This window comes from Streptomyces sp. NPDC048434 (assembly GCF_043200375.1).
Taxonomy (GTDB): Bacteria; Actinomycetota; Actinomycetes; order Streptomycetales; family Streptomycetaceae; genus Streptomyces.
Genome location: NZ_JBICXQ010000001.1, coordinates 189,593 through 244,952, shown reverse-complemented (window position 1 = coordinate 244,952; position 55,360 = coordinate 189,593). Strand labels below are relative to the sequence as shown.

Sequence of the window (55,360 nt, the reverse complement as noted above, 5' to 3'; positions counted from 1 at the left end):
CGAGGACCGTGTACGAGTCCGCGAAGCTCATAGCGCGGCCGATCTCGTGCGGCTCCAGCATGCGGAACAGCACGTCCTCGATCGCCGGCTTGCCGTGGATGAGGGCGTATCGGTCCTTCGTCGTCAGCGCGCCCATCGGCTGCGTCACCTGGCGGACGGTGCCGTTGCCGTAGTACGGCACCAGCAGGTGCTCCCAGGTGATGAGGGACTGGTGGCCGGCCGTCGTCATCGTGCGGAACTGCTCGGCGGCCGGGGTGCAGTGCTCGCCGCCGTCACCCTTGGACCCGTTGTTCCGCATGACGAACGCCGGAACGTCGGGGGTGACGAGCCCGTGGTGGTTGCCCGATGCGGTGACGGTCGCCAGGGACTCGCCGACGGAGCGGGCCACCGACCCGCCGCCGCGGAGCTCGGCGATGAACGGCAGCCACGCCAACCCGGTCTCGTTGCGCGCGGTCTGGGCCCGCAGCGGTCGGTGTGCGGAGGCTGCGGTCTTCCCGTCGCGGCCTTCGACCGGCACCAGCAGCGGCGGCACGGCCAGCGCGTCGTTCTCGCGGGTGGTGCGGGCCGGCATCGGGTCGAGGACGCTCGTCGCGTCGTTTCGCCAGGTGCCGCCTGCGGGAACCATCATCGGCACCGGCCGGGCGAACTTGGTGATGCCGGCTTCGATGCGGCCGAGGGTCTTGGGCGCGAGCGGGTGGAAACCGAGGGACTTCGTCTTGGCCTTGTCCGAGAAGAACTCCTTGAGCGGCTTGTCGCCGATGCGCTGCCCGGGGATGGACCAGTCGATCGCCGCCACGGCCGGAAGCGCCTCGGGCTCGACGATGGTGTTGCGGCAGGCCGTGTTGGGGCAGCGGTAGACGTACTGCTGGCGGTAGCGGCCCATGTCGATGCCGGGCCGCTTCCACGACTGCACGGCCTGCACTGGTCCGCACGTGTCGCACACCGCCCGCGGGCGGAGCCACTTGTCCCAGTCGGGGGTGCGGCCAAGGGACTCGTGCCAGTAGCCGACGTAGAGCCGGTCACGGGACTGCGGGGCGGCGTGCACCGTGCGTGGGTTCGCGTGCATGCTGTTGAGCGCGATGACCCGCGTGCGGTAGCCGAGTTTGTGGATCTCGCCGAGCCAGCGGTCCCAGTCCGTCCACGCGCGGACGTCCGTCACGTTCTCGACGACGCCGGCTTTGACGAGGCCGCCGCGCTCGATGACGCCGCGCAGGTACAGCGGCACCTCCTCCATCAGCGCGCGGGACTCCTCCTCGGCGGTCGGCTCGTCCTCGTCGTCCTGGGCGGCGAGGAGCGAGAACAGGTCGCCCTGCATGGCGTTGTCGAACGAGCGCTTCCTGCCCTTTGCCACCGACCAGTTCGTGCACTCCGGGGACGCCCAGAAGATGTCGGTCACCGGCCAGTCCCAGACGGGGGCCTTGCGGATGTCGCCCTGATAGTGGTCGGTGGTGGGGAAGTTCGCGGCGTGCGACTCGATCGCGCGGACCCAGTGGTTCGCCGCGCGCTCGACGCGGACGCCGGGGACGGCGTGTGCGCCCTGGCTGCTGCCTCCGGCGCCGCAGAACCAGTCCATGACGGACAGTTCGCTGTCGTGGCGGTACATCACTGGTCCCCCTTGGTGTGGCCGCATCCGAAGCAGCGGTAGGCGCCGCCGGGCTGCGGGGTGTGGATGGTGGTCATGTGGCCGCAGGTGGTGGTGTCGCAGGCGAGCCAGCGGGCGCCGGCCGGGTGCTTGGTGAAAGCCGCGTACGGCGGGACGGCGGTGGGCTGGTGGCGGCGGAGGAGCGGCCCGAGCCGGGCGGCGACGGCCACCGCGACGATCACCCAGACGGTGATGACGAGGCCGGTCTCGGTGGGGCTCATGACGTGGCCCCCGCCCGGGACTTCGCGGCGGAGTAGGCGCGGCGCCGGAGGATGTTGCGGCGCTCCGCCTCGGACAGACCACCCCAAACGCCGTCCGGCTCACGGGTGGTCAGCGCCCATTCCTGGCAGAGGAGCATCACCGGGCAGCGACGGCACACGGCCTTGGCTTCATCGATCTGGAGCAGCGCCGGGCCCGTGTCGCCCGCGGGAAAGAAGAGTTCTGCGTCCACGCCCTTGGCGCGGCACGCGGAGTGCTTCCGCCAGTCCTCGGTGGATGCCCGGCGGGGCATGCTGATCGTCCTCATGACGTCACCTCTCCCGGCTCCCGGCCGGCGGCAGTACGGGCGGGCACGTCGAGGCGCTTGAGCGCGGCGTCGGTGTAGCCCATGGCGCCCATCAGTTGGTTGGCCAGGCGGTCGTTGACGCGCTTCTGCGCGGTCAGCTCCCGGCGGAGGCGCACAATCACGCGCGCCATGCGGGCCAGGCGGGCGGCGTACCTGCGGGCCCGCCCTTCCTGGGCCTCCCGCTCCTCCCTCTCCCAAGCCACGGCCCGGCTGAGGTCCGTGACCCGGTCCGTCAGGGCGGCGATACGGCGGCTCCGGCGCGTCATGACCGCACCTCGCCCTCGGCGTCGACGGTCTCGACGGGGTAGGCGCCGTCCTCGTCGGGCCCCTGCTCGCCCGGCGTGGCGTTCTCGGCGTCCTTGCGTGCTGCGATGGCCGTCAGCTTCTGGGAGAGCTCGTCGCGGCCCTTGGGGTCGACGTGGCCGGCGGCCTGTGCCTGCATCCAGATGTCGCGGACGTCGTCGGAGGTGAGCGCGCCCTCGGCATCGGCGAGGTAGTCCGGCCGGGGCGCGTCGATCGCGGCGACCGCCCGGCTGCCTGCGGGGTCGAGGGCCACCGCGGTGGGCAGCGGGCCGGTGAGCGCCTGCCGCGGGGTGATGTCGCGGATCTCGACCACGACCACGGGGAAATGCTTGGTCGTGCCGCCCGCGACGCGGGTCCTGGGCTCGATGCGGAGCCGGACCGGGACCAGGCCGCGGCCACCGGTGCCGGACAGGACCATGTCGACGGTGCCCGCCATCTCGTTGGCGGCGTAGAACGAGTGGGTCTCGGCCCGCCAGACACCAACGTCGGGCATGTCCGGGAGGACCACGTTCAGGCGGGACGTGGCAGCGCAGACCTTGTCCTTCTTGTACTGGTCCTGCCGCAGCAGGTGCCAGTCCTCGCCGTACTCGGCGAGGCACAGGCACGGGCGGCGGCTGATCCGTTCGGTCTCGCCGTCGCACCGCCGGACGCATCCGCCTTTGTTCCACATCTCGTTGAACTGCGCGAGCGGGTCGCCCGAGGGCAGCAGCGCGTCGATGCTCTCGGCCTTGGTGATGACGCGGAACTGCTCGGCGCCGGCGCCCTGCGGCTGCCAGCGTTCAACGGTCCCGCCCCATGCGGCTGCCGCTGCGGCGACGTAGTGCTCGGCGTGGGAGCTGAGGACCCACGTCTTGGACTTGACCGGCCGGGGCCGCTTCTTCGGGTCGTCGTTCGGGACGCTCCAGCCGGTACGGAGCCGGCCGAGTTCGCGGGCTTGCCGCTGGTGCGTGAGGATGCGCGATCCCATTTCACGCCGCCTTTCGGTTCTTGCGCTCGACCGCGCGGGGCGGGAGCAGCGCGGGGTACGTGGTGGGTGTGGCGTGCAGCCACTTAGTGGTTTCGAGGGCGCCGCGGAACGCCCGGAATGCGCGCCGGTTGCCCGGCATCGGCACGAGCGCGTGGGAGCGCTGGCGGAGGTTGAGGACGCCGGTCCGCTCGATGCGGGGTACGTCGCCGTCGGTGTCGTCCGGCAGCAGCACGGCCTCGCAGAAGCGCAGAGCGGCCAGCTGCAGGGAGTTCTCCGGGTAGACGGAGGACGCCGGCCGGGTGGCGCTGGTCTTGTAGTCGATCAGCCAGAGTTCCCAGCGGCCACGGGGGCCGGTCGGGAGCCAGAGCATGCAGTCGCCGGTCCCGGCGTAGCCGAGGCGCCGGTGTACGAAGGTGATCTCTGCGGCGACGATGTGCTGGTCGAGGTCGATGCCCCACCGCTGCCAGAACAGGGTGAGCTGCCGTGCGTACGGGTCAACCTGGGTGTCTGCCTCAAACGGGGCCCGGAGCGCCATGCGTTCGGCGCGGTGATGGATGCGGGTGCCGAGGTCGGCGGCCCGGTCGCGGGCGTCTCGGTGGACGCGCTTGATGTCCTTGAGCAGGTTCTCGCGGTCGGTGATGGCGCGTCGGGCGACTTCGATGCGGTGGGCTAGGACCCATTCCGCGGTGAGCTTCACCGCCCAGGGGACGATCGCCTGCTTTGCGACGGCGGTGCCGATCACGTTGGTGACTGACACCAGGTCCGGGCCCCCGGCGGGGTCGCGGTAGTAGCGACCCCGCTCGGTGTCCTGCGCGTGGCGAGGGTTGGTCATCCGAGCGTCACCCCCAGCGCGGTGGCGATGGTGGCCACCAGCAGGGCGAGCATGATGAGGCAGCCGGCCGCCGCGGGGGCGGCTGCTTGGTCGTAGGTGGCGGCGTCGAGCGCCTCGCGCCGGGTGCGGGCGCGGCCGGTGTCGGTGCGGCGCTGGTGGTAGCCGTCGAAGGTGCCGCTCATCGGGCATCACCGCCTTCGGCCTCGGCTTCGTCTCGTGACGCGTCAGCGATGACCTGCAGCTGGGCGATCAGGCCGGGCAGGTCGGTGAGCGGAACGGACGAACCGTTGGGGTCGGTCCGGAAGTAGATGCCGGGCGTCCCGTCATCGAAGAGTGCTGTGCTGATCAGCAGGCGGTCGCCGTCCACGTCGGTGTGGGTGTATCGGCTGGGGTGCGGGACCGCGCCCGCTGGCTGCAGGATCGTCACGATCTCGGTGCGTTCGCTCATGCCGTCACCGCCTTGCGGGCGGGCATCGGGCGGGCAGCGAAGACGCGGGAGGCACCCCGGCCGGTCGGCCACTGTCGCCATTCGATCTGCCCGTGGCATCGGCGGTACGGGTCGTGGTAGGCCTCGCGGGTGAACGACAGCCCCCGGCAATCCGGGCACTGCAACTCGGGTCCGACCTTCCGCCCGTGGTGCCGGTGCTGCAGAGCGTCCTGCCGCTGCCACTCGTCCGGCCGCTGGAACTCCAGGTCGCCGTCAACTACGTCGGAGGACTTCAGATCAAGGTCGGAGTAGTCGTCCTCCCAGTAGGCCAGCGCCTCGTCCTCGGACTCGGCATCCACCCACACGATGCGGGTGATGGTCTCCACCACGACGACCGGGTAACTCCGCTTGTCCACGCCCCACGTACGAGGCGGCTGGGAACGCTCCAGCAGGTCAGCAACATCGAGGTCGGGCTCGGCCGGCTCCGGGCGGGACCACTTGGTGCCGAGGTAGTCGTGTTGGCCACCGTGTCCCAGGTCGCGCTGGCACTCCTCGTAGGAGCCCTGCGGGTACGGCTCTTCACACTTCATCGGGCATCGTCCTTGCAGGTGTAGAAGCGGCGGCCAGGCGTCTCGTGGCAGAGCAGGAGGCCGCGGCGCTGGAGGACTGAGAGGTCACGGCGGGCCGTGTGGGTGCTGCGGGGAATCGGGTAGCCGGCGGCGTTCCACAGGCGCAGCACCCGGCGCTTCGTCCACTCGCCGCCCTGGCGCCGGATCGCCGCGGCGAGCGCCTGCCGCCGGTCGTGGTCGGTGGGGTTCACTGGTCGCTCCCGTCGTTGAGGCCGAGCGCGTCGAGGAGCGTGCGGAGGTCGTCGGCGTTGGTGGCGCGGCTGGCCGCGTACAGCCGGGCCCGGTCCCGCTCCTCCTCCGAGGCCCGGCCCGGAAGCGGGACGGCGCGGCCCCGCGGCTCCACCTCTGACTCGGGCTCCGGCCGGCCGATTCCGGAAGTACGGCGGATCACGCGCCCACCTCCCGGGCCCGGCACGACGGGCACAGGTCCCGGCCCCGCGTCGACCAGCCGTGCACCCGGTACGCGATGGCCCGCAAAGCGGCGATCTTGTTGACGCCGTCCGGGGCGTGCAGCTCCCGCGCGCACCGGTGACCACGTTCCACGCCGTCGCAGCGCAGCTTGATCAGGACGATCGCGGTCATCGGCCACCGCCCTTCGGGAGCTCCCGGGTGGAGGCCAGGCCCTCGATGAAGCCGGCCAGCATCGCGGGCGAGGTGCGTGCGCTCGCCTTCAGCAGCAGCCAGTCAGCCTCGACGTCACAGCCCTGCCGGACTCGGCTACGGCCGCTGGAGTAGGCGAGGAGGAATGAGGACTGGTCCTGACTCTCGGCAGAGTGATCAGCAGCCAGATCGAACGAGATGTCATCGCACCTCATGCGGCACCTCGCACGCTCTGTACCGGGTGCGGGCTGGCCGCCGCGGTGAGTTCGCGGGCCAGGGCTACGGCGTCCTGCCGTGCCAGTTCGGCGACCACCGGCCGCATGCCGTCCGCGTGCACGGCGGCCATGCGGGCCACCAGTTCGTCCCGGGCGGCGTCGGCCTGCGCCGCGGCGAGCGTGGCGCGGGTGTCGTCGTCCTCCTGCCGCGACCGGTCTCGGAACGCCAGCGCCGAGCCGAGCGCGCCGAGCAGGTCATCGACGATGGTCGGGTCAGTGCCGTGCAGTTCGGCGAGCCGGTCGAGCAGCGCCTCGGCATCCCGGGTCAGGTCGAGCTCGACCATCCCGTACGGGGTCCGGCGGACCGTGATGTGCCTCATCACCCACCCGCCTTCGGGCTGGGCGCGAGGATGCCGCGCAGCTTGTCGACGGACGGACCAGCGAGCGCACTGGTGGCCTGAGTCGTCAGCGCGTACGGCACGGGGCCAGCGCAGGCGCAGCCCGGGGACGCGGGCCACCGGCACGGCGCGGGGTGCTCCGGCTCCTGAGTGTCCGGGCCAGGTGCGGTGTTGTGCGCGTGCTGGGCCTCGGCGATTGCCCGCCACCGGCCGCAGGTGTCCTCGACCTCAGCCAGAGCCGTCTTACTGTCCGCGTTCGTGATGGAGGAGGCAGCAAGCTCGTCCAGGAAGTCCGCGCGGTCCTCGTCGTCCATGAGCTCGGCCCACGGCAGCGCGGACGGGTATTCGGCCGGCGGTGCCGGGTTCTCAAGCTCGGCGACCCGCGCCCGCAGCCGCTCAAGCTCGGCGGCGGTCTCCGGCGACTGGAGCATCCCCGCCGCGTCCAGAGCAGCGGCGATGCCCGCCGGCGTCACGCGGGTTTTCATCGTCCGGCAGATCAGGTCCGACGCCTGGGACACCATCCGCGCGTTCACGCCGTCACCTCGGCGTCCGCCGCCGCGGCCAGGCATCCGTACGGCGCGCAGCCCGGGACCACGTGCGCCGAGTCCGCGTTCAGGTCGTACATGTCGTGCGCCTGCGCAGCCAGTTCCCCGGCCTTGTCCTGCTGCCGCTGCACCCACGCGGCATCCGTGTGGAGAACCCAGGCGCGGAACGGGCAGCCGTGCCACACTCCGGTCGCTGCGGCCTCGAACGGATACTTGCCCTCAGGATGCGCAATGTTGACCACGTGGGCGCCGATCCAGCGGGCGAACACGGCCACGTCGGACGGGCTCGCCAGGTGCAGCATCAGGCCGTATTTGCCGTCCCATTCGCCGTAGCGGCTGGCGGTGACGGAGTTGGGCATGACCGGCGAGGCGCTGATGATCTGCTCGGCGACGCTCAGCGCGACGAGGTACGAGGACCGCGGGTCAGCGCTCGCGCTGGCCGGTTGGGTAAGGTTGATGCTCACGGGGAGCCTCATTTCTCTGGGAACTGGAGTGGTGAGGCGAGCCGTTCAGGGGTCGCGCCGGGTACCAGCCGGTTGCGGCCCCGACTCGCGTCAGGGGTGCGGAAGTTCAGGCGGCGAGGGCCGTGCGCCGACGCTTCGCGGCATCGGCGTGGAGGGCCTTGCGGTCGTCGCGGCTGACCGAAAGCCGCCGTCCCGGGCCGCCGCCCCGCTTGAGGACGCGGAGCCGTCGGCGGACCGTGTTCACGCTGCATCGCATGACGTAGGCCGTCTCCTGGACGGTCAGGTATTCCGCGTTGGGATCCGCCGGCTTGGCGGGCTTGTGGTAAATCGCCTTATCGATCACGTCACTGCTCCTGTGCGTGGTCCTCGGGTGGGGCCGGGGTCAAGAGCCGTCTGTCGCTGGCCGGGAGGCCGAGCGCCTTACGGAGTGCGGCGTATCGCCCCGGTCCCATGCGGTCGCGGTAGCCCGTTTCGAGGTGCCGGAGATAGCAGTCACTGATGCCTGCGCGTCTGGCCGTCTCGGCCGTGCTGAGCCCTGCGTCCAAGCGGGTTGTGCGTATCGCCGCCCCGTTCACCGGGATGGTGGGGTGGGGTCTGTGCATGAGTAGAAGTTAACCCTAGTTGACCCGTCACGCAAGCCCTAGTTGACCCTACATGGTTCAACGCTCAAGGACATCTCGGTGCAACACAGGTCAACAGAATGCGACTCGCGTACCAATTTCGGTCTACCTGACCCCCCGTGCTGGTCGGTCCTGGCCGGTCCTGGGAAGATGTCGACATGGCCACCCCCCCCAAGGACCGCGACCTAGATCGCCTAGCCAGCTACGTGACGGCCCGCCGCCATGACCTCGGTATGGGCAGAGAGGCCATCGCGCGCACCGTCGGGCTGGCCAAGGGCACCTGGACGCGCCTCGAACAAGGCGCGGCGATCCGGGACGTCAACTACGCCAAGATTGATAAGGCTCTGTCGTGGGCGGCCGGCAGTTGCATGTCCGTCGCCGCAGGGCGCGATCCGGTCGTGCTTCATCCAAAAGAGCTCGCCCCGGGCGTCGTGGCCGCCACCGTGCCCGTGGAGGACATGGGCGACGCGGTGCGACAGTCGGTCGAGTCCGCATCGATCGCCGTCACGAACAACCTCACAGCTCAGGAGATCCGCGAACTGGGGGCAAAGGTCGTCGACATCCTTAAGGCGCGGGGCCTGATCTAAAAGATCAAGGTGCCGCCGCACAACCTTTCCCGGTTATCGACACGCAACGTACACAAGCGGAATCAGTGAGCTGCGAAGCGGTCACAGAAGCTGTTGAATATGCGACAGTGGGTGAACGCCTTGGGGGGTTCCCATCGATCCAGGGAGCCAATGGTGCGGCACGGCAAGCTCGTGATAGCCGACCTCGGTAGGTCGTTCACCGGGGCGATCAGCAAGCCTGCGGGGAGGGACACAGCACTCTGTGTAGCGTCGCCCAAGGTCCAGTTCGACGGCCGTGCCCGACAAGCACTCCAAGAACTGGCCCGGCGAGAGGGATTGGACTGCGTTACGTGCGGCGGCTGCGTCTTCCACACGGCACACTAGGCAGTCAGCGCGAAGGCCGGCGGATTCTTCCGCCGGCCTCGCTGTCGTAAGAGGGGAGGGGTCATGGCCCGGCCCGACGAACACATCCACATCGAGTGGCGCGGCGGCACCTGCCGCGTGAAGTGGTGGACCGGCGAGTATCTGCCCAATGGGCGCAAACGGTACGAGTCCAAGGGCGGGTTCCTCGACGAGGAGACCGCCATGGATCACGGCCGGGACCAGCTGTACGAGATCCGGCACGGCACCCACGTCAGCAACCGCGACGGCGCCACCCTCATGACCGACTGGCTGGACGACTGGCTGGCCGGCATGGACCACGCACCGCTCACCGAGCGGAATTACAAGTCCAGCGTAGAAAACCACATCCGCCCGTACTTCATTCGGAAGACCGTCGCCGAGATCGACGTGCTCGCATACCGCGCCTTCCGGAAGCACGTCAACCGGGCCGTCGGCGCAGGCAGCGCAAAGAACGTGATGATGGTCTTCGGCATGGTTCTCGACGACGCCGTGCCTCGGCTCATCAAGACGTCGCCCGTCGAACGCACGCGACGACGAGGGAAGTTCACGAAGAAGAAGAAGGAACGCAAGAAGGATGTGGGCGCGCTCGTCGTCGAGCAGCTTGCCCGCAACGCAGAAGCGTTCTTCGGGTTCCCCGGTTACGTGTTCATCTGGACGATGGCGATGACCGGGATGCGGCCGGGGGAGCTGTACGGGCTCACGCGTGAGTACTGCTACCCGAATTGGCCGGGCGCCGACCTGCGGACGGACCCGGACGATGAGGAGCGGTACGAGGAGGACATGGAGCGGTACGGCAAGGGCGAGGGCCTGATGCCGGCGATCCGTGTTGAACGCCAAGTTCAGTACTCAGAGGGGACGTTGCAGTTCTTCCCCCCGAAGTACGACTCTCACCGCACGCTCGTGGTGCCGGTCTTGCTGGCGGAGATGCTGGACAAGCTGCTGGCGAGCCATGACAGCAAGTGGGTGTTCCCTGCGATCCAGGGCGGGAGCCTGGGCGCGGTGAACTTCGACTACAAGTACTGGCGTCCGATCGCGGACGGCGCCGATGAGCGCTCAGGGCCGCGCGTGCGGAAGCCGCGGCCGGCTATCCCGGCCGTGCCGACGTTCAAGGGCAAGCGGCTATATCTGCTGCGGCACGGGCACAAGGCGTGGCTGGACGAGGACGGGCACTCGAAGTTCGCCGTGGAGTCGCGGATGGGGCATGAGGTGCCGGGTGTCGAGGGGATCTACTCCAGCGTGACGGTGCCGATGGAGCGTGCCATCATGAAGGCGTTGCAGGGGCGTTGGGAGGAGCTGCAGAAGCAGCTTCGGGAAACCGATTCCTAGATCATCTCCCAGTCGTTTCCCATCCCGGATCATTTGATCAAGGGAACCGCAGGTCAGGGCGATTCAAGACCCCAATGGATCGACTCCCAGATGAAGTTGAGCGCGGTGACGGAGAGCGCGATGGGCCGGAGAGCGGGCCAGGTGACGGTACGGAAGCGGCGCCAGGCGCCCGCGCCGTCCATGGCCGCGGCCTCGTGCAGTTCGCGTGGCACATGCTGCAGACCGGCCAGAAGGGTCACGGTGGTCTGCGGCATCCCGGCCCAGATGCCGACGACGATGACCGCGGGCAGGGCGGTGGCCAGGCCGCTCAACCAGTCCCGGCCATCGCCGGCTCCGGACAGGCCGAGGCCGCGCAGCGTCTCGTTCAGGATGCCGGCGTCCGGGTGGTAGACCAGCCGCCACATGATGCCGACGACGATCTCCGGCATCGCCCACGGAATGATCGCCAGCGCCCGGGCCAGCCAGCGCAGCCGCAGGGGGAGATGGAGCAGCAGGGCAAGACCGAGGGCGAGGAAGAACTGCGGGACGGTGACCCCGAACGCCCAGACCAGGCCGATCCGGAAGGAGTCCCAGAACAGGGAGTCCTGGAACAGATCGGAGAAGTTCAGCAGCCCCACGAAGCGGGTGGCCTGGGTCCGGCCCGACTGGGCGTCGGTGAACGCGAGTCCGATGCCGTAGAGCAGCGGCCCCACGCTCAGTACCAGGATCGGGATCAGCGCAGGCAGCACGAGGAACCAGGCGCCGTGATCGCGCCGGGTTCGGGTGGCACGGTCAGCGGCAGCTGCGTTTGACCGCTGTGGCGCGGTCGCCAACGTCACGGCAGGGACTCCTCAGGGCACGGCTCGGTCGGTCTTCCGCCGTGAACCCCCGCCGTCGGCACTGCTGCCATCGCTCCCCCTCTCCCCCGTCGGCCGCTCCCGGCCGCCGTCATCGTCGTGACGGCGGCCACATCCGTCAAGGTCCTGGCCGGATTCCCCGGAGGATCTCCCCACCTGGGAGGTCTCCCTGGGGGCTCCGACGGACCTGCGACACTGGTCGCGTTCACGCACCGCAGGAGGCATTCCGATGACCGAACCGAGCCCCGCCGCCTTCACGGAAGCGCGCGCCCGGGACGTGCTGGCCGCGGCCGGACGCCCCGATGCGGCAGCCGACGCCGCGTTGCTCTCGCTCGGCGAGAACGCCGTCTTCGCCCTCGGCGACAACGGGCCGGTCGTACGGGTGGGCCGCAGCGCCGAACTCCTGGAGCGGGCCGAGCGGGAACTGGGGGTGGCGCGGTGGCTGGCGGCCGAGGGGGTGCCGGCCGTACGGGCCGCGGAGTCCGTGGCCGCCTTGGTCGACGGACACCCCGTCACGTACTGGCAGCGGCTGCCGGAGGCCGTCCGCCCCGCCGGGCCGGACGATCTCGCCGCCCTGCTGAAGCTGGTCCATGCCCTGCCGGAGCCGCCGTTCGCGCTGCCCCGGCGCGAACTGCTCGGTGGCGTCGAGCGCTGGCTGCGGCTGGCCGGCGACGCCGTGTCGGCGCCGGACGCGGAGTATCTGCGCGGGCGGCGGGATGCGTTCGCGGCGGCCGCCACGGCCCTGGAGCCGCATCTGCCCCGCGGCCCCATCCACGGCGACGCGCTGACCCGCAACGTTCATGTCGGGCCCGACGGACCGGTGCTGGTCGACCTGGAAACCTTCTCCTCCGATCTGCGGGAACACGACCTGGTCGTGATGGCGTTGAGCCGGGACCGCTACGGCCTGTCCCCGGACGCGTACGACACCTTTGTGTCCGTATACGGCTGGGACGTACGGGTCTGGGAGGGCTGCGCCGTGTTGCGCGGGTCCCGGGAGACGGCGAGCTGCGCCTGGGTGTCCCAGCACGCGCCCGGAAACCCGGCGGCACTCAAGGAGTTCCGGCGCCGGATCGCCTCACTGCGCGACAAGGACGCGACGGTGCGGTGGTACCCCTTCTGAGCGGGGCGGCCGGAGCCCGGGGCCGGGCCTGCTGAGCGGAGACAGGACCCTGTTTGTGCCGGGAGGGCCCTGGTGTGGCGGGAGTTCGCGGGGTCCGGCCCGCCGCACGGCCGTGCCGGCGCACTGCCGCTCCGGCTCAGGCCTTGGCCTGGTACGGGATCAGGGGCCAGGCCTGCTCGACTATCGCCTGTGGGTCGCCGGATCGCCGCAAATACGCCTGGAACGAGGCGGCCTGTTCGGCGGCCACCTGCTCCTGGAGGGCGTGCAGGGCACGGGGCGACGGGATGGCGACGGCCGGGAACGTCTCCCCGATGCGCCGGGCGACCCCGGCCGCGGCCGCCGCGTCGGCGCCCGCCTCGTGGGCGCCGTCGAGCCGGACGCCGTAGTGACCGCAGAGCGCCTGCAGCGCGCGCTTCCCCTTGCGGTAGCGGTCCACATGCTTGTCCAGGACGAGGGGGTCGATGACCGGCGCGGGGGCGTGTCCGAGTCGTTCGGTCAGTGTCCGCAGGCCGTGGCGCCGGCACTCGCGGTCCAGAAGGGAGAGGTCATAGCGGGCGTTCATCACCACCAGCGGGATGTCCGCGCGCAGGGCATCGGCCAGTGCCTCGGTAATTTCCTCTATTGCGGTCGCCGGCGGTCGGCCATGCTCTTGGACATATGCGGTCGAAATGCCGTGAATAGCCGCCGCTTCATCGGGAATCGGCACCCCCGGGTCGAGCAGCCAGGTGTGCTGCGCGACCGCGCGGCCGTCCCCCTCCAGCCGGATCAGCGCGGCGGTGACGATGCGGTCCCGCTCGACATCGGTGCCTGTGGTCTCCAGGTCGAAGCTGACCAGCAGCTCCTGATGCCAACTCATGCCGAAACCTCGCTTCGCTCGGCCTCGCACTCGCTCGGCGCGCCCCTCTCCTTGCCTCTCCCCCGGCCCTGGGCCGGGGAGACCCCCACGCTGCGCTCGCTCATGCGGCCTCCTTCAGTGGTACTTCCCCCGTTGCCCGCCCACTCTCGCACGCACCACTGACAATCGACCGGCCACCCGTCGCGGCAGGGCAGCAACCGCTGCCGCACCGCACCCAACGGCAACCCGCCCCCCAGCCGTGCGGTCAATGCTCCGGGTCAATACACCTCGGCCCGGTCCGACGGGTCAGGCCCTAGGCTGACCGCCATGGACCTACGGCTGGCAGGACACGGCGCGCTGGTGACGGGCAGCAGTTCGGGGATCGGGGCGACGATCGCCCAGATGCTGGCCGACGAGGGCTGCGAGGTCCTCGTACACGGGCGCAACGCGGCAGCCGCGGCGGTCGTCGCCGAGCAGGTCGCGGCCCGCGGCGTACGGGCCGAAGTGGTGCTCGGCGATCTGACGGAACCGGGCATCGCCGAACAGGTCGCCCTCACCGCACGCGACTTCGGGGCCCGCATCCTCGTCAACAATGCCGGTCCGTTCGCCGAGCACGACTGGGAGACTTCCCGGCCGGCCGACTGGCGGGCCGCCTTCGAGGGAAATGTGCTGCCGACCGTGCGGGTCAGTCAGACACTGCTGCCGTCGCTGCGTGCGCACGGCTGGGGCCGGGTGATCACCATCGGGAGCCGGGCGGTGCGGACACCGCTGCCCAACATGGTGGCGTACTCCGCGGCCAAGGCCGCCGTGGTGAACATGACCACCAGCCTGGCCCGGCACCTCGCCGGGACCGGGGTCACCGCGAACTGTGTGAGCCCGGGGGTGATCGTCACCCCCTCCATGTCCCGGATGTTCGAGGAGCGCGCGGCGGCGGGCGACGGCACCGGGACGGACCCGGAGGGCGGACCGGACGAAGCGGAGATCGTCGCCGGGTATGCGCCGAACCCGAGCGGACGGCTGGGGCGCCCGGAGGACATCGCCGCCGCGGTCGCCTACCTGGCGAGCCCGCTGGCCGATTACGTCAACGGCATCGAGCTGCGGGTCGACGGAGGGATCACGGGGACGCCGTAAGGCCCGCCCGTGTCGTACCTCCCGGCCCCTTCGCTCCTCTCCCCGTTCCCCCTCCGACCGGCACCCTCCGGTGCCGCCCGCCGGTGTCGCCCGCAGGTGATGGGGCGGCAGCCGGTCAGGAAACCGGCCGCGAATCCGCCCACATGCTCTCGAATTCCTCCCGGTAGGTCTCGAAGAGGCCATGGTCGCCGTCCCGGGCGTCCTGGCGGACGACCTCCCGGCCGCCGCCGCGGAGGACGAGGACGGGGGATTCCATGCCACGGCTCTTGCGGAGGTAGGGCTGGACGACGGCCACGCCGTCGGGGCCGTCACCGTCGACGAGGTAGGCGGTGAAGCGCGGGGTCTCGTCGAAGACCTGGATCTCGAAGGCACCGGGGTCGCGCAGCCGGGCGCGCACCCGTCGCATATGGAGGATGTTCATCTCGATAGAGCGGCTCATCTCGCCCTTCTTCAGGCCGATTTCGCGCTCCCGGCGGCGGACCGCGCTGCTGGCCGGGTTGAGGAAGAGCAGGCGGACGCGGCAGCCGGATTCGGCGAGCCGGACCAGGCGGCGACCCGAGTAGTTCTGGACCAGGAGGTTCAGCCCTATGCCGACGGCGTCGAGCCGGCGGGCGTTGCCGAAGAGGTCCTCGGCGGGGAGCTGGCGCTGCAGCCGCACCCGGTCGGAGTGCACACCGATCACGTCGGCGTAGCGGTCGCCGACGAGGTCCTCCACCGCGTCGATGGGCAGCCGGCCGGAGATACGGGTGCCGACGCCGGAGCCGAGTATGTCCAGGAGGCGGGCGGAGGCGCGCTCGGCCTGGGCGAGGACCGTCTCGGACAGGGCGCGGTTGCGGGAGACGATGTTGCGGGCGACCTCCAGTTCGTCGAGGGCCAGCTCGACGTCGCGGCGGTCGTCGAAGTACGGCTCGAAGCAGGGCCAGTGCTGGACCATCAGTTCGCGGAGTTGCGGGAGCGTCAGAAAGCTGACGATGTTGTCGTCGGCGGGGTCGAGGAGGTAGCCCTTGCGGCGGCTGACCTCGCGGACGGCGACCGCGCGCTGGACCCACTCCTGTCCGGCGGGCCCGGCCGCGGCGATGACCCATTCGTCGCCGTGCACCGGCTCGTAGATGGGCCGCAGGACGGCCGAGACGACGGCCCGCAGCCGTTGCTCGACGAGATTCAGCCAGATGTAGGCGCGGCCGGCCCGCCGGGCGCGGGTGCGCACCTCGCTCCAGGCGTCGGCGCCCCAGTCCAGCTCCGCCCCGATCTCCAGCGGCCGCGCCAGGGACACCGCGCCGGGCGGTGCGTCGAGGGAGCCGCCCTCATGGCCCTCATGACTCTCGTCACCAGGGGGCAACTCCAGCCCGCCGCTCACCTGCCACCGCCTTCCCGAACCCCCGTGCCAACGATCAAGGCAGACTACTGCGGTGCGGGAGACGGTGCAGCAGGATGGATCGAGTCGGTTACCAACTCCCCTTATCCATAGTGCCCGTTGTGCCCGGCCAGCGCGGGTGGAGTGAGCGGATTCATAGCGGTGACGTCACGGGGCACCAGCTGGAATCCCTGCCAGTGAACAGGCATGGGCTCCTGGTCCTCGTCCCTGGCGATGTGATGGAACCCGATATTGACCCACGCGATGGGGTGTTTCAGCGGCTGGCCGTTGACCCAGGTGTCGACGCTCTTGCCGGCATGCGCGCCGCAGTTGGCCAGGTTGTTGCTGGCGAACTGCTCGCATTTGTTGTACTCGGTGAAGTAGATGTCGTGTGTGGTGTAACTGCGCCCGGTGTACTTGCTGGTGGCGCCCGGGACGATCTCGTACGAGCGCGGGTGGCCGTCCTGGTTCCTGCCGGTGGCGCTCACCACCCGCCACCAGCGCAGCGCGCCGGAGTCCCCGGCCAGCTCCTTGGTGACGGGGGTACGGGTGGTGCGGATGGTGGGGGTGCGGCCACCGGGCCGGACCGTGGTGGCGGAGTCGAACTGCTCGACCTTGTTGGCGGCGGAGCCGTCCAAGCCGAAGTTCAGCCGCCAGAAGACGTTGTGGCTGTGGCTGGTGGCGTAGTCCTTGGCGCCCTTGCCGAGCGGCGCGCCACGGCCGTCGCCGGCGTCGTAGTCGCCGGGTGAGACGGTGCCGGTGGCGCCGGCCTGCAGGGTCATGGTGCCGTCGCCGGAGAACCGCCACTCGCTGATGTACTCGTACCAGCCGACCTTGTTGACGGTGTAGAGCAGCAGGTCCTTGCCCTGGAGCTGGTAGGTCTTGGCGTGCTCGCCGGGGTAGGGGCCCATCCGGTAGGCGTGGCCGCGGGCGCGGGTGGTGGCGCACAGGCCGCTGACGTCGGGGTGCGCGGCGTCATAGGCCCCGGGGACCCGGACGGTCTTGATGGTGCCGCCGGGGCATTCGGCGGGGTCGAGCTTCATCAGGCCCTGGGCGAAGCCCTGACCGGTGAGGTCGTCGTATTCGTTCCCGCCGTCGTCGTAGGGGACATGGATCTGGGCGAGCTTGGCGGTGGTGAGCACCTTGATCGGGGCGCGTTCGCCCTTGGGCTGGTAGGAGACGTCGTCCAGGACGAGGCCGGCATTGCCTTCGTAGTGCCAGCACATCCGCCATACGGTGCCGCCGTCGAGCGTCTGGGTGATGCGGTAGGCGGCGCTGCAGCGGGGGGCAGGGGCGCCGGCGCCCGGAGCGGCGGGGGCTTCGGGCACGGCCTGGGCCGACGGGCCGGTCAGCAGGGCGGTCGCCATGAGCAGCAGGGGGACGGCGGTGAGGACCGCGGCGCGGCGGCGCGGGCGGCGGGTGCCGGCAGGGCGTCTTCGGGGCATGTGAGGGGCTCCTGGGAAAGGAGTGGTGGGGGTCGGCGGTACCGGGGCGCGGTCAGCCGAGGCGGGCGACGGTGCGGGCACTGAGGTCGATCACAAAGCGGCGGGTGTCGATCCACCGGCCGTTCTTCACCTTGGTGAAGAGGCGGATGCAGCGGTGCTGCCCGCAGTCACCCAGGGCGCCCGGCGCTTCGCCTTCCGCGCGGCCGCGGTAGACGAAACCGGTCACGGCGAGCGGATCCGGCCCGGTGAGGTCGCGTCCGGTGGCGTCGCGATAGTCCTGGCGCAGCCCGGAGCCCAGCGGGGCGGCGATCAGCAGCCGGGCCGCCTCGACGGCCTCGGCGTGGCTGGGCGGGGGCTGGACGCCGTGCTGGGTGTCCGTCGACTCCACCTTCGAGGTCGTGAGGTTGACGGTCCTGGTGACGTAGCTGTCGCTCTTGTAGTCGTAGAAGGAGACCAGCGCCCGGCGCGGCGGGCCGGCGAGCCCGGTCTCCGAGGGCGCGAGTTCGGCCAGGTCGGTGGTGAGGCGTTCGGGCCCGGGCCGTCCGGTGACATCGGCGGCGGCGCCGCGCCGGGTACGTGGCAGCGCCAGGTCCTCGGCGCGCCGGAGTTCGTCGTCGGTGAGCGGGTCCCGTCCACGGCCGCGCTCCCCTTGTGGGCGGGCTGCCTCGACGACGCCGGGCGGCGGTGGTCCCGGGTCGTGTCCCGGTGCGGGCGGGCCGGCCGCGGCGGGCCGGCTCCCGCCGTTCGTTCCGTCCGCGGCGCCGGCGCCGGCGGGCAAGGTGATCGCGGCCATGACGGCGGTGCCGGTCAGTGCGAGGGCGGCGCCCGCGAGGACCTTGCCGAGGTGGCGGTGCATCAGGTGGTGCACGGTTCCCCCCTGTTGTCACGTCCCGTGACACGCATGTCGGATCCCCCCGTCCGTCCTCCAGTAGGACGACCAGTAGGACGATCCGACATCGCGACAGGTTGCCCACCATTGAGCGGAGATCCCGCGAAAAGCCCTCTGTGTGCGAGAAGTTGCGAAAAATTGGGGAAAGATTTCGATCTGTTCCGCAAATGCGTGTCGTGGAGTCGCCGCAGCGCCCGAGAAGAAAGTGGAAGAGTCTACCCATGCAGGTCTGGCCGGGACAGATGTATCCGCTGGGTGCCACCTATGACGGGGCGGGCACCAACTTCGCGGTGTTCTCCGAAGCCGCGAAGCGCATCGAACTGTGTCTGCTGCACGACGACGGTTCGGAGACCGCCGTCGAGCTGCGTGAGAGCGACGCCAATGTGCGGCACGCGTTTCTTCCGGGGGTGATGCCGGGGCAGCGTTACGGCTTCCGGGTGCACGGTCCGTACGAACCGGAACGGGGGCAGCGCTGCAATTCGGCAAAGCTGCTGCTCGATCCGTACGCACGGGCCATGAGCGGCCGGATCGACTGGGACGAGGCCGTCTACGGCTACCACTTCGGACGCCCCGAGGTCCGCAACGACCTGGACTCGGCGCCGCACACCATGGCGTCGGTCGTGGTCAACCCGTACTTCGACTGGGGGGACGACCGTCCGCCGCGCACCGCGTATCACGAGACGGTGCTCTACGAGGCCCATGTCAAGGGTCTGACGATGCGCCATCCGGAGCTCCCCGAGGAGCTGCGCGGCACCTATGCGGCGCTGGCGCATCCGGCGATCATCGACCATCTGACCAAGCTCGGGGTGACCGCGCTGGAACTGATGCCGGTGCATCAGTTCGTCCAGGACCACCGGCTGGTGGACGCGGGGCTGACGAACTACTGGGGCTACAACACCATCGGATTCTTCGCCCCGCACAACGCCTATGCGTCCTGGGGCGACCGCGGGCAGCAGGTGCTGGAGTTCAAGACGGCGGTACGGGCGCTGCACCAGGCCGGTATCGAGGTGATTCTCGATGTCGTCTACAACCACACCGCCGAGGGCAGCCATCTGGGGCCGACGCTGTCGTTCCGGGGGCTGGACAACGCCTCGTACTACCGCCTGTCGGAGGACAAGCAGTACTACATGGACACCACGGGCACCGGGAATTCGCTGCTGATGCGCAGCCCCCATGTGCTGCAGCTGGTGATGGACTCGCTGCGCTACTGGGTGCAGGAGATGCGGGTGGACGGCTTCCGCTTCGATCTGGCGGCGACGCTGGCCCGGCAGTTCCACGAGGTGGACCGGCTGTCGTCGTTCTTCGATCTGGTGCACCAGGACCCGGTCGTCAGCCAGGTGAAGCTGATCGCCGAGCCGTGGGACGTCGGCGAGGGCGGCTATCAGGTGGGGAACTTCCCGCCGCTGTGGACCGAGTGGAACGGGAAGTACCGGGACACCGTGCGGGATCTGTGGCGGGGTGAACCGCGCACCCTGGCGGAGTTCGGGTCCCGGCTGACGGGTTCGTCGGACCTCTACCAGGAGGACGGGCGGCGGCCGCTGGCCTCGGTGAACTTCGTGACCTGCCATGACGGCTTCACGCTGCACGATCTGGTCGCGTACAACGAGAAGCACAACGAGGCCAACGGCGAGGACAACCGGGACGGCGAGCGCTTCAACCGGTCCTGGAACTGCGGCGCCGAGGGGCCGGCCGACGATCCCGGGGTGCGCCGGCTGCGGGCGCGGCAGATGCGCAACTTCCTCGCCACGCTGATGCTGTCGCAGGGCGTGCCGATGCTCAGCCACGGGGACGAGTTCGGGCGCAGCCAGGGCGGCAACAACAACGCCTACTGCCAGGACAACGAGCTGTCGTGGGTGCGCTGGCCGGAGCCGGTCCCCGCCGGGGGCGCGGGCGCACCGGCCGGGCCCGGCGCACCGGACGAGGCGGACGAGGCGTCGGTGGCGGACGAGGAGCAGTTGGCGCTGCTGGCGTTCGTCCGGCAGATGGTGTGGCTGCGGCGCGACCATCCGGTGTTCCGGCGCCGGCGGTTCTTCCAGGGGCACCCGATGGAGGGCACCCACGACGAGCTGTCCGACATCGCGTGGTTCACGGCGGGCGGCGAGGAGATGGGGCCGCGCGACTGGCAGTCGGTGCATGCCAAGTCGCTGGCGGTGTTCCTCAACGGCAGCTCGATCTCCGAACCGGGTCCCCGGGGTGAACCGATCACCGACGACTCGTTCCTGCTGATGTTCAACGCCCATGACCAGGAACAGGAGTTCAGGGTTCCGGAGCATCTCGGCCGGCAGTGGCAGATCGTGGTGGACACCGACCGGCCGCAGGCGGTGGCGGACGGCGGCGGCGCCAAGGTCAAGGCCGGCGACCGGCTGACGCTCATCGGCCGGAGCCTGCTGGTGCTGCAGCGGCCGGCGTAGTGGCGGCGGGCCGCCGGACCGGGGAGCCGAGGGCGATACTGAGGATCAGGACAGCGGCCCCGACGGCGACGGCGAAGGCGGCGGAGGGGCCGTGGGCCTCGGCGAGCCGGCCGGCGGCGGCCAGGGACAGCGCCTGGCCGCCGACCACCGCGCTGGTGAGGAACGCCATCGATTCGGCCAGCCGGCCGGCCGGCACCAGCCGTTCGGTGAGACTGAAGAGCGTGATCAGATGCGGGGCAATGGCCACCCCGAGCACCACGACGACCGGATAGAGCGCCCCCAGGGTCCGTACGAACAGCAGCGGCACGGACAGCACGATCAGCGCGGCGGCGGCCGCCCGCCAGCGCGTCGGCAGCGCGATCCGGGCGGGGACCAGCGCCAGTGAGAGTCCGGCGACCGCGCTCATCACCCCCATCGCGGCGTAGACGAGTCCAGCCTGGTCGGGCTGGTGGAGGCGTTCGGTGAGCGCGGTGATGCCGGCCTGGCAGGCGCCGAAGAGAACGCCCTGCAGCGCCATCGAGGCGCGCATGCCGTGCACCGCGCGGGGCATCCGGGGGCGGATCGGCCGGGCGCCGGGGGTCCTGGCACGGGGGCCGTCGGTCGCGGGGGCGGTCGAGGGGGCGGTGGCCCGCGGCGCCTCGCTCGTGGGCACCGGCGCCCCGGCCGCCGGGTGCCGCACCTTGGCCGCCGGGTGCGGCACCGCCACCGTCGGATGCAGCACCGCCGCCGTCGGATGCAGCGCGAAGGCCGAGCCGCAGACCGCGAGCAGCAGCGCGGCCAGGGCGAGCGCCACGGCCGGGTGGGCCACCGTGGCGGACAGTCCCACCAGCGCCGGGCCGAGCACGAACGACATCTCGTCCAGGGTGCCTTCGAAGGACAGCGCGGTGTTGATCAGGGGCTCGTCGGCCCGTGCGCGACGGGCGAGCGCCACGAGCCGGGTGCGGGCCAGCGGCCCGATCTGCGGTACCCCGGCACCGGCGAGCAGCCCGATCAGCGCGAGCGGCAGCGCCTCGGTCCGGGCGAGGGCGGCGGCCACCAGCGCGGCCACGGCGAACGCATCGAACCAGCAGGCGGCCAGCACCACCGGCCGCTGCCCGTGCCGGTCGGCGAGCCGGCCCAGCAGCGGCCCGCCCACCGTCTGACCCGCCGCCAGCGCACCGCCCACCAGACCCGCGGTGGCCAGCGAGCCGCTCGTCCGCGCCACCAGCAGCAGACTGCCGAGCTGGCACATGGCCGTGGGGAGCCTGCCGAGGAAGGAGATGACGGGCAGCATCGGCCCGCTCAGTGCGAGCACCCGGCGATAGGTGGCCATGGCAGCGATCATCGCCAGACGCTATCCGGGCACGGTCCGCGCACCCCACACACCGGACGTACGAAGGTCTGCGGCCGCACGGACCGATCCCTTGGAGGAAGGGACGACACCAATGCCGGGCGGGAGGACACAACGGGCCGTCAGCGGGGTACGGGTGTTCCCATGACGCAGCCACCGAGTACGTCGCCGACCGCCACCTACCGGCTGCAGCTCCAGCCGGACTTTCCGTTCGCCGCCGCCGAGCGGGCCGTCCCGCATCTGGCCGCGCTCGGGATCTCCCATCTGCATCTCTCGCCGGTGCTGGAGGCGGTGCCGGGATCCCCCCACGGCTATGACGTGGTCGATCATGCGGCGGTACGGGCCGAGCTGGGCGGCGAGCCGGGGCTGCGGGCGCTGGCGGCGACGGCCCGGTCGCACGGCCTCGGGCTGGTCGTGGACTTCGTGCCGAACCATATGGCCGTGCCCGAGCCGGTGTCGCTGAACGGGCCGCTGTGGCAGGTGCTGCGCGACGGCCCGTCGTCCCCGTACGCGCGGTGGTTCGACATCGACTGGGACGCCGGACACGGCGGCCGGCTGCTGCTGCCGGTGCTCGGCGGCCGGCTCGGCGACGAGGCGCGGCACTTCCGCATCGAGGGCGAGGTGCTGCGCTATCAGGAGCACGCCTTCCCACTGCGTCCCGGTACGGAGGGGCTGCCGCTGACGCGCCTCCTGGAGGCCCAGTGGTACCGCCTCGCCTGGTGGCGGCTGGCCCGCAGCGAGCTCAACTACCGCCGTTTCTTCACCATTTCGGAGCTGATCGCGGTCCGCGCCGAGGACCCCGAGGTCTTCGAGGCGACCCATGCCACGGTGCTGCGGCTGATCCGCGAGGGCGTCATCGACGGGCTGCGCATCGACCATCCGGACGGCCTGGTGGACCCGCGCGGCTATCTGGCCCGGCTGCACGAGGGGACCGGAGGCCGCTGGACGGTCGTCGAGAAGATCCTCACCGGCGACGAACAGCTGCCGCAGAGCTGGGCCTGTGCGGGCACCACGGGCTATGACGCCCTGCGGCACATCGACGGCCTGTTCGTCTGCCCGCAGGGCGCCGGACGGCTGTTCTCGCACTACCGGGACTTCGTCACCCCGCTCGCCGACGAGGGCGGCGACTGGGAGGAGACGGTGCGCCGGGCCGCGTACGAGGTCATCACGCACGATCTCTCGGCCGAGGTCGAGCGGCTGGTGCGGACCGCGGCCCGCATCAGCGCGCGCGTCCCCGAACCGGGCGACCATGCGGCGTGGGCGCTGCGCCACGCCATCCGTGAGCTGATGGTGCGGCTGCCGGTGTACCGCCCGTACGCCGCCGATACCGGGCAGGCCGAGCGGGATGCGGCGATGCTGGGCACGGCTGCGGCGGGGGCGCGTACCGCCTTCCGGGTGCCCGAGGAGGGGCGGGCGGTGGATCTGATCCACGATCTGGCGCTCGGCCGGCTGACGGACGACCAGGACCACGACAGCGCGGACTGCGCCGACTTCGCCGCGCGGTTCGCGCAGACCGCGTCCGCGCTGCACGCCAAATCCGTGGAGGACACCGCCTTCTACCGCTATCCGGTGCTGCTGTCGGCCTGTGAGGTCGGCGGCGCCCCCGGGGAACCGGCGCTCCCGCCGGAGGCGTTCCATGCGCACTGCGCCCGGGTGCAGCGGGACCGGCCGGCCGCCGGAACGGTGCTCTCCACGCACGACACCAAACGCAGCGCCGACGTACGGGCCCGGATCGCGGTGCTGTCGGAGTGCCCTGACCGGTGGCGGGACGTCCTGGGCGCGATGGCCGACGGCGCGGTGTGCGAGGTCGGCGCCAGTGGCATGAACGGAGCCGGTCCGTCGGATCCGATGGTGTCGTGGCTGGCCTGGCAGACCGCGTTCGGCCTGGGGGCGCCCGGCGACGGAACCGCGGCGGAACGAGTGGCGCCCGCGGTCCTCAAGGCCGTACGGGAGGCCGGGCTGCGCACCTCGTGGACGGAGCGGAACGCGGGCTACGAGGAGGCGGTCGCGGAGTTCGTACGCAATGGACCGTGCGGTCCCACAGCCGCCCCGCTCGCCGCGCTGGACGGGGAACTCGCCCCGTTCATCCGCGCCAATGTGCTGGGCGCGGCGCTGCTGCATCTGACCATGCCGGGCGTTCCCGACCTCTATCAGGGCACCGAACGCGCCTATGCCGCACTGGTCGACCCGGACAACAGGGGGCCGGCCCACTTCGTCCCGGAGCTGCTGGCCGAGCTGGACGCCGGCAGCGCGCCGCGCGATCTGTCCGCCGAAAAGCTCCGGCTGACCGCCACGGCGCTGCGGCTGCGGCGCGACCATCCCCAGTGGTTCGGCGCCACGGCGTCGTACGAGCCGGTGTATGCGGAGGGCCCGGCGGCCGAGCACTGTGTGGCGTTCCGCCGCAGCGGCCGGGTGCTGACGGTGGTGACCCGTCTGTCGCTGCGGCTGGTGGAGACCGGCGGCTGGTGGGACACCCTGCTGCGGCTGCCGCCGGGCGGCTCCTGGCACGAGCGGCTGACCGGCCGCAAGCTGCCGGGCGGCGCGGTGGTGGGGCTGAGCGAGCTGCTGGCGGCGTCACCGGTGGCGCTGTTCGTGCAGGAATGACGCAGCATCATTCACCCGCCTCACAGGACGCGTTCCCCGCCGCGCGCAGCAACTCGGTGAACTCCGCCGCCGCACGGCCACCGGTGCGGTGCTCGGCGTCCATCTCGTCGGGCCTCATGTCTCGGAGATGATCGCGGAGAGCCAGCTGATCGTGGCCTGGGACGCCGAGCCGGCCGATGTCGCCGCGCACATCCATGCGCACCCGACGCTCTCGGAGGCGGTCGGCGAGGCATTTCTGACGCTGGCGGGACGGGGGCTGCATCAGCACTGAGCGGCCGCCCCGACCGGTTAATTCGGTTGCGTTGCCGTATACGCCGGCGAACCATGGCCCCGTACGCCCGATTTTCCCCGAACCAGGAGCACGGAATGCGCGGATTCCTCGGAACTACTCATCGCCCCGACCGGACGACAGTTCTTGAGGAATCCACTCTCCATGCTTCCTTCGCACACCCTGAACATCGGGATTCTCGCCCACGTCGACGCGGGTAAGACCAGCCTCACCGAGCGACTGCTCTTCGATACCGGTGCCATCGACCGGCTCGGCAGCGTCGACGCCGGTGACACCCGGACGGACACCGACGAGCTGGAGCGGCAGCGCGGCATCACGATCCGCTCGGCCGTCGCCTCCTTCACCGTCGGCGAGGTCCAGGTCAATCTCCTCGACACCCCCGGGCACTCCGACTTCATCGCCGAGGTCGAGCGCGCGCTGGGGGTGCTCGACGGCGCCGTCCTGCTGCTGTCCGCGGTGGAGGGCGTCCAGGCCAGGACCCGGGTACTGATGAAGACGCTGCGGCGGCTGCGGCTGCCCACCCTGCTGTTCGTCAACAAGATCGACCGGGTCGGCGCCCGGGACGAGGCGCTGCTCGCGGACATCCGCCGGCTGCTGGCGCCGGCCGCCGTCCCGATGACGTCCGTGACCGGCCTCGGCACCGCGCAGGCCGACGCGGTGCCGTACGCCCTGGAGGACCCCCGGGTCCGCGAGCGGATCGCCGAAACGGTGGCCGAGGTGGACGAGTCGGTGCTGGCCCAGCTGGTGGGTATCGCCCCCGGAACCCACGGCCGGGGTCATGGCGGCACGGAGCCGGAAGGGCCGGGGCTGACCGCGGACCGGCTCCGCAAGGCGCTCGCCGCCCGGACCGCCGACGGCTCGCTGCACCCGGTGTACTTCGGCTCCGCGCTCGGCGGTCAGGGCGTCGGCGCACTCATCGACGGCATGGTCCGGCTGATCCCGCCGGCGCCGGCCGGCACGGGCACCGCTCCCCGGGGCACGGTCTTCGCCGTCCATCAGCCGCCGAACGGCGAGCGGACGGCCCATATCCGGCTCTACGAGGGCGAGTTGCGGCCACGCCGGCAGATCGAACTGCACCGGCCCGGGGCGGACGGCACCGACGGGTCCCTGACCGGACGGATCACCGCTCTCGAAGTCGTCGGCCGGCCGCCCGGCGACGGCGGGCCGCTCACCCCGGGCAATATCGGGGTGGTCCGCGGGCTGCCCGGCATCCGGACCGGCGACCGTCTCGGACCGGCCACCGATGACCCCGCAGACAGCGCCCTGTTCCCCTCCCCCACCCTCGAAACCCTGGTCCGGGCCCGCCGTCCGGCGCACGCCGCCGCGCTGCGCGCCGCGCTGCTGACGCTCGCCGACCAGGACCCGCTGCTGCGGGCGCGCCCCGCGCCGGACGGCGCGACCTCGGTGCTGCTGCACGGCGAGGTGCAGAAGGAGATCATTGCGGCCACCTTGTACCAGGAGCACGGCATCGAGGCCGAGTTCGCGCCCAGCCGGGTGGTGTGTGTCGAGCGGCCGTGCGGGATCGGCGAGGCCTGCGAGGAGATCGCCAGGCACGGCCACACCGGGCCCTGGGCCACGGTCGGCCTCCGCGTCGAGCCGGGCGCCCGGGGCTCCGGCCCGGTCTTCACGTACGAGACCGAACTGGACGCCCTGCCGCACGGATTCCACCAGGCGATCGAGGAGACCGTGCTGGCGACCCTGCGGCGCGGACCGCACGGGCTGGCGGTGACGGACTGCCGGGTGGTGCTGACCCGTTCCGGCTTCGTCGGCCCGCTCAGCACCGCCGGGGATTTCCGTACGGTCACCCCCGTCGTACTGCGGCGGGCGCTGCACCGGGCCGGCACCCGGGTCCACGAGCCCTGCCACTCCTTCGAGGCCGATGTCCCGCTCGCCGCGCTGGCGCCGGTGACCGCCCGCCTCGCGGCGCTGGGCGCCGCCTTCGCCGAGACCACCGGAGGGCGGCACTCCTGGCTGGTCAGCGGTTTCCTGCCGGCCCGCCATGTACCTGAATTCCAGGGACTGTTGCCCGGTCTGACGCATGGGGAAGGGGTGTGGACGTCCCGTCCGTCGGGGGACCGGCCGGTGCGGGATGCCGGGCGGGAGCCGGTGCCGGAGGACGGTGCGGCGTCGCCGCCGCCACGGGACGGGTCCGTATGAGGACCGCCCGCTCAGCGCTCCGTCAGGACGTAATCCACCCGGCCGAAGGTGATGTGGTCGCCGGGGCCGACCGGCACCTCGCCCACCACACGGCGGCCGTTGACGCAGGTGCCGTTGGTGGAGCCGAGGTCGCGGAGCAGCCATCCCTTGCTCGCGCTGCGGAGTTCGGCGTGGGCGCGGGAGACCGTCTCGTGGTTGAGCCGCAGGCCCATGCCGGGCGCCCGTCCTATGCGCAGCGGGAGCGGGCCGGGCTCCGGCAGCAGCAGCTTCGGCAGCCGCTCCATACGCCATGCGCGGCGCACCCTGAGGTGGAACGCCGACACCCGGCCCACCATCCGCAGCATGACTCCCTGGACCTTGCCGCGAGCCGCCAAGTCAGCTGTGACCAGGTCGAGTTCGGACTGCTGCTGGGCGGTGAGGACGAGTTCCAGGCGCCGCAGGAAGGTGTCCTGGGAGAGCCGTCCCTGCGCCGCACCGTCGCGCAGCAGGTCGAGGGCGCGTTCCCGGTCGGCGTCCGACGGGCGCGCCGGACGCGCGGGGAACTCGAGCGAAGTCATACCGCGATTCTCCGGCCACCGCGAGCCGCTGTCCAGGCAAGGTAGGTGCGCGGGACGGTGCGGGCGGGCCCGCGGGCGCGCCGGAACGGCTCACCGGGATGGCGTGAAGCCGGCCCGTGTCGCCGCGCCGGGCTGTCGGGCGGCGCGGCAGCATGCTTTCTTCGTCAGGTACCGGGACCGAACGAAGGAGGACGGCCGTGCTGTTCGAGGTGTGGGCACCGAAGGCCGGGCGGGTCGCTCTCCAGTGGGCGGGTGAGCGGGCCGGTGAACCGGAAGTCCCGCTGGAGCCCGCTGCCGGACGCGCGGGCCGGTGGCGTACCGAGGCACCGGCCGTCGACGGGGACCGGTACGGCTTCCGGCTCGACGGCGGGCCGCCGCTGCCCGATCCGCGCGCCGTGCGGCTGCCGGAGGGCCCAGGCGGCCCCGGTGCGGTCGTCGAGCACGACCGGTTCGGGTGGCGGCATCCATGGCCCGGCCGCCCACTGCCCGGCGCGGTCCTCTACGAGCTGCACATCGGGACGTACACCCCCGAGGGCACCTTCGACGCCGCGGCCGCGCGGCTGCGGCACCTCGCCGACCTGGGCGTCACCCATGTCTCCCTGATGCCGGTCTGCCCGTTCCCCGGCAGCCACGGGTGGGGCTACGACGGGGTCGCGCCCTGGGCGGTGCACGAACCGTACGGGGGGCCGGACGGGCTCAAGCGGTTCGTGGACGCGGCGCACGGCCACGGGCTGGGGGTCGTGCTCGATGTGGTGCACAACCACCTCGGCCCGTCCGGCAACCATCTCCCGGAGTTCGGGCCGTACTTCACCGACACCCACCACACGCCGTGGGGCGCGGCGGTCAACCTTGACGCCCCCGGCAGCGACGAGGTGCGCGGCTATCTCCTCGACTGCGCGCTCTCCTGGCTACGTGACTACCGGCTCGACGGGCTGCGGCTGGACGCCGTCCATGCGCTGCACGACGACGGCACCCCGCACTTCCTGGCCGCATTGTCCGCCGCCGTCGACGCGCTGGCCGGGCAGCTGGGGCGCCCGCTGTTCCTGGTCGCCGAGTCCGACCTCAACGATCCGCGCACCACCGCACCCCGGACGGACGGCGGACACGGTCTGCACGCGCAGTGGAACGACGACTTCCATCACGCCCTGCACACCGCGCTCACCGGCGAATCCCAGGGCTACTACGCCGACTTCGCGCGCGCCCCGCTCGCCGCTCTCGCAAAGACGCTGACCGGCGGCTTCTTCCACGACGGGAGCTATTCCAGCTTCCGCGGCGAGACGCACGGCGCGCCCCTCGACCTGCGGGTGACGCCCGCCTACCGGCTGCTCGCCTACGCCCAGACGCACGATCAGATCGGCAACCGCGCGCTCGGCGACCGGCTCGCGGCCGGGCTCTCCCCGGGGCTGCTCGCCTGCGCCGCCACGCTGGTGCTGTGCGCGCCGTTCACACCGATGCTGTTCATGGGCGAGGAGTGGGGCGCCACCACCCCGTGGCAGTACTTCACCGCTCACACGGATCCGGAACTGGCGGAGGCGGTACGCGCCGGGCGGCGTCGCGAGTTCGCCGCGCACGAGTGGGCCGGTCACGCCGGCGACTGGCCGGATCCGCAAGACCCGGCGACCCGCGACCGCTGCGTGCTGGACTGGAGCGAGCCCGCCGTGGAGCCGCACACCGCGCTGCTGGCCTGGCACCGTACGCTGCTGGCGCTGCGCCACGAGCTGCCGCCGCTGACGGACCCGGACCCGCGCCACACCGGTGTCCGCTACGACGAGCAGGCCCGCTGGCTCCTGCTGCGGCGCGGGCCGCTACGGGTGGCGGTCAATCTCGCGCGGGAGACCACGGCCGCCATTCCGGTCGGCGGCGACGGCGCAGACAGGAACGGTGGCGGTCCGGGCGGCGGAGCCGGGCTGCAGGCCCTGGCGGGCTGGCCCGCGGCCCGGCTTCCCGGGGCGGACGGCGTGCTGCGGCTGCCACCGGAGTCGGCGGTGGTGCTCGGGCCGTAGGGCGGGCGGCCGCGGGGCCTCAGTGCGAGAACTCCGAGATGAACGCCGCGCAGAAGGCCTCCAGATCGGCCGGCTTCCGGCTGGTGATCAGGGTGTTCGGTCCGCTGGTGCAGATCTTGACCTGTTCGTCGACCCAGGTGGCGCCCGCGTTGCGGAGGTCGGTCCGCAGGCTCGGCCAGGAGGTCAGCGTGCGGCCGCGCACCACATCCGCCTCGATGAGCGTCCACGGTGCGTGGCAGATGGCCGCCACCGGCTTCCCGGCGTCGAAGAACGACTTGACGAACGCGACGGCCCGCTCGTCCAGGCGCAGTGCGTCCGGGTTGGCCACCCCGCCCGGCAGCACCAGTCCGTCGAAGTCCGCCGCGGTGGCCTCGTTCACCGTCAGATCGACGGGGAAGGTGTCCGCCTTGTCGAGGTGGTGGAACGCCTGCACCTTTCCCGCGCGGGTGGAGACCAGCGTCGGGCCGCCGCTCGCGTCGGTCACCGCCTGCCACGGCCGGGTCAGCTCGACCTCTTCGATGCCCTCGGCAGCCACCAGAAACGCCGTCTGCACTGCACTCACGTCCCTTCATCGGGTCGAGAAGTGAGGAAGAGCCCCACTCCCGCACCTCTCGACCATAACGGGCCGAAGGGCTTTCACTCATCCGCAGAACCCGGCCCCGCGGACCGGCCGGGACAGCGCCCCCCCACAGCCGCCGCAAGGCCCACGGCCGCCGTCTGCCCCGCTCGCCCGATCGTCCACTCCATCGACAGGTGATGGACACTGTGTCCATGCCCCTGCATCTCTCCGACCTGCTGGCCCGACCCGATCTCCGGCTGTCGGTCACCTACGACGTGCCGCCGCAGCAGCTGGCCCGCACCATCGAAGCGGCGACGGTCTCGGATCTGCCGACGCCGGGCAAGTGGCTGCAGGGCGGCGAACTCCTCATGACCATCGGCCTGTTGCTGCCGATGGAGCCGGCCGCCTGCCGGGCGTACGTCCGGGACGCGGCCGAGGGCGGGGCGGCCTGTCTGGCGCTCGGGCTGGGGCAGGGACTGCCGTACCAGGAGGCGCCGGAGCCGCTGGTGAGGGCGGCTGAGGAGGCCGGCCTGCCGCTGCTGACGGTGCCGGACGAGGTGCCGTTCATCGCCGTCACCAAGGCGGTCTTCGACGCACGGGCCGACGAACAGCGCGAGCTGCTGCACCGGGCGTTCGCGACCCAGCGCCGGCTGACGGCCGCGGCGACCGGTGATGGGCTGCGGCCGATGCTGTCGGAGTGGACGGCCGCCACCGGCGTGGGCGCTGCGGTGCTCGACCCGCTCGGGCGGCTGCTCGCCACGAGCGAGCGCGAGCGGCGGACCCTACCGGCGCAGGCGCACGATCTGCTCGAACGGGTCGCCGCGCGCGGACTGCGCGGCAGCGCGTCCAGCACGGCCGCGGGGCAGCAGCTGGAGGTGCAGCCGCTGGGCGCGCGGCGGCTGCGCGGGCTGCTGCTGCTCACCGGCCGGCCGGACGACGCCGCCCGTTCGGTCGTACCCGGCCTGGTCTCGCTGCTCTCCCTGGAGCTGGAGCGCCGCCATCTCCGCGATGAGCCCGAGCGCCGCCGCCGGTCGGCGCTGCTGTCGGAGCTGCTGGCCGACGAGGATCCGTCCGCCGACCGGGCCCGGGACATGCTGCAGTCGGTCGGACTGACGGCCGAGCGGGTGCGGGGGGTCGTGGTGGAGGCGGCAGCGGCCCCGGGGGGCCGTACCGCAGCCGGTCCCTCGGAATCCGGGGCCGGGGCGGCGGACGGCGCCGCGCAGGAGATGGCCGCCGATCTGGCGCTGGCGATGCCCGGCGGCCTGGTCAGGGTCGTGGACGGGGCGCCGGGCGCGGTCATCGAGGCGGTGGTGGGCGAGGAGCTGGACATCCGCGAAGTGCTCGCCCGCTTCGCCCCGCGCTGCCCGGCCGGCATCGGCCCGGCCACCGCTCCCGAAGCGGTACGGGTGTCCCTGCGCCAGGCGGCCGGACTGCTCGCCGTCAGCCGGTCGGGCGGCGAGCCCGCGGAGGCCCGGCAGAGCCAGGCCAGCCGGCTGCTGCTCGACCTGGGCGACCGCAGCACGCTGCACGGGTACGCCGACACCGTGCTCGGCCCGCTCGATCTCGCGGACAACGGCGAGGAGCTGATCGCCACCCTCGCGGCCTGGCTGGAGACCGGCGGCGCCTGGGACGCCACCAGCCGGCACCTCGGCGTCCACCGGCACACCGTACGCAACCGCCTCGACAAGGCCATGGACCTCACCGGCCGCCGCCTCGACGACCCCGACGACCGCTTCGACCTCTGGCTGGCCACCCGCATCCGCCGCGGCGGCGCTCCCGCCACCGGCCCCGGCGGCCGGCCGGCTCCCCCACCGCCAGGCCGGTGACATGACGCCCCGCCTGCCGGGCCGCCCTTCACTCTCTCCCCCGCACCGTCTTTACTTCGATGGTGACCTACGAGATCCGCACCCTCACGCCCGGCGCCGCCGGCCCCGCCCCCACGCCCGCGTCCGCTCCCGGTTCCCCGCGCGGCGGCGGGCGCGGCACCCTGGTGGCCGTCAGCGATCTGCACGTCCGCTACCGGGAGAACCGCGACATCGTCGAGGGGTTAAGGCCGGAGTCCGACGAGGACTGGCTGCTGGTCGCCGGCGACGTCGGCGAATGCGTCTCCGACATCCGCTGGGCGCTCACCCGGCTCAGCAGCCGGTTCGCCAAGGTGGTGTGGGTGCCCGGCAATCACGAGCTGTGGACGCCGGACCACGACCCGGTGCAGCTGCGCGGGGTGGCGCGCTATGAGCATCTGGTGGAGATCTGCCGGGAGTTGGGCGTCCTCACCCCCGAGGACCCCTATCCCGTCTGGGAGGGCACCGGCGGCCCGGCCGTCATCGCACCGCTCTTCCTCCTCTACGACTACACCTTCCGGCAGCCGGGAGCGGCGTCCAAGGAAGAGGCGCTCGCCCGGGCCGAGGAGGCCGGAGTGGTGTGCACCGACGAGCACTTCCTGCACCCGGACCCGTACCCGTCGCGGGAGGCGTGGTGCCGGGCACGGGTGGCCGCCACCGAGGCCAGACTCGCCGCCCTGCCGGAGGAGTTGCCCACGGTGCTCGTCAACCACTGGCCGGTGGTGCGCGAGCCGACCCGGCCCCTGTGGTACCCGGATTTCGCGCTGTGGTGCGGTACGGAGGCGACCGCCGACTGGCCGCACCGGTTCCGTGCCGCCGCGGTGGTCTACGGCCATCTCCACATCCCGCGGCTGCTGATCTGCGACGGCGTACCCCACCAGGAGGTCTCGCTCGGCTATCCCCGGGAGTGGCAGCGCCGCGCCTCCGCACCCGGCCGCCCGGTACAGATCCTGCCCGCGCCGGCCACCGTCGCCGCCGGAACCACCGGGACCCCCGCATGATCGACAAGCTGCTGCCGGCCCCCGTCGTCACCGCCGAGGCCTTCCACGACGCCCCGGTGTCCGAGATGTTTCCCGAGGAGTGGGCACTGGTCTCCGACGCCGTGCCCCAGCGGCAGAAGGAGTTCGGCACCGTACGCGGCTGCGCCCGCAGCGCCCTGGCCGAACTGGGCATCGCCCCCGCGCCCCTGCTCCCCGGCCCGGGCCGGGAGCCGCAGTGGCCGCCGGGCATCGTCGGCGCCATGACGCACTGCGCCGGCTACCGCGCCGCCGCCGTGGCCCGCTCGGCCGACGTACGGACGATCGGCCTGGACGCCGAACCCCACCTGCCCGTGAACGACCCCGGCGTCGTCGACCTCATCACCCTCCCCGAGGAGCGCGCCCAGCTGCGCCGACTGGCCGCCGCACAGCCCGACATCTGCTGGGACCGCCTGGTGTTCAGCGCAAAGGAGTCCGTCTACAAGGCGTGGTACCCCCTCACCCACCGCTGGCTCGACTTCGAGGAGGCCCTCCTCACCCTCGACCCGTCGAACGCCACCTTCACCGCCCGCCTCCTCGTCCCGGGACCCGTGGTCGACGGCACGGAACTCACCGAATTCAGCGGCCGGTGGCTCGTGGGGGCGGGGTTGGTGGTGACGGGGATCGTGGTTCGGGTGTGAGGCGGTGAGGCGTGAGAGGGGTGCGGCGGGTCCTCACCCCTGAACAGCGCGCGGCCGGACCGTCCGGGAGTTGCCCTTCCCTCTCTCCGTCAACACCTCACCCGTAGTGGCCGAAAGTGGAGGAACAAACTGCGGCGATGCGGGCGGGAACCCCACGAGAACAGGGCCATTGACCTCGCAGTAGAGCAACTTCCGGACATTCTCCGGCAGGGTGCGACAACGGCACCCGGGACAGCTAGCGTTGGCGAAAATCCGTGGGTGCAAGGGGGAAACATGGATCCGGTCACTGCTGCCGCAGCCGCCGCGGTCGCGCTGGTGGTCAAGGGTGCGTTGGAGTCCGCCGGCCAGGAAGCCGGCCGGTCCGGATGGAGCGGCGGCGCGAGGCTGATCGAGCGGGTGCGTGCCCGCTTCCGGGGCGACGGCGAGGCGGTGGACGCACTCGACCGGGTGGAGCAGAGCCCGGATGACACCGCGGCACAGGAACAGTTGCAGCGCCTGCTGCTGGCCCACATGCTCCGTGACCGCGACTTCGAGTCCGAGATCCGCCGACAGGTCGATGAGGCGGTGGCGGCTCACGGCGGCACGGCACAGGTGAACGCGGCCCTGATCAAGAACGCTCAGGTATTCAACGAAAAGGTCGAGATCCAGGGCGACTGGAACATCTCCTGAAGCCATCCGGGCCGGCACGAAAGTTCGACATCATGAGTGAGGAAGCACCGGCGGGCGACGCTCCGCACGGCGCCGGGACGGGCGACGCCTCAGACCCCGCACACGACCGCGCACCCTCCGCGCCCGAACGGCACGACGCGGAGAGCGACGGCCCGGTCAGCGAATCGCAGGCGCTGCATTTGCTGGTGAACGGCGGAGGCCAGGACGATACGGAGCGCTCCGAGGCGGTGCGGGCGGGCGCCATCGCCGACCTCATCGCCGAGCGCCTCAACGCCGACGCCGCCGGAACCCGGATCGGCACGCTGGCTCTCTTCAATGATTCCGTCAGTTTCGGTGGCGGCTTTGTCACCGGGGGCCGCAGCGGAGCCCGGGCGTCGGGCGGACCCGCCACGATCGCCCTCGATGACGCCGAACTCTCCGAATACACCGAGCTGTACATCCATCCCGACTCGTACGACGAAGCGCTGGACCTCCTGCGCGAGCGCCATCTTCTGGTATTGACCGGGCCGCCGGGCAGCGGTCGCGAAGCTGCCGCCGTGAATCTCCTCGCGGAGGCGATGGCCATCAGCGGCACGAGCGGCGGTGCCTGTCACCGCATCCTCGACCCGACGATGATCGCCGCACCCGGCTGGGAGCCGCCTGCCAAGAACAGCGGCTTCCTCGCCGTTCTCGACGACGGCCCGGCGGGCGCCGAAGCGTTCGGGCCGGCCACTCTCCGCGGACTGGCCGCAGCCGTGGCCGGGCTCCGGGCCGCACGGGGTCATCTGGTGCTGGTCGGCGGTCATGAACTCGCCGTCGCCGCCTCCGGCACCGATGGGGTGGCCTGGCATCACCTGTCCGGTGTCGACCCGGTGGCTCTGGTGAAACGCCGGGTACTCGGGCACGGCCCCGAGCCCGGGAAGGAAGAAGAGCTGCACGCCCTGCTCGACACGGCCGGTGCGACAACCGCCCTGCGCGAGCGCCCCTCTGCCCGGCACGCCGCCCGGCTGGCCTCGGTCATCACGGCTGAGGGAGATCTGATGGCCGAAGTCGCCGCATTGCGGGACCCGAGCGACCAGGTACACGCATGGTTCAGCCTCCACCATGAGCCGGAGGCCATCGGATTCGCCCTGGCCGCAGCCGTGCTGGAGGACAGCAGCTACCTCACGGTCTCGGAGGCCGCCATGGCGCTGCGCAACGCCCTCGCCCCCGCCGGCGACGCGCCACCGGATGTCCGCTTTCGCGACCGCCTCGGATATGAACAGCCCTGGATCGAGCTGACCTTCACCGAGCGGAGCATGCCGGCGGGACCTCCGCGCGTACGGTTTCGCAGCTCGCTGCTGCGGCAGGTGGTGCTCGCCTACGCCTGGACGACCCTCGACGGGCGCCGTGAGGCCGTACTCGCCTGGCTGCGCCGCCTACTCACCCATCCCGACCTCGAGGTGCGGGCGCGGGCCGCTGTCGCTGCCGGCGTACTGGCCTGGGCCGATCACGACTACGCAGTGCACCGCTTCCTGAAGAGCTGGGCGGGCAGCACCTCTTGGCCGGTACGGCAGGCCGCGGCGACCGCACTCGGCCTGGCCGGCAGCAGGCCGGAAGCGGCCGAGCCGGTGTGGAACCTGCTGCATGCCTGGGCGCGCGGGGGGTCCTCCGCGTACGAACGCAGGCTGGCCGGCACGGCGGCCAATGCCGTCGCCGGCCTGCTCGGCAGGGCCACACCCGAGCGCGCACTGGACGTGCTGCACGACGCCCTCGACCGCAAGGACGACTGGGGCACCCTCACGCCCGTCGCATGGGGTGGTGTGCACCTTCTCCACCAAGGCCGGGCCGGTCATGTGCTGGAGGCGTACCTCGACTGGTCCGCCCCGCAAGATCTCTCGCCCATGGTGGTCAAGACACTGTCGGCGTTCGTCTTCGCGGCCTCCCACCCGTACGAGGAGACCGCACGGGACGCCACCGGGACCGTGGACGGCGCCGTGGCCGGGGTGCCCCTGCTGCTCAGCCTGCTGCCCTCCCAACGCACGCGGCTCGCTGAGCTGTGGGCGCGGGCGCTGGCCCGCAAACCGGTCCAGGACACGGCCCTCGAGGCGCTCCACAGGTGGATCGACGACTACGCCGACCGCTGCCCCGGTTCCCTGGACGAGATCCGTGACCTGCTGGTGGACATCTCACACCGGCCCGGCAAGCACCGTGAACGGCTCCTGTGGTGGCTGGAGAAGTGGGCGAACGACCGGGAGCGGCCCTCTCGCCACGCCGCGGCTCTGCGCCGCGCCGTGGAACGGGCGGCTTGACCGATCGCGGGCGCAGACCGCAGGGGAAGCCCTCGATCACGTACAGGGCAACCCGTACAACGCAGCGGAGGAGAACGGTGGAGGAGCTGACCTACGACCCCGTGCTGGACAGCCAGACGGTGCCCCGATGGCGATTGTTGAATCCGCTGCGGCCGCCCGCCCCGGGGAGGGCACTGGTGCTGGTACCGGACAGCGGTGTCGCGCTGACGGTGCGTCCCGGCGAGGAGATTCCCGATGCCCGCTTCGGCACCTACCAGAGCGTCTTCACGGTGGACCTGACCGAGCACCGGCTCATCCTGGACATCGCGCTGCTCAGCAGGGATGCCACGTTCTCCTTCCGCAGCCGGGTGGACGTGGTGTGCCGGGTCGCCGACCCCGCCGAGGTGGTGGCACGCGGCATCCGGGACATGAGCGGCGCGCTGTACGGCCACCTCCGCAGGATGCTGCGCCGGGTATCGCGTGAGTACGACATCGGGGAGTTCCACGAGGCGGAGGAGGCACTGAACCGTGCGGTCCGCGACTTCACCGGTGATTCCGCCGTACGGCTGCGCAACACGCATGTCGAACTGCTGGTGGACGAGGACGAGATCGCTGCCAGCGGCCGTGAGTTCCGTGACGTCGTACGGGAGACCCGGCTGGACGGGATGCGGCGCACGCGCCACCTGGACATGATCCGGGACGATGGTGTCGAAGGAATCATCGCCGAGATCATGGAAAGGGAAGGGCCTCGCGCCGCACTCGCCTGGATCGAGAAGGGCGAGACCGAGAAGCGGGAGGCACGTCTCCAAGCCATGCGGATGGTGCTGGAGCGCGGTGACGCCCACCGCGAACCCTTCGAGCAGACCGAGCTCGAGCGGGCCGTGGTCGAGGACGTGCTCGGCGACGGTGAGGGACCGTTCGGCGGAGTGCGCCGCGGGCGGCTCAGGGGAGCCCTCGCCGCCGGCCCGAGGTCCGAGCGCCCGGAGCCCGAACGGCGGGCCGAGGAGGATGAGTCGCCGAGCCGCGGCGCCCTGCGCGGCGAGGTGGTACCACCGCGTCGTGACACCGCACCCCCGGAGGACGAACCGGTCCCCCCGCGACGCACCGCGGACGAGTCCGCCGCCCCGCCCTCGTCCGGTTCGGCGCCCTCGGACTCGGCACCGACGGAGCGCGTGAGCCGGGTGCGTGGCACGGCCAAGCGACCGGGCGGCGGTACCGGCCGGGGCGGGGGTGAACGACGATGACGACGCCCAGGAGCATGGCAGGGCCTCCGCCACGTCCCGCGGACGGTTCCGTGGGGGCACCCTCACCGTCACCGGATGATGCCGAGCCGCCACGCGACGCCGTGCAGGAGAACCGGTCGGCACCACCGCAGATGATGTGGCACCACGGGACGACGGGTCTTCAGTCGCTCGTCGTGTGGACCGAGCGTATTCCCGGACGCGGCGAAGATGCCGAACCCTTCGTCGCCCATCACTTCGGGACGCAGCAGGGCATGCTCGCGGTCTTCGACGGATCCGGTGGCGCGGGCTCCTCGCCCGCGTGGCAGGCGCCGGACGGAGAGACTCGGACCGGCGCATGGGTCGGTTCGCGAGTGGCCCGGCTGGCTGCCGACTGCTGGTTCCACGATGTCGTCGAGGGCGGTCAGGCGGATACGCCCGAACAACTCACCCAGTACCTCAAGTACTTCCTGTCCAAGGCACCGCAGCGGCGCAGCAAGATCGTGGGGACGATGCGTCGCCGACTACCCACCACGCTCGCGGCCGTGCAGTACCAGATGCACGAGGACCGGTCCATCGAGTGGCAGGCGCTCTGGGCCGGAGACTCCCGCGCCTACACTCTGCAGCCCGGCGCCGGGCTACGCGTACTCACGCGCGACCATACCCACGAGAGCGACGCGCTCGAACTGCTGCGCTCGGATCCGCCGATGACCAACTCCATCTGCGCGGACCGGGACTTCGTGGTGGAGGTCCAGCGCATGTCGTTCCAGCTTCCCTGTGTGTTTCTGGCGGCCACCGACGGCTTCTTCGGATACGTCCATACACCGGCAGAGTTCGAGTACGTACTGCTCAGCACCCTGATGCAGGCGAACAACGAGCACGAATGGGCCGACCTGATCCGTCGTGAGGTGCAGGGCTACACCGCGGACGACGCCTCCATGGCTCTGATCGCACTCGGCTATCAAGACGTGACACACCTCCGCGATGCCTTTGAGGACCGGTATGTCACCGTGCGCGAACGCTACGCCCGCGGAAGGCCCCAGGGCACCGATCAGACGGAGAGAATCCGCGGCTGGCAGGACGAGACCTGGCGCACCTACCGCGCCGCCTACGAGACGTTCCTTCCACCGCTGCCGGAGGAGCAGGCATGAAGAACGGGGATGTGATCGCGGGCTACCGCATCATCAGCGAGCCGACCAATGCCAATGGCGGCAAGTGTATGTGGGCGTTCGCGGAGAAGGACGGCCGGCAGTTCTTTTTGAAGCGCTTCCTGGAGCCCAAACGGCCTCGCGAGGGCTCCACGGCGAGCGCGGCCAGCCGGCGTATCCGCCTGGAGGTGTGCGAGGAGTTCGAGAACCGGCACCGCACCATCATGAAGCGGCTGCGCCCCGATGCCCGGGGCGGCGGCAATCTCGTCCTCGCCAAGGACTTCTTCCACGAGGGCAGCACGTACTACAAGGTCACCGAGCGGATCGACACCTCTACGCTGGAGAAGCCGCAGGCACTGGAGCCGCGCCAGAAAGCGGTGCTGCTCAAGACCCTGGGGATGAGCCTGCAGCAACTGCACGACATCGATGTGGTGCACGGTGATCTCAAGCCGCTGAACGTGCTGGTGCAGAAGCGGGAGGGCATGGCCTTCCACACGGCGAAGCTGATCGACTTCGATGACGCCTATGTGTCCCGTATTCCGCCGGGGCCCCAGGACATCGCCGGGGACTCCCTCTACGGCGCACCGGAGTGGCGGAACTACGTACAGGAAGAAGGAGCCGTCCGGCCCGAGCACCTCACGACGGCGGTGGACATCTTCGCTCTCGGGCTGATGACGCACTACTACCTGACGGGTGCGACACCCGGGCACGCCGAGCAGTACGGCTCCCCGGCGGACGCGGTCAACGCGGGCGACGAGCTGACCATCGACGCGCGCCTGTCGGATTCCATGCGCGGTCTGATCCGAGCCATGACGACGCGGGAACCGGGGCGCCGGCCACGGATGGCCACCTATCTGAAAGCGCTCAAGGACCCTCAGGTCTGTGCGCTCCAGCACCGGCGGCCCGGTACCTCGGGACCGATGGATCCGGAGCCGGCAGGTACGGGCGCCGCGGCAACGAGCACGGAACCGGACGATGCGGCACCACGCACCAGCCGCATCCGCGCCAACCTCACGGGCGGCAGGAGCTCGCGTCCCACCGCCGGCGCGCCCGGGCCCGCTCCGGCACCCGCTTCCGGCCCCGAACCCACGGCGGCTCCGACGCCGCCAAAGGAGCCCGAGTCCCCCGCGCGAAGGACGTCCAGGGTGCGGATCAACCTGGGCGATCGCCGCAAGCCGTAACGCCAGTCCAAGGAGGCACCACATGAACGCGAACGTCGAGCAGTATCAGGGGAACCTTCAGTACGCGGTCGACATCGTGCTGTGCATCGATGCGACCGCCAGCATGTTCCCCGTCCTCGACTCGGTGAAGTCCAGTTCGCTGCAGTTCCATGACCGTCTCCATGACGTCATGGCGAAGAAGGGCAAGGCGATCAGTCAGCTCAGGCTGAAGGTCATCGCCTTCCGTGACTTCGGCGACGATCCGTCCAATGCCATCGAGCAGACGGACTTCCTCCAGTTGCCCGCGCAGTCCGACGCCTTCGAGGCCTTCGTCCGGGGAATCGATGCCGCAGGCGGCGGCGACATCCCGGAGTCCGGCCTCGAAGCACTGGCTCTCGCCATCAACTCGCCCTGGGAGAGGGGGCTCGACCGAAGGCGGCACGTGGTCGTGATGTTCACCGACGCGCCGGCCCACCCGCTGGGCACGGCAGGTGCCTCGGCGCAGTCGTACCCCTCCTCGATTCCGCGCAGCATGGACGAACTCTTCGAGCAGTGGGGCTATGCGCGCAGCCAGAGCGCGGTGATGGAGCAGTCGGCGAAGCGGCTGGTGCTCTTCGCGCCCGAGAGCAGCCCGTGGTCGGACCCCATCGCCGAGGAGTGGGACCTGACGCTGCACTTCGAGTCCAAGGCGGGTGAAGGACTTGAGGAATTCGAGATGGACGAGATCATCGAGACCATTGCGAACAGCCTGTGAACCTGGAGCTGCCGGGTTTTGAGCTGAGCGTAGCCGAAGGAATTCTGAAGTTCAGCTGGCGGGGCTTCGCCTGGCTGGAGGTATTCATCGACCGCTGTGTCGCGGTGAGGTTCAGGCCGCGCGGGCAGGACGGCAGCCAACAGCTCGTATTCCAGTTCCGGCGGGAAAATCAGGAATCCGGTGGCACCGTCGTGGCATTGGCAGATGTCCCGCCCGAATTCGCCGCGCGGGCACAGCAGTTCGTGGCGACTCTTGAGCGCGAGTACGGGATCAGGAACGTGACATCGGAGGAGGCGGAAGAGGAGCCGCTGACCCGAGTCCCCTCCGCCGGCCAGGACTGGCTCGTCTCCCCTGCGGGTGCTCCTGCCGAGGAGCTCTACGCCGAGGTGTTCCACCGGATCGAAGCAGAACCGGCGTCCTAGGCGCCGGGGGAAGGGAGAGGGGTGTCGGGGGCGAACTGGCGGTGTACGGCATGCGATACGTACAACGATCCCGATCTGAAGGCGTGCGAGGCCTGCGAGACAAAGCGAGGCGTTGCGCCGGCGGCCAAGCGGCCGGGAGCCGCCCGGCCGTCGGCCGATTGGCAATGCCGTCAATGCGACACGAACAACGCCCGAAGCGATCTGTCCTGCATCGTGTGCGGGACAGGATGGAAAGCGGCGAAGAAGGCCGCGCCCAAGCGGCCGTCGGCCAAGAAGACCACCGCCAAGCCGTCCGGCACGGGGCCTGCCGGTGCCCGGACGAGCACGTCGACGTCCCGGCCGAGGAGCGGTACGGACACCCCCCGTACGTCGCCACCCCGCAAGAGCACCAGCACCGGCGGACCGAGCGCCCCGCCCCGGGCTGCGGGAGGCGAAGTCTTCTACCCGTCGGCGGCAGCGCACGGCTACACCCCCACCGCCCCGGCTCCCCCACCCGGCATGACGCCACCGCCCGTCCCGCCGCCGCCACCACCCTGGACCACCGCGCCTGGCTACCGGCCACCCGTTTACAAGGCTCCGAAGTCCAGGGGCAAGGGCACGGGGTGCGTCTTGGGAGTCCTGCTCCTCATCGCCTTTCCCCTACTGAGCAAGGCCTGTGACGCGCTCTCCAGCGGTATGAGCGGGCCCGGAGCGTCATCCGCCAAGAGCGGTCCTCCCTCGTGCCCCGAGCGGATCGCTTCGGTGCTGCCGGGTGGTGACGGCGCCGCATTGGTGAAGGCGTTCCGCACGAAGAACAAATCGATCATTCTCTGCCGCACCGAGGACGACAAGCTCTTCTACTACGGAGAGTTCAGTGATCATCGGGAGCGCGGAATCGCCATGCCCGCGGAAAAGACGCCGGACGGATACGAGGCACACAACGACCCGTACCGCTACCGCATCCACGACGGAGTCGTGACGATCTACCAGTCGGGCCGCCGCATCGGCCAGGAGAAGCTCACGCCCGTGTCGTCACCCTCTTAGGCCGCCGGCCGAAGTGGGCCGACGGGGGACGTGCCGGGGCCGGTCATCGCACCCGGCCCCGCCCGTCCTCCCCCTCGCCGTCAGCCCTCGTCAGCCGTCAGCCGCAGCGAGATGCTGTTGATGCAGTACCGCTGGTCCGTGGGGGTCGGGTAGCCCTCGCCCTCGAAGACGTGGCCCAGGTGGGAGCCGCAGCGGGCGCAGCGGACTTCGGTGCGGACCATGCCGTGGCCGCGGTCCTCGATGAGCTCGACGGCGTCGGAGTCCTTGGGGTCGTAGAAGGACGGCCAGCCGCAGTGGCTGGCGAATTTGGTGTCGGAGCGGAAGAGCTCGGTGCCGCAGGCGCGGCAGGAGTAGACGCCCTCGGTCTTGGTGTCGGTGTACTCACCGACGAAGGCGGGCTCGGTGCCGGCCTGGCGGAGTACCTGGTACTCCGCGGGGGTCAGCTCGGCGCGCCACTGCTCGTCGGGCTTGTCGATCTCGTACGGCATCTGGGTCCTCCTCAGCTAGCTGCCCAGGCGGGACAGGATGGCGGGGCCGAGGTCGGTCACATCGCCCGCGCCCATGGTGAGAACAAGGTCACCGGGCTTCGCCATTCCGGCGATGACGTCCGGGACGGCGGCCTGGTCGCTTTCGGGGGTGACATCGGCGCCGGCGGTGCGTGCGGCGTCGATGATCAGGGCGCTGCTGACGCCCGGGATCGGGTCCTCGCGGGCCGGGTAGATGTCCAGCACGACGGAGGCGTCGGCGAGGGCGAGCGCCTGGCCCATCTCGGTGCCCAGCTCCTGGGTGCGGGAGAAGAGGTGCGGCTGGAAGACGACCAGTACCCGGGAGCCCTCGGCGGCGCCGCGGATGGCTTCCAGGTCGGCGGCCATCTCCGTGGGGTGGTGGGCGTAGGAGTCGATGACCTGCACCCCGGCCGCCTCGCCCTTGAGCTGGAGGCGGCGCTTGACGCCGGTGTACTTGCCGAGCGCGGAGGCGAGGTTGTGCGGCGGGAGGTCCAGGGCGACGCCGGCGGCCAGGGCGGCGACGGCGTTGTGGGCGTAGTGCCGGCCCGGGACGGAGACCGTGAAGGTGAGGATCTTGCCGCTGGTGAGGGTGACGGTGACATCGCTGGTCAGGCCGCGGGGGTTGACCTTGAGGATGCGCACGTCGGCGTCCGGGGACTCGCCGTAGGTGACGACCTCGATGTCGTGGCGACCGGAGATCTTGGCGGTCAGCTCGCGGGCGCCGGGCTGGTCGGCGGCGATGACCAGGGTGCCGCCGGGGCGGATGCGGCCGACGAAGGTCTCGAAGGACTCGTAGATCTCGTCCATCGAGGCGTAGTTGGCGTGGTGGTCCAGCTCCACGTTGAGGATGATCGCGACCTCGGGGGCGTACTTGTGGAAGCTGCGGTCGCTCTCGTCGGCCTCGGCGACGAAGATCTCGCCGGAGCCGTGCTCGGCGTTGGATCCCGGGGCGTCGAGGTCGCCGCCGATGGCGTAGGACGGCTTGAGGCCGAGGGCGCCGAGGGAGACGGCGAGCATGGAGGTCGTCGTCGTCTTGCCGTGGGTGCCGGCGACGGCGATGGGGCGCAGGCCGTCCATGAGGGAGGCGAGCGCGTCGGAGCGGTGCACGACCGGGATGCCGCGCTCGTGGGCGGCGGCCAGCTCGGGGTTGTCCGGGCGGATCGCGGACGAGACGACGACGCTGGTGGCGTCCGCGGCCAGATGACCGGCGGCGTGGCCGAGGTGGACCGTGACACCGAGGGCGCGCAGGGCCTGGGCGGTCGCGGAGTCCTTCGCGTCGCTGCCCGCCACCTGGGCGCCGCGCTGCGCGAGGATCTTGGCGATGCCCGACATACCGGCTCCGCCGATGCCGATGAAGTGCGGCCGGTCCATCGAGGCTGGGATGGCGGGTGCCATGGGTGGGTCTCCCTGATCGTCGATCATCGCGAGCGGTGGTGCTGTCCATGATTCTCGCACCCGGCACCGACAGTGCCGGTCCGTGGACCCCGGCAGGCCGCGAGGACCGGCCCGGCGCGCGGCGTTCAGCGGCGGATCAGGCCCTGTGCGGTGGCGGCGGCGACCGCGGAGGTACGGGAGTCCACGCCCAGCTTGGAGTAGATGTGGACGAGGTGGGACTTGACGGTCGCCTGGCTGAGGAAGAGCTGTTTGCTGATCGCCGCGTTCGACAGACCGTCGGCGACGAGCTGGAGGACCTCGGTCTCCCGGCGGGAGAGCGCGGTGGCGGGGGTGCGCATCCGGTCCATGAGGCGCAGCGCGACGGTGGGGGCGAGCGCGGACTTCCCGGCGGCGGCGGTGCGTACCGCGGCGGCCAGCTCCTCCGGCGGAGCGTCCTTGAGGAGGTAGCCGGTGGCGCCGGCCTCGATGGCGGCGAGGATGTCGACATCGGTGTCGTACGTGGTCAGGACGAGGACGCGTGGGGCGCCGGGGCGGGCAGTGATCGCTGCGGTGGCCTGGGTGCCGAGCATCCGGCCGCCGAACTGGAGGTCCATGAGGACCACGTCGGCCGCGAGCCGCGCGGCGAGGTCGACGGCCTGCTCGGCGGTGGGGACGTCGGCGACGATCTCGAAGTCCTCCTCGGTCTCCAGGACGGCGCGCAGTCCGGCGCGTACGACGGGGTGGTCATCGGCGAGCAGCAGCCGGATGGGGGTGTCCGTCGCGGTCACGGGGCGGCCTCCGGGATGGCGTCGGGCGCGGCGGCGGGGCAGGGGAGGGTGACGGCGACGGCGGTGCCTTCTCCGGGGGCGGACTCGACGGCGAGGGTTCCCCGGAGGGCGCGGGCCCGGGCACGCATCGCGGCGAGGCCGAAGCCGGTGCCGGCGGCCGCGGCGGAGCCGGGGGCGGGCACCTCGGCGGGGACGAAGCCCGCGCCGTCGTCGACGACGTCCAGCGCGACCTCGGTGTCCATGTAGCTGAGGGTCAGCTCGGCGCGTCCGGCACCGGCGTGCCGCACGGTGTTGGCGAGCGCGGACTGGGCGATGCGCAGCAGGGCGACCTCGTGCGCGGTGGGGAGCGCGGTGGGCGCACCGGAGACCTGGCAGTGCACAGGGAGACCGGAGGTACGGGCCGTGGTGGCGCAGAGCCGCTCCAGGGCGGCGGGCAGCGATCCGGTCTCCAGGTCGGGCGGGCTCAGCGCACGCACGAAGCGGCGCGCCTCGGCGAGGTTGCCGACGGCGGCGGTGCGGGCCTGCCGGACATGGCCGAGGGCGGTGCCGGGCCGCTGCGGCAGGGCGCGTTCGGCGGCCCGCAGCAGCAGCTGGATGCTGGACAGGCCCTGCGCGAGGGTGTCGTGGATCTCGCGGGCCAGCCGCTCACGTTCGGCGAGCACGCCGGCGGCGTGTTCCGCGGCGGCCAGTTCGCTGCGGGCCGCGGTGAGTTCCTCGATGAGCCGGCGGCGCTGTTCGCTCTCCCGGTAGAGGGCCTGGTAGCCGAGGACGACGGCGACCGCGACGGCGGCGCCCAGGGCGGGGCCGAGCACCGTGCCGACACCGAGGGTGTGGGTGTGCAGGCCGAATCCGGCGATGGCGAAGACGGTGGTGGCCGCGACGGCGGGCAGTGCCGCGCGGAGCGGCAGCAGATGCAGCTGGACGAAGAACAACGGGAAGGCCAGCCAGACCCCGTCCTGGGTGAGGGCGAGCAGCACCAGCCAGAACAGGGCGACGGCGGCGAGCCAGAGGGCGGCGGCGCCGGTGGAGCCGCGCAGACGGGGCCACCTGGGGCCGATGGCGTACACGGCGCCCAGTGCCGCCGCGGTGGTGATCACGGCCGGGGCGTTCGGGGCGTGCGCGGCGAGGGCGCGTACGGCGGCGAGCGCGAGCAGCGCGGCCACCATCAGATGCAGGCAGCTGCGCAGGACCCGCAGGACGGGGGTGAGGGAGTGAGCGGTCACGGCTTCTTCGGTCACGGCCCCCTCAGGCTAGGTGCCCGCCCCACCTGCGGCATCAACCAAAGGGTTGACCGCGGGGCACACCTTTCGATCCCGGCGGACCACTCCCCGGCGCGATGTCCGCGACCCGCCCGGGGAGCGACGGTGGGGGCCGGCCGCCGGGCAGTGGAGTCCGGCACCCGAATCCGAGGAGGGCATCGCTTGTGTTCGTCGCCTGGAGGGACCTGAGATTCGCCAAGGGGCGGTTCGCCCTGATGGGCACCGTCATCGTGCTGATCACGATGCTGGTGGGTCTGCTGTCGGGCCTGACGGCGGGCCTGGGCCGGGAGAACACCTCGGCGATCACCGCGCTGCCCGCCGACCATCTGGTGTTCTCGGCGCCCGCCGACGGCAGGGGCGTCGCCTTCGCCGATTCGCGGCTGACGGAGCGGACCGTACGGGCCTGGGCGCGGGTGCCGGGTGTACGGCGCGCCGACCCGCTGGGCATCGCGACGACGAAGGCCCAGGCGGGCGGCCGGACCGCCGCGGTGTCGGCCTTCGGGGTGCGGCCGGGGTCGGGGACGGCCCCGCGGCGGGTGGGTGACGGTGCGGTGGTGCTGTCCGGGAAGGCCGCCGCCTCGCTCGGGGTGCGGGCCGGGGGCACGCTGACGCTCGGCGGCCGTACGTTCCGGGTCGCGGCGGTGTCGGGCGCGGCGATGTACAGCCATACGCCGGTGATCTGGACGTCGCTGGAGGACTGGCGGCGGCTGGCGGGCGGCCCCGGCCCGGCCGCCGGTGAAGGCTCCGTCTCCGGGAAGGACGGCACATCCGGCGACTCCGTGGGCGCGACCGTGCTCGCCCTCTCCACCTCGTCGGCGACCGGGCTGCCGGCCGCCGACAAGGCGCTCGGCACGCGGACGGTGGGCACCGGCGACGCCTTGCAGGCCATCGGCTCGTTCGCCGCGGAGAACGGTTCCCTGCAGCTGATGCGCGGCTTTCTGTTCGCCATCTCCGCGCTGGTCATCGGGGCGTTCTTCACGGTGTGGACGATCCAGCGCGGCGGCGATGTCGCCGTGCTGAAGGCGCTGGGCGCCTCGACCCGCGCTCTGCTGCGGGACGCGCTCGGCCAGGCCGTCGTCCTGCTGGTGACCGGGACCGGTCTGGGCACCGCCGTGGCGGCCGCGGTGGGCGCCGGGATCGGCGGCACGGTGCCCTTTGTGCTCGCCCCGTCCACCGTGCTGGTCCCCGCCCTGATCATGATCGCGCTGGGTGCCGCCGGCGCCGCGCTCGCCGTCCGCCGCATCACGTCCGTGGACCCGCTGACCGCCCTGGGAAGTGCCCGATGAGCCTCGAACTGACCGATGTCACCCTCACCTACCCCGACGGCGATGCCCGGCTGACCGCACTGGACGAGGTCTCGCTGACCGTGCCCCCCGGATGTCTGACCGCGGTGATCGGCCCGTCCGGCTCCGGCAAGTCCAGCTTGCTCGCGGTCGCCGCCACGCTGATCGGCCCGGACCGCGGACGGTTGGTGATCGACGGCACGGACACCGCGGGGCTCGGCCGCGCCGCACTGACGACGCTGCGCCGCACCACCATCGGCACGGTCTTCCAGCAGCCGAATCTGCTGCCGTCGCTGACCGCCGCCGAACAGCTGCAGGTGATGGCCCATCTGGACGGCCACCCGGCCCGTAAGACGCGGGCGCGGGCGCGGGAGCTGCTGGCAGCGGTGGGCCTGGAGGGCCAGGCCGGCCGGCGGCCGCATCAGCTGTCGGGCGGCCAGCGGCAGCGGATCAACATCGCGCGGGCGCTGATGAACGAGCCCGCGGTGCTGCTGGTGGACGAGCCGACCAGCGCCCTGGACCAGGAGCGGGGCGCCGCGGTGCTCGCACTGCTGCGCACCCTCACCCGCGAGCGCGCCACCGCGACGGTGCTGGTCACCCACGACCCTGCGCATCTCGACGCGGCGGACGCGATCGCCGAGGTGCGGGACGGCCGGCTCCGCCCGCGGCCCGTCGCCCGCCCCTGACCGCACGGACGGGACCGGCGGCGGTGGGCCGCTCAGCCTCCGGCGGTCCCCTGGGGCTGGTCGTCCGCCGCGTGCGAGAAGAGCTTGAGGACCGGGACACCGACCTTGTGGCGGGCGCGGGAGGCCCAGTCGCGGTGGAAGAACTCCTCCACGAAGTGCGGGGTGGTCAGCACGATCACCTCGTCCGCCGTGGTCTCGTCGACGACGGACCGCAGCAGGTCCAGCGGATGGTCCTCGACCACCTGTCCGACGGCCTGCGCGCCGGTGTCGCGCAGCGCCTGCAGCGTGTGGGCCAGGGCGAGCTCGGCGGGGGCCTCCGACCGGGCGCCGCCGGGTTCCTCGCCCTCCCGTACGGCGTCGTCGAACTCGCCGAGGGCGACATCGTCGATGGCCCGTAGCAGAACATCCTGCTTGCCGCGAGGCTGCATGAGCACGACGAACGAGATCCGGTCATCGCCGTGCAGGGTGGTCACAAACTCCACATCGGCGGGCGTCAGTGGCTTCTCGATCATCAATACGCTCGTGAACACGACGGACGCCCTTCTTCTCTTCGGGGCACCGCATGGCACGGAGCCCGACAGACACCATCCTGCCCCGTCGCCGTGCGGGACCTGTTGGCTTTTAGTGTGCCCAACGGAAGCTAAGCGGAACAGGTAATTCCGCCGATTGTCAGGACCGACGGTAACGAGTGAAGAGGAACCCGGCCTCCTCCAATACCGACGCCAGGGCGAACCGCTCCGGCACCGGAACGGCGGGGCCGTTCATGATCCTCGGCGCATCGCCCACGGCGACCACCGGAGCCAGCGACAGACACAGCTCGTCCAGCGCGCCGGCCGCCGCGAACTGCCCCAGCAGCATCGGCCCGCCCTCCGTGAGCAGCCGGGTGTGGCCCTGCCCGGCCAGCACCCCGGCCACCCGGGCCGGATCGACGCCCTGCCCCTCACCGGCGAACAGCACCTCGACGCCCGCGGCACGGGCCTTCGTCACCCGGTCCGCCGGCGCGCCCGCGCCGGTCAGCAGCAGGGTGGGGACCAGCGGCTCGGTGAACAGCGGCAGGCCGAAGTCCAGCCCGAGACCGGCGCTCACCACGGCGATGGCGGGGGCCGGGCCCTGGCCGGCGGCGGCCCGGCGGGCGGCGAACGCCTCCCGGGCACGGGCCGGCCGGTAGCCCTCCTGCCGCACCGTCTCCGCACCCACCACCACCGCATCCGCGAGTCCGCGCAGCACCCCGAAGATCCGCATATCGGCATCGCTGGAGAGCGGCTGCGAGCGGCCCTCGTGGTGGGCCGCGCCGTCCACGGAGGACACCATGTTCGCGCGCAGCCAGCCGGTGCGCCCCGAGCGCACCGGATCGTCCGCCGCCGGGTAGGCATAGGCGTCGGCCAGCTCGTCCAGCGTCCACTGGCGGTCCACGGGGCCGAGTGCCCCCACCACGGTGTTCTCGGCGTCAGAGGCCGCGGCGGAGGGGGCGAAGAGGGGGAACAGGCGTCGCATGGCGGCAGTGTGACATGCCTCGCTCACCGGACCGGCGGCCACCGCACACGAGATAGGCTGGACGGCTGTGTCGCCTTCCCAGCACTCTTCCCCGCAGCCCGACCCGATAGCCGGACCGCCGGCCGACGGTGACGACGCGGCGCCCGCCGCGCTCACCGCCCGCGCCCCGCACGTCCCGGCCGACAGCCTGGTGGCCGAGATGGTGCCGCCGCCGCGCTTCCAGGGCGCCCGCTTCGACACCTACCTCCCGGACCCGAAGCAGCCCAGCCAGGCCGAGGCCGTCCAGGTCCTGAGCGACTTCGCGGAGAGCATCGACGCCGGCCGGGCGAGCTCGGGCAAGCGGCGCTGGTTCGCCAAGAAGCCCGCGGCTCCCCGGGGCCCGCGCGGCGTCTATCTGGACGGCGGCTACGGCGTCGGCAAGACGCATCTGCTCGCCTCCCTGTGGCACGCCACCCCCGCCCCGTCCGAGCGCAAGGCCTTCGGCACCTTCGTCGAGCTGACCAACCTCGTCGGCGCGCTCGGCTTCCAGCAGACCGTGCGCACCCTCGGCGAGCACAAGCTGCTGTGCATCGACGAGTTCGAGCTGGATGATCCCGGTGACACGGTGCTGGTCTCCACCCTGCTCGGCAAGCTGGTGGACGCCGGTGTGGCGCTGGCCGCCACCTCCAACACGCTGCCCGGCAAGCTGGGCGAGGGCCGGTTCGCCGCGGCCGACTTCCTGCGGGAGATCCAGGGCCTGAGCGCCCACTTCCGTCCGCTGCGGATCGACGGTGAGGACTACCGCCACCGCGGCCTGCCCGAGGCGCCCGCCCCGTACGACGAGGAGACCGTCACCCGCACCGCGTACCGCACGCCCGGCGCCTCGCTCGACGACTTCCCCTCCCTGCTGGAGCATCTGTCCAAGGTGCACCCCAGCCGCTACGGCGCGATGTGCGACGGCATCGAGGCGGTCTGCCTCACGGACGTCCAGGCGGTGCCCGACCAGTCCACGGCGCTGCGCCTGGTCGTTCTCGCGGACCGGCTCTACGACCGTGAGGTACCGGTGCTGACCTCCGGCAAGGCCTTCGACGAGCTGTTCAGCGAGGAGATGCTGCGCGGCGGCTACCGCAAGAAGTACTTCCGGGCGATCTCCCGGCTGACGGCACTGGCGCGCGACGCCAAGCCGCTGGCCGAGGGCGCCGCCTAGGGCCGGTCCGGCCCGCACTCCTCGGTCCGGCCCCGTTTACCCCGTCCGCCCGGCACCCCCGTAGTGCCGGGCCAGGGCGTGGAACGCCTCCTTCGGTTCCCAGGGCATATCGGGGTACGTGGTGCCGCGCTCCCCGTCCAGCACCTTGACGATCCCGTACGAGCCCAGGTCCACGTCCCTGAGCGGATCCTTCCGGTGCGGCAGCGCGTAGCACACGAAGCTGAACCAAAAGGCCGTGTCGACCCCCTCCTCCTCGAAGACCGGCAGCAAGTCGCCCATGTAGCGGACCTGTTCGCCCTCGTCCCGTACGGTCCCGGGCGTGACCGTGCCGTCCGCCCCGACGACGAGCCAGCCGGCCGCGCCCATGTCACCGGCCCCGCGGTAGGCGCAGCAGCCGGCCTCGGTGACCGCGACCGGCTTGCCGTGCGCGAAGTACTCCCGCAGGTCCTCGCGATAGGTGGTGGCGTTGCGGGTGTTGCGGTACGCGTCGACACCGACGAGGTCGAAGGGCGTCCAGTCGATGTGCTCGATGGGGATCGACGCGTAACTGAGCGGACCGCCGAACCGCGGCCGGACGGCCTTGGTGACCTCGGCGAGGAAGGCGTTGAGCCGTTCCGGGATCACGGCGAGCGCCTGCTCACGCACTTCCGGTGCCGCGCGCAGCGTCTCCATCCGGTCGTTGAACGTCTCGCCGGGCAGATAGCCGCGGTTGAAAATGCTGATCTCGCAGCCGGTGGCCAGCACGACATCGGCCCCGGCGCGGCGCAGCACCTCGGCGCGGTCCACGCAGTCGACGAAGTACGGCAGGAGCTGTTCCTCCGTCATTTCGCAGGGGAACGGCGAGTACCAGACCGCGAGCCCGGCCTCCGCCGCGGCCTCGGCCGCCGCGCTGATCCGTGCGGGGTCACCACCGGTGATGCGCACGGTGTTGCAGTGCAGCTCCTCGGCGATGATCCGCATGTCGCGTGCCGCGAGATCCGGAGTGAACGCCGGGTTCGTGGTCTCGCCGTTGGGATACGTCCCGGTGTCGTACTGCACGCCCTTGCCGGCAAAGGGTGAACCACAGCCCTCGGGACGCCGGCGCAGGGGCGCCGTACTGGAGGCCGCGCTCCTCCAGGCCACCTGGGAAGAGCTCCTCGCCGTCGGCTATCAGGACCTGACGTACGAGGCCGTGGCGGCCCGCGCCCACACCAGCCGGACGGTGCTCTACCGCCGCTGGCCCCAGCGCCGCGACCTGGTCCTGGCCGCACTGCGCCACCAGACGCCGCCGCTGCCCCCGCCCCCGCCCGACACCGGCGCGCTGCGCACCGACGTCCTCGCCCTGCTGGAGCAGGTCACCACCCGTCTGACGGAGATCGCGCCCGTCCTGCAGGTGCTCACCGACGGCCGGACGCGGGGCAGCGACCTCAGCGACTTCATGGCGGAACGCGCACGCCAGGACGGCGGGGGTGCGATGGCGGAGCTGCTCGACCGCGCGGCCCGGCGCGGTGAACTCGATCCCGCCCGCATTCCCACCCGGGTCGTCACGCTCCCGGTCGCCCTCGTGGCCGGCCAGGTGCTGATCACCCATCAGGCACCCACAAAGGCCGACGTCACCGGGGTCGTCGACGACATCTTCCTGCCACTGATCGCCCATCACGGCAGGCCCGACGGCCAGGCGGACGGGGACCGCTGACCGCGGGACCGCAAACCGCCACGGCGCGCCGCCTGGTTCCCGGCGGCGCGGGTGCGTGGTACACACAGGCGGGTCACGTCACCTGTCCGCCAACAGGGAGTTGCCCATGCCTGCGACACGACGTCAGATCCTGGCAAGAACCGGTGCGTTGGGAGCGGGAATCGCCTTCTCCGGAAGCCTCACGGAGCTCTTCACGGGGACCGCGACCGCCCAGAGCATGGGACAGCGTGGCTACGGCCCGCTGGTCCCCGACCCGGACGGCCTGCTCGACCTTCCCCAGGGCTTCCGTTACAAGGTCCTCTCCCGGGAGGGCGACCCACTGCCCTCAGGGGAGGGCAAGGTGCCCAGCAACTGCGACGGGATGGCTGCCTTCCCCGGTTCTCCCGGCGGCCGCGGCGGCACGTGCCTGGTCCGTAACCACGAGAACCGTACGGGCTCCCGCTCCGCCGTCCCCCGGGTCCGCGATCTGACCTACGACCCCGGAGGCGAGGGCGGCTGTACGGCCCTGGAACTCGGCCCGGACAACGCGGTGCGCTCGGAGCGGGTCGCCATCGCCGGCACCTCCACCAACTGCGCGGGTGGCCACACCCCGTGGAACACCTGGCTGACCTGTGAGGAGACCGAGCTCCGGGCCGGCGAGGAGAACTACACCAAGGACCATGGCTTCATCTTCGAGGTCGATCCGTACGACCCGAGGCGCACCGGGGCCGTGCCGCTGACGGCGATGGGACGCTTCCAGCACGAGGCGATCGCCGTGGACCCCCGTACCGGCACGGTCTACGAGACCGAGGACGCCTTCGACAAGCCGTTCGGGCTGTTCTACCGCTTTCTGCCCAAGAAGCCGATGGGCGGCCGCGGTTCGCTCCGGGCCGGCGGCCGCCTCCAGGCGCTGCGGGCCCCCGGGGTGCCCGACCTCTCCACCATCCAGGAGCCCGGCGCCACCTTCGACCACGTCAGCTGGGTGGATGTGCCCGACCCGCTCGCCCGCGAGACCCCGATCCGCTTCCAGGACTTCGGCCCCGGCGGCATCACCCACGCCCAGAAGCTGGAGGGCTGCTACTGGGGCGGCTCCTGCGTCTACTTCGTCTCCAGCTTCGCGCACCGCGCCGCCGGCTCGGCGGCCGACCACTACGGGCAGGTGTGGAAGTACGACCCGAAGAAGCGGCAGCTGACCCAGGTCGTCGTCTTCGGCCCGGACAGCGACCTCCAGCTCCCCGGCGAGTCCCCCGACAACATCTGCCTCGCGCCCAGCGGCGGCCTGATGGTCTGCGAGGACGGCGAGGGCGCCCAGCACGTCTTCGGCCTCACCCGGCGCGGCGAGGTCTACGCGATGGCGCGCGGCCGGCAGAACATCGGCACCCCTGAGAAGCCGGAGTGGGGCGAGTTCGCCGGGGTGACCTTCTCGCCCGACCACCGGACGATGTACGTCAACTGCTATACGCCGGGGACGACGTTCGCGGTGACGGGGCCCTGGCACCACTGACGCCGCGGAAGCGCCTCAGGACTGACCCCGCAGGGGCCCGTCAGCACTGACCTCGCGGGAGCCCGTCAGCCGGAGCAGGCGGACCGCTGGGCCTCCTGCCATTCGCAGACCGGGCAGAGCACGATGCCGGGCCGGTCGACCGGGTACTCGGTCGGCCGGCCGCATTGCAGACAGTCGGCGTGGGGGGTGGTGCCTGCGGGAGGGGCGGTGCCCGTGTGGGCAGTGGAACCCGTGGGAAGGGTGGTGCCCGTGTGGGCAGTGGTGCCCGCTTGGGCAGTGGTGCCCGCTTGGGCAGTGGAACCCGTGTGGGCAGTCAAACCCGCGGGTGGGGTGGTGGGGTGGTCGGCGGTGCCCGGCATGGTTTCGAGCGTACGCCTGCTCCCCCCACCCCCGAACCCACCCCCGCCCCCTCCCCCGAAGGGGGAGAGGGGGAGGGGGCGGGGGAGAAACCCGAGCCCGGTCCCGGCCGGACCGCAATACCCCGGCGCCACACCCCCACCCGTCCGCCCAGCCGCTCCCCCGGCAGGAGCCAGCGCCTCAACCCCGACGCGAGCCAACGCCTCGACCCCGGCAGGAGTCAGCCCCTCAACCCCAGCAGGAGCCAACGCCTCTACCCCGACACGAACCAGCCCCTCAACCCCGGCGCGAGCTGAGGGCGCAGGCGACGGCGGTGGCGGCGGTCGCGATCAGGATGGTGGCGGCGAGCGGCAGCCACGGAGTAGTGATCGTGCCGTAGAGGGAGCCGGTGACCAGGCCCGAAAGGGCGGCGTTCGCAGGCGAGGCGCTCAGCACGAGCAGCAGCAGGGCGGCGAGCATGCCCACCGGGATGCTCCAGCCGGGACTGCGCAGCACCGGCCAGTTGCTCAGCGCGCCGATCGCGGTGCCCATCAACAGGCACGCCAGCGCGGCGAGCAACCCGGCGAGTACAGCGGGCAGGACCGGGACGGCCACCCGTTGGTCGGTGGAGTGCGGATCGGACAGCAGCGTGACCAGCGCAGTACCGAGGAGTCCGAGCAGCAGCGCGGTGCAGACCGCGGTCAGCACAGCGGCGAGGTGGACCCGGCCGGGCCCGGCGGCCGTCGCGGTGCAATTGCGGGCGGCCGGCGGCTCGTTGGTGACGCAGACCCGGGTCAGCCATGCGGCGGCCGGCAGCAGGCCGCCGGCGGCATAGCCGAACCCGTCGAGGATCGGGCCGCCGCTCCGGATGCCGATGGCCAGCCAGGCGGCATAGAGGATCACCGGCGGCAGCCAGCGGTGCGAGCCGACAAGCAGCGCCGCCTGATAGCGGAGGAGAGCGATCACGGGAGCGGAGCCTCGTCGGGTACGGGAGCGAGTACGGGGGCGTTGTCGGTGTCGGTGTCGGCTTCGGCTTCGGCTTCGGCTTCGGCTTCGGCTTCGGCTTCGGCTTCGGCTTCGGCTTCGGCTTCGGCTTCGGCTTCGGCTTCGGCTTCGGCTTCGGCGT

The 55,360-nt window shown here is 71.7% G+C and carries 57 protein-coding genes and 2 pseudogenes (1 of these 59 only partly in view); 25 read left to right on the top strand and 34 right to left on the bottom strand.

Annotated features, from left to right (window positions below):
* From ACGFWI_RS01025 to ACGFWI_RS00940, 18 genes are all read right to left on the bottom strand, one after another.
* Positions 1 to 1,603, bottom strand: the 5' portion of a protein-coding gene (locus ACGFWI_RS01025) for a DNA cytosine methyltransferase (RefSeq protein WP_393903761.1). 134 nt of this gene lie to the left of the window's left edge; 1,603 of the gene's 1,737 nt are visible here — the first part of the coding sequence; the start codon lies at positions 1,601 to 1,603; its stop codon lies beyond the left edge, outside the window.
* Positions 1,603 to 1,863 (bottom strand): hypothetical protein, encoded by a 261-nt coding sequence (locus ACGFWI_RS01020; protein WP_393903760.1) that lies wholly within the window; start codon positions 1,861 to 1,863, stop codon positions 1,603 to 1,605. Before ACGFWI_RS01020 ends, ACGFWI_RS01025 begins: the two co-directional genes overlap by 1 nt.
* The gene (locus ACGFWI_RS01015) at positions 1,860 to 2,168 is read right to left on the bottom strand and encodes a WhiB family transcriptional regulator (RefSeq protein ID WP_393903759.1); all 309 of its coding nucleotides are present in this window, start codon (positions 2,166 to 2,168) and stop codon (positions 1,860 to 1,862) included. The genes ACGFWI_RS01020 and ACGFWI_RS01015 overlap by 4 nt, the downstream gene beginning before the upstream one ends.
* Positions 2,165 to 2,473, bottom strand: a complete 309-nt coding sequence (locus ACGFWI_RS01010) for a hypothetical protein (RefSeq protein WP_393903758.1) — start codon at positions 2,471 to 2,473, stop codon at positions 2,165 to 2,167. The genes ACGFWI_RS01015 and ACGFWI_RS01010 overlap by 4 nt, the downstream gene beginning before the upstream one ends.
* Positions 2,470 to 3,477 carry a hypothetical protein gene (locus ACGFWI_RS01005; protein WP_393903757.1) on the bottom strand — a complete coding sequence of 336 codons (1,008 nt, stop codon included), beginning with the start codon at positions 3,475 to 3,477 and terminating at the stop codon, positions 2,470 to 2,472. Before ACGFWI_RS01005 ends, ACGFWI_RS01010 begins: the two co-directional genes overlap by 4 nt.
* 1 nt (position 3,478) lies before the next feature.
* Positions 3,479 to 4,309 (bottom strand): hypothetical protein, encoded by an 831-nt coding sequence (locus ACGFWI_RS01000; RefSeq protein ID WP_393903756.1) that lies wholly within the window; start codon positions 4,307 to 4,309, stop codon positions 3,479 to 3,481.
* Positions 4,306 to 4,491 carry a hypothetical protein gene (locus tag ACGFWI_RS00995; RefSeq protein ID WP_393903755.1) on the bottom strand — a complete coding sequence of 62 codons (186 nt, stop codon included), beginning with the start codon at positions 4,489 to 4,491 and terminating at the stop codon, positions 4,306 to 4,308. Before ACGFWI_RS00995 ends, ACGFWI_RS01000 begins: the two co-directional genes overlap by 4 nt.
* Positions 4,488 to 4,757, bottom strand: a complete 270-nt coding sequence (locus ACGFWI_RS00990; protein ID WP_393903754.1) for a hypothetical protein — start codon at positions 4,755 to 4,757, stop codon at positions 4,488 to 4,490. The genes ACGFWI_RS00995 and ACGFWI_RS00990 overlap by 4 nt, the downstream gene beginning before the upstream one ends.
* Positions 4,754 to 5,326 carry a hypothetical protein gene (locus tag ACGFWI_RS00985; protein ID WP_393903753.1) on the bottom strand — a complete coding sequence of 191 codons (573 nt, stop codon included), beginning with the start codon at positions 5,324 to 5,326 and terminating at the stop codon, positions 4,754 to 4,756. Before ACGFWI_RS00985 ends, ACGFWI_RS00990 begins: the two co-directional genes overlap by 4 nt.
* Positions 5,323 to 5,556, bottom strand: a complete 234-nt coding sequence (locus ACGFWI_RS00980) for a hypothetical protein (RefSeq protein WP_393903752.1) — start codon at positions 5,554 to 5,556, stop codon at positions 5,323 to 5,325. Before ACGFWI_RS00980 ends, ACGFWI_RS00985 begins: the two co-directional genes overlap by 4 nt.
* A complete protein-coding gene (locus ACGFWI_RS00975; RefSeq protein WP_393903751.1) occupies positions 5,553 to 5,756 on the bottom strand; it encodes a hypothetical protein in 204 nt (67 codons plus the stop codon). The genes ACGFWI_RS00980 and ACGFWI_RS00975 overlap by 4 nt, the downstream gene beginning before the upstream one ends.
* Complete coding sequence (locus tag ACGFWI_RS00970) at positions 5,753 to 5,947, bottom strand: hypothetical protein (protein WP_393903750.1); 195 nt, start codon at positions 5,945 to 5,947, stop codon at positions 5,753 to 5,755. The genes ACGFWI_RS00975 and ACGFWI_RS00970 overlap by 4 nt, the downstream gene beginning before the upstream one ends.
* Entirely contained in the window at positions 5,944 to 6,180 is a 237-nt protein-coding gene (locus ACGFWI_RS00965; RefSeq protein WP_393903749.1) for a hypothetical protein, read from the bottom strand. Before ACGFWI_RS00965 ends, ACGFWI_RS00970 begins: the two co-directional genes overlap by 4 nt.
* Positions 6,177 to 6,560, bottom strand: a complete 384-nt coding sequence (locus tag ACGFWI_RS00960; RefSeq protein WP_393903748.1) for a hypothetical protein — start codon at positions 6,558 to 6,560, stop codon at positions 6,177 to 6,179. Before ACGFWI_RS00960 ends, ACGFWI_RS00965 begins: the two co-directional genes overlap by 4 nt.
* Complete coding sequence (locus ACGFWI_RS00955) at positions 6,560 to 7,111, bottom strand: hypothetical protein (protein ID WP_393903747.1); 552 nt, start codon at positions 7,109 to 7,111, stop codon at positions 6,560 to 6,562. The genes ACGFWI_RS00960 and ACGFWI_RS00955 overlap by 1 nt, the downstream gene beginning before the upstream one ends.
* A complete protein-coding gene (locus tag ACGFWI_RS00950; protein WP_393903746.1) occupies positions 7,108 to 7,587 on the bottom strand; it encodes a hypothetical protein in 480 nt (159 codons plus the stop codon). The genes ACGFWI_RS00955 and ACGFWI_RS00950 overlap by 4 nt, the downstream gene beginning before the upstream one ends.
* Before the next feature lie 106 nt (positions 7,588 to 7,693).
* Positions 7,694 to 7,930 (bottom strand): hypothetical protein, encoded by a 237-nt coding sequence (locus ACGFWI_RS00945; RefSeq protein WP_393903745.1) that lies wholly within the window; start codon positions 7,928 to 7,930, stop codon positions 7,694 to 7,696.
* Position 7,931: 1 nt separating this feature from the next.
* Positions 7,932 to 8,189: a helix-turn-helix domain-containing protein gene (locus tag ACGFWI_RS00940; RefSeq protein ID WP_393903744.1), complete on the bottom strand. Its 258-nt coding sequence runs from the start codon at positions 8,187 to 8,189 to the stop codon at positions 7,932 to 7,934.
* Positions 8,190 to 8,365: 176 nt separating this feature from the next.
* Between ACGFWI_RS00940 and ACGFWI_RS00935 the strand changes: the two genes are divergently transcribed.
* Positions 8,366 to 8,794, top strand: a complete 429-nt coding sequence (locus ACGFWI_RS00935; protein WP_393903743.1) for a helix-turn-helix domain-containing protein — start codon at positions 8,366 to 8,368, stop codon at positions 8,792 to 8,794.
* A 426-nt stretch (positions 8,795 to 9,220) separates the two neighbouring features.
* Positions 9,221 to 10,501: an integrase gene (locus ACGFWI_RS00930; RefSeq protein WP_393903742.1), complete on the top strand. Its 1,281-nt coding sequence runs from the start codon at positions 9,221 to 9,223 to the stop codon at positions 10,499 to 10,501.
* Between the two features lie 86 nt (positions 10,502 to 10,587).
* Here ACGFWI_RS00930 and ACGFWI_RS00925 read toward each other — a convergent pair.
* Positions 10,588 to 11,319 (bottom strand): annotated as a pseudogene (locus tag ACGFWI_RS00925) (carbohydrate ABC transporter permease); the annotation flags it as partial.
* 247 nt (positions 11,320 to 11,566) lie between these two features.
* On the opposite strand from ACGFWI_RS00925, the gene ACGFWI_RS00920 reads away from it, so the two are divergent.
* Positions 11,567 to 12,457: an aminoglycoside phosphotransferase family protein gene (locus tag ACGFWI_RS00920; protein WP_393903741.1), complete on the top strand. Its 891-nt coding sequence runs from the start codon at positions 11,567 to 11,569 to the stop codon at positions 12,455 to 12,457.
* Positions 12,458 to 12,593: 136 nt separating this feature from the next.
* On the opposite strand, the gene ACGFWI_RS00915 is transcribed toward ACGFWI_RS00920, so the two are convergent.
* The gene (locus ACGFWI_RS00915) at positions 12,594 to 13,313 is read right to left on the bottom strand and encodes a 3'-5' exonuclease (RefSeq protein WP_393903740.1); all 720 of its coding nucleotides are present in this window, start codon (positions 13,311 to 13,313) and stop codon (positions 12,594 to 12,596) included.
* 306 nt (positions 13,314 to 13,619) lie between these two features.
* Here ACGFWI_RS00915 and ACGFWI_RS00910 point away from each other — a divergent pair, with 306 nt between their 5' ends.
* Complete coding sequence (locus tag ACGFWI_RS00910; RefSeq protein ID WP_393903739.1) at positions 13,620 to 14,423, top strand: SDR family NAD(P)-dependent oxidoreductase; 804 nt, start codon at positions 13,620 to 13,622, stop codon at positions 14,421 to 14,423.
* A 115-nt stretch (positions 14,424 to 14,538) separates the two neighbouring features.
* On the opposite strand, the gene ACGFWI_RS00905 is transcribed toward ACGFWI_RS00910, so the two are convergent.
* From ACGFWI_RS00905 to ACGFWI_RS00895, 3 genes are all read right to left on the bottom strand, one after another.
* The gene (locus ACGFWI_RS00905; RefSeq protein ID WP_393903738.1) at positions 14,539 to 15,780 is read right to left on the bottom strand and encodes an SAV2148 family HEPN domain-containing protein; all 1,242 of its coding nucleotides are present in this window, start codon (positions 15,778 to 15,780) and stop codon (positions 14,539 to 14,541) included.
* 101 nt (positions 15,781 to 15,881) lie between these two features.
* Complete coding sequence (locus ACGFWI_RS00900) at positions 15,882 to 17,222, bottom strand: copper amine oxidase (protein ID WP_393903737.1); 1,341 nt, start codon at positions 17,220 to 17,222, stop codon at positions 15,882 to 15,884.
* A 52-nt stretch (positions 17,223 to 17,274) separates the two neighbouring features.
* Positions 17,275 to 18,090, bottom strand: coding sequence for a Tat pathway signal sequence domain protein (locus ACGFWI_RS00895; RefSeq protein ID WP_393903736.1), 816 nt, complete (start codon positions 18,088 to 18,090; stop codon positions 17,275 to 17,277).
* A gap of 242 nt (positions 18,091 to 18,332) precedes the next feature.
* Here ACGFWI_RS00895 and glgX point away from each other — a divergent pair, with 242 nt between their 5' ends.
* Positions 18,333 to 20,522, top strand: coding sequence for a glycogen debranching protein GlgX (gene glgX, locus ACGFWI_RS00890; RefSeq protein ID WP_393903735.1), 2,190 nt, complete (start codon positions 18,333 to 18,335; stop codon positions 20,520 to 20,522).
* Here glgX and ACGFWI_RS00885 read toward each other — a convergent pair.
* On the bottom strand, positions 20,482 to 21,846 hold the full coding sequence (locus ACGFWI_RS00885) for an MFS transporter (RefSeq protein ID WP_393903734.1): 1,365 nt from the start codon (positions 21,844 to 21,846) through the stop codon (positions 20,482 to 20,484). The two genes, glgX and ACGFWI_RS00885, sit on opposite strands and share 41 nt — an antisense overlap.
* Positions 21,847 to 21,996: 150 nt before the next feature.
* Between ACGFWI_RS00885 and treY the strand changes: the two genes are divergently transcribed.
* The 3 genes and pseudogenes from treY to otr(A) all read left to right on the top strand — a co-directional run bounded on the left by treY (position 21,997) and on the right by otr(A) (position 26,902).
* Entirely contained in the window at positions 21,997 to 24,456 is a 2,460-nt protein-coding gene (gene treY, locus ACGFWI_RS00880) for a malto-oligosyltrehalose synthase (RefSeq protein WP_393903733.1), read from the top strand.
* 82 nt (positions 24,457 to 24,538) lie between these two features.
* Positions 24,539 to 24,727 (top strand): annotated as a pseudogene (locus ACGFWI_RS00875) (dihydrolipoyl dehydrogenase); the annotation flags it as partial.
* Positions 24,728 to 24,889: 162 nt separating this feature from the next.
* Complete coding sequence (gene otr(A), locus ACGFWI_RS00870) at positions 24,890 to 26,902, top strand: tetracycline resistance ribosomal protection protein Otr(A) (RefSeq protein WP_393903732.1); 2,013 nt, start codon at positions 24,890 to 24,892, stop codon at positions 26,900 to 26,902.
* Between the two features lie 11 nt (positions 26,903 to 26,913).
* On the opposite strand, the gene ACGFWI_RS00865 is transcribed toward otr(A), so the two are convergent.
* Positions 26,914 to 27,459 carry an FHA domain-containing protein gene (locus ACGFWI_RS00865; protein ID WP_393903731.1) on the bottom strand — a complete coding sequence of 182 codons (546 nt, stop codon included), beginning with the start codon at positions 27,457 to 27,459 and terminating at the stop codon, positions 26,914 to 26,916.
* A 197-nt stretch (positions 27,460 to 27,656) separates the two neighbouring features.
* On the opposite strand from ACGFWI_RS00865, the gene treZ reads away from it, so the two are divergent.
* Entirely contained in the window at positions 27,657 to 29,462 is a 1,806-nt protein-coding gene (gene treZ, locus ACGFWI_RS00860; protein WP_393903730.1) for a malto-oligosyltrehalose trehalohydrolase, read from the top strand.
* 19 nt (positions 29,463 to 29,481) lie between these two features.
* Here treZ and ACGFWI_RS00855 read toward each other — a convergent pair whose 3' ends face one another.
* Positions 29,482 to 30,015, bottom strand: coding sequence for a type 1 glutamine amidotransferase domain-containing protein (locus ACGFWI_RS00855; protein WP_393903993.1), 534 nt, complete (start codon positions 30,013 to 30,015; stop codon positions 29,482 to 29,484).
* A 218-nt stretch (positions 30,016 to 30,233) separates the two neighbouring features.
* Here ACGFWI_RS00855 and ACGFWI_RS00850 point away from each other — a divergent pair, with 218 nt between their 5' ends.
* The 11 genes from ACGFWI_RS00850 to ACGFWI_RS00800 all read left to right on the top strand — a co-directional run bounded on the left by ACGFWI_RS00850 (position 30,234) and on the right by ACGFWI_RS00800 (position 42,164).
* Positions 30,234 to 31,847, top strand: a complete 1,614-nt coding sequence (locus ACGFWI_RS00850; protein WP_393903729.1) for a PucR family transcriptional regulator — start codon at positions 30,234 to 30,236, stop codon at positions 31,845 to 31,847.
* Positions 31,848 to 31,909: 62 nt separating this feature from the next.
* Positions 31,910 to 32,863 (top strand): metallophosphoesterase family protein, encoded by a 954-nt coding sequence (locus tag ACGFWI_RS00845; RefSeq protein WP_393903992.1) that lies wholly within the window; start codon positions 31,910 to 31,912, stop codon positions 32,861 to 32,863.
* Positions 32,860 to 33,519, top strand: coding sequence for a 4'-phosphopantetheinyl transferase (locus ACGFWI_RS00840; RefSeq protein ID WP_393903728.1), 660 nt, complete (start codon positions 32,860 to 32,862; stop codon positions 33,517 to 33,519). Before ACGFWI_RS00845 ends, ACGFWI_RS00840 begins: the two co-directional genes overlap by 4 nt.
* Before the next feature lie 273 nt (positions 33,520 to 33,792).
* Positions 33,793 to 34,188 carry a hypothetical protein gene (locus ACGFWI_RS00835; RefSeq protein WP_393903727.1) on the top strand — a complete coding sequence of 132 codons (396 nt, stop codon included), beginning with the start codon at positions 33,793 to 33,795 and terminating at the stop codon, positions 34,186 to 34,188.
* Between the two features lie 32 nt (positions 34,189 to 34,220).
* Positions 34,221 to 36,458 (top strand): HEAT repeat domain-containing protein, encoded by a 2,238-nt coding sequence (locus ACGFWI_RS00830; RefSeq protein ID WP_393903726.1) that lies wholly within the window; start codon positions 34,221 to 34,223, stop codon positions 36,456 to 36,458.
* A 77-nt stretch (positions 36,459 to 36,535) separates the two neighbouring features.
* Entirely contained in the window at positions 36,536 to 37,681 is a 1,146-nt protein-coding gene (locus ACGFWI_RS00825; RefSeq protein WP_393903725.1) for a hypothetical protein, read from the top strand.
* A 173-nt stretch (positions 37,682 to 37,854) separates the two neighbouring features.
* A complete protein-coding gene (locus tag ACGFWI_RS00820; protein ID WP_393903724.1) occupies positions 37,855 to 38,808 on the top strand; it encodes a PP2C family protein-serine/threonine phosphatase in 954 nt (317 codons plus the stop codon).
* A complete protein-coding gene (locus ACGFWI_RS00815) occupies positions 38,805 to 39,986 on the top strand; it encodes a lipopolysaccharide kinase InaA family protein (protein WP_393903723.1) in 1,182 nt (393 codons plus the stop codon). Before ACGFWI_RS00820 ends, ACGFWI_RS00815 begins: the two co-directional genes overlap by 4 nt.
* A gap of 22 nt (positions 39,987 to 40,008) precedes the next feature.
* Complete coding sequence (locus ACGFWI_RS00810) at positions 40,009 to 40,719, top strand: vWA domain-containing protein (protein WP_393903722.1); 711 nt, start codon at positions 40,009 to 40,011, stop codon at positions 40,717 to 40,719.
* Entirely contained in the window at positions 40,716 to 41,141 is a 426-nt protein-coding gene (locus ACGFWI_RS00805; protein ID WP_393903721.1) for a hypothetical protein, read from the top strand. Before ACGFWI_RS00810 ends, ACGFWI_RS00805 begins: the two co-directional genes overlap by 4 nt.
* Positions 41,142 to 41,750: 609 nt before the next feature.
* On the top strand, positions 41,751 to 42,164 hold the full coding sequence (locus ACGFWI_RS00800) for a hypothetical protein (RefSeq protein ID WP_393903720.1): 414 nt from the start codon (positions 41,751 to 41,753) through the stop codon (positions 42,162 to 42,164).
* 80 nt (positions 42,165 to 42,244) lie between these two features.
* On the opposite strand, the gene msrB is transcribed toward ACGFWI_RS00800, so the two are convergent.
* From msrB to ACGFWI_RS00780, 4 genes are all read right to left on the bottom strand, one after another.
* Entirely contained in the window at positions 42,245 to 42,652 is a 408-nt protein-coding gene (msrB, locus tag ACGFWI_RS00795) for a peptide-methionine (R)-S-oxide reductase MsrB (RefSeq protein ID WP_393903719.1), read from the bottom strand.
* 15 nt (positions 42,653 to 42,667) lie between these two features.
* Positions 42,668 to 44,065, bottom strand: a complete 1,398-nt coding sequence (gene murC, locus ACGFWI_RS00790) for a UDP-N-acetylmuramate--L-alanine ligase (RefSeq protein WP_393903718.1) — start codon at positions 44,063 to 44,065, stop codon at positions 42,668 to 42,670.
* Positions 44,066 to 44,190: 125 nt separating this feature from the next.
* Entirely contained in the window at positions 44,191 to 44,832 is a 642-nt protein-coding gene (locus ACGFWI_RS00785) for a response regulator (RefSeq protein WP_393903717.1), read from the bottom strand.
* Positions 44,829 to 46,070, bottom strand: coding sequence for a sensor histidine kinase (locus ACGFWI_RS00780; RefSeq protein ID WP_393903716.1), 1,242 nt, complete (start codon positions 46,068 to 46,070; stop codon positions 44,829 to 44,831). Before ACGFWI_RS00780 ends, ACGFWI_RS00785 begins: the two co-directional genes overlap by 4 nt.
* A 185-nt stretch (positions 46,071 to 46,255) precedes the next feature.
* On the opposite strand from ACGFWI_RS00780, the gene ACGFWI_RS00775 reads away from it, so the two are divergent.
* Both ACGFWI_RS00775 and ACGFWI_RS00770 read left to right on the top strand, forming a co-directional pair.
* Positions 46,256 to 47,377: an ABC transporter permease gene (locus tag ACGFWI_RS00775; protein ID WP_393903715.1), complete on the top strand. Its 1,122-nt coding sequence runs from the start codon at positions 46,256 to 46,258 to the stop codon at positions 47,375 to 47,377.
* Positions 47,374 to 48,060, top strand: coding sequence for an ABC transporter ATP-binding protein (locus ACGFWI_RS00770; RefSeq protein ID WP_393903714.1), 687 nt, complete (start codon positions 47,374 to 47,376; stop codon positions 48,058 to 48,060). Before ACGFWI_RS00775 ends, ACGFWI_RS00770 begins: the two co-directional genes overlap by 4 nt.
* Before the next feature lie 32 nt (positions 48,061 to 48,092).
* Here ACGFWI_RS00770 and ACGFWI_RS00765 read toward each other — a convergent pair whose 3' ends face one another.
* Positions 48,093 to 48,572 carry an indole-3-glycerol phosphate synthase gene (locus ACGFWI_RS00765; RefSeq protein WP_393903991.1) on the bottom strand — a complete coding sequence of 160 codons (480 nt, stop codon included), beginning with the start codon at positions 48,570 to 48,572 and terminating at the stop codon, positions 48,093 to 48,095.
* Between the two features lie 157 nt (positions 48,573 to 48,729).
* Entirely contained in the window at positions 48,730 to 49,554 is an 825-nt protein-coding gene (locus ACGFWI_RS00760) for a dihydrofolate reductase family protein (protein ID WP_393903713.1), read from the bottom strand.
* Positions 49,555 to 49,621: 67 nt separating this feature from the next.
* On the opposite strand from ACGFWI_RS00760, the gene zapE reads away from it, so the two are divergent.
* Entirely contained in the window at positions 49,622 to 50,740 is a 1,119-nt protein-coding gene (zapE, locus tag ACGFWI_RS00755; RefSeq protein WP_393903712.1) for a cell division protein ZapE, read from the top strand.
* A gap of 36 nt (positions 50,741 to 50,776) precedes the next feature.
* On the opposite strand, the gene ACGFWI_RS00750 is transcribed toward zapE, so the two are convergent.
* On the bottom strand, positions 50,777 to 51,778 hold the full coding sequence (locus ACGFWI_RS00750) for a hypothetical protein (RefSeq protein WP_393903711.1): 1,002 nt from the start codon (positions 51,776 to 51,778) through the stop codon (positions 50,777 to 50,779).
* 4 nt (positions 51,779 to 51,782) lie between these two features.
* On the opposite strand from ACGFWI_RS00750, the gene ACGFWI_RS00745 reads away from it, so the two are divergent.
* Positions 51,783 to 52,415, top strand: a complete 633-nt coding sequence (locus tag ACGFWI_RS00745; protein ID WP_393903710.1) for a TetR/AcrR family transcriptional regulator — start codon at positions 51,783 to 51,785, stop codon at positions 52,413 to 52,415.
* Positions 52,416 to 52,521: 106 nt separating this feature from the next.
* Positions 52,522 to 53,898, top strand: a complete 1,377-nt coding sequence (locus tag ACGFWI_RS00740; protein ID WP_393903709.1) for an alkaline phosphatase PhoX — start codon at positions 52,522 to 52,524, stop codon at positions 53,896 to 53,898.
* A gap of 633 nt (positions 53,899 to 54,531) precedes the next feature.
* Here the strand turns inward: ACGFWI_RS00740 and ACGFWI_RS00735 are convergent.
* Positions 54,532 to 55,200, bottom strand: a complete 669-nt coding sequence (locus ACGFWI_RS00735) for an ABC transporter (protein ID WP_393903708.1) — start codon at positions 55,198 to 55,200, stop codon at positions 54,532 to 54,534.
* Positions 55,201 to 55,360: the final 160 nt, after the last annotated feature.

Coding starts and splice junctions, on each gene's coding strand:
- ACGFWI_RS00935 (WP_393903743.1), top strand. CDS start 8,366: ATGGCCACCCCCCCCAAGGACCGCGACCTAGATCGCCTAGCCAGCTAC.
- ACGFWI_RS01005 (WP_393903757.1), bottom strand. CDS start 3,477: ATGGGATCGCGCATCCTCACGCACCAGCGGCAAGCCCGCGAACTCGGC.
- ACGFWI_RS00760 (WP_393903713.1), bottom strand. CDS start 49,554: ATGCGACGCCTGTTCCCCCTCTTCGCCCCCTCCGCCGCGGCCTCTGAC.
- ACGFWI_RS00835 (WP_393903727.1), top strand. CDS start 33,793: ATGGATCCGGTCACTGCTGCCGCAGCCGCCGCGGTCGCGCTGGTGGTC.
- treY (WP_393903733.1), top strand. CDS start 21,997: ATGACGCAGCCACCGAGTACGTCGCCGACCGCCACCTACCGGCTGCAG.
- ACGFWI_RS00990 (WP_393903754.1), bottom strand. CDS start 4,757: ATGAGCGAACGCACCGAGATCGTGACGATCCTGCAGCCAGCGGGCGCG.
- ACGFWI_RS00985 (WP_393903753.1), bottom strand. CDS start 5,326: ATGAAGTGTGAAGAGCCGTACCCGCAGGGCTCCTACGAGGAGTGCCAG.
- ACGFWI_RS00885 (WP_393903734.1), bottom strand. CDS start 21,846: ATGATCGCTGCCATGGCCACCTATCGCCGGGTGCTCGCACTGAGCGGG.
- murC (WP_393903718.1), bottom strand. CDS start 44,065: ATGGCACCCGCCATCCCAGCCTCGATGGACCGGCCGCACTTCATCGGC.
- ACGFWI_RS00920 (WP_393903741.1), top strand. CDS start 11,567: ATGACCGAACCGAGCCCCGCCGCCTTCACGGAAGCGCGCGCCCGGGAC.
- ACGFWI_RS01015 (WP_393903759.1), bottom strand. CDS start 2,168: ATGAGGACGATCAGCATGCCCCGCCGGGCATCCACCGAGGACTGGCGG.
- ACGFWI_RS00940 (WP_393903744.1), bottom strand. CDS start 8,189: ATGCACAGACCCCACCCCACCATCCCGGTGAACGGGGCGGCGATACGC.
- ACGFWI_RS00970 (WP_393903750.1), bottom strand. CDS start 5,947: ATGACCGCGATCGTCCTGATCAAGCTGCGCTGCGACGGCGTGGAACGT.
- ACGFWI_RS01020 (WP_393903760.1), bottom strand. CDS start 1,863: ATGAGCCCCACCGAGACCGGCCTCGTCATCACCGTCTGGGTGATCGTC.
- ACGFWI_RS00995 (WP_393903755.1), bottom strand. CDS start 4,491: ATGAGCGGCACCTTCGACGGCTACCACCAGCGCCGCACCGACACCGGC.
- ACGFWI_RS00910 (WP_393903739.1), top strand. CDS start 13,620: ATGGACCTACGGCTGGCAGGACACGGCGCGCTGGTGACGGGCAGCAGT.
- ACGFWI_RS00810 (WP_393903722.1), top strand. CDS start 40,009: ATGAACGCGAACGTCGAGCAGTATCAGGGGAACCTTCAGTACGCGGTC.
- ACGFWI_RS00740 (WP_393903709.1), top strand. CDS start 52,522: ATGCCTGCGACACGACGTCAGATCCTGGCAAGAACCGGTGCGTTGGGA.
- ACGFWI_RS00830 (WP_393903726.1), top strand. CDS start 34,221: ATGAGTGAGGAAGCACCGGCGGGCGACGCTCCGCACGGCGCCGGGACG.
- ACGFWI_RS01010 (WP_393903758.1), bottom strand. CDS start 2,473: ATGACGCGCCGGAGCCGCCGTATCGCCGCCCTGACGGACCGGGTCACG.
- glgX (WP_393903735.1), top strand. CDS start 18,333: ATGCAGGTCTGGCCGGGACAGATGTATCCGCTGGGTGCCACCTATGAC.
- msrB (WP_393903719.1), bottom strand. CDS start 42,652: ATGCCGTACGAGATCGACAAGCCCGACGAGCAGTGGCGCGCCGAGCTG.
- ACGFWI_RS00770 (WP_393903714.1), top strand. CDS start 47,374: ATGAGCCTCGAACTGACCGATGTCACCCTCACCTACCCCGACGGCGAT.
- ACGFWI_RS00865 (WP_393903731.1), bottom strand. CDS start 27,459: ATGACTTCGCTCGAGTTCCCCGCGCGTCCGGCGCGCCCGTCGGACGCC.
- ACGFWI_RS00930 (WP_393903742.1), top strand. CDS start 9,221: ATGGCCCGGCCCGACGAACACATCCACATCGAGTGGCGCGGCGGCACC.
- ACGFWI_RS00840 (WP_393903728.1), top strand. CDS start 32,860: ATGATCGACAAGCTGCTGCCGGCCCCCGTCGTCACCGCCGAGGCCTTC.
- ACGFWI_RS00960 (WP_393903748.1), bottom strand. CDS start 6,560: ATGAGGCACATCACGGTCCGCCGGACCCCGTACGGGATGGTCGAGCTC.
- ACGFWI_RS01000 (WP_393903756.1), bottom strand. CDS start 4,309: ATGACCAACCCTCGCCACGCGCAGGACACCGAGCGGGGTCGCTACTAC.
- ACGFWI_RS00965 (WP_393903749.1), bottom strand. CDS start 6,180: ATGAGGTGCGATGACATCTCGTTCGATCTGGCTGCTGATCACTCTGCC.
- ACGFWI_RS00915 (WP_393903740.1), bottom strand. CDS start 13,313: ATGAGTTGGCATCAGGAGCTGCTGGTCAGCTTCGACCTGGAGACCACA.
- ACGFWI_RS00900 (WP_393903737.1), bottom strand. CDS start 17,222: ATGCCCCGAAGACGCCCTGCCGGCACCCGCCGCCCGCGCCGCCGCGCC.
- ACGFWI_RS00765 (WP_393903991.1), bottom strand. CDS start 48,572: ATGATCGAGAAGCCACTGACGCCCGCCGATGTGGAGTTTGTGACCACC.
- ACGFWI_RS00850 (WP_393903729.1), top strand. CDS start 30,234: ATGCCCCTGCATCTCTCCGACCTGCTGGCCCGACCCGATCTCCGGCTG.
- ACGFWI_RS00815 (WP_393903723.1), top strand. CDS start 38,805: ATGAAGAACGGGGATGTGATCGCGGGCTACCGCATCATCAGCGAGCCG.